Here is a 56050-nt window from a genome sequence, read left to right as displayed (position 1 = left end):
TTGTGGATACTTTGGCGGGCTTGCTCGACTTGCTCAGGGGTTAGTTCTGTAGTGTCTAGGACGGAGAGCAGATATACCTGGCTCTTGTAGCGCTGCGCTATGTCGGCCACCAGTGGCAGGGCGTGGCTGGTCTCCCGCGAGTTGTCGATGGGAAAGAGTACTTTTTCAAACATAACTACAGACCCCCCTTCCCCCTAGCTTCTCTCTGGGGCCGGAACACCTTACCTAATTCTACTTCCACTGGGGAGCTGGGTGGCCTCTTTCTTAGAGAGCCAGGCGGGATCCCTGGCGCTCCACCAGCCTGGGCCGAGTCAGCCGTTAAAGTTTTCCGGAAGCCAAAGGGATCCGGGGGCGAAAATCCACTACTCTATTGGCGATCTGACCTTGGCCAGAGCTGTCTAATTGAGGTGCAACTGTGGAAACGGCCATCGAGTGGATTACCGCCCATGAGATCCTCGACTCACGGGGGCAACCGACCTTAGAGGCGTTGGTGGGCTTAGCCAATGGGGCCACCGGCCTGGCCCAGGTGCCCAGTGGCGCTTCGACCGGCACTTTTGAGGCCCACGAGCTGCGAGACGGGGATCCCAAGCGCTACGGCGGCAGGGGTGTGCTGAGGGCGGTGGAAAACATTCTTGGCCCCATCCAGTCGGAGCTACAGGGAGAAGATGCCCTCAACCAGGCCCGCATCGACCAGTTGATGATTGATCTGGATGGCACCCCCAACAAGTCGCAACTGGGAGCCAACGCCATCTTGGCGGTCTCTTTGGCCACGGCTAAGGCGGCTGCTAGTGCAGTGGGTCTGCCCTTGTACAGGTACCTGGGTGGACCCTTTGCCAACCTGCTGCCGGTACCCCTCATGAATGTGCTCAATGGCGGTGCCCACGCCGATAACAACCTCGATATCCAAGAGTTCATGCTGGTGCCTAGCGGGGCACCCAGCTTTCGCGAGGCGCTGCGCTATGGGGCGGAGGTGTTTGCAGCGCTCAAACAACTGCTGCGGCAGAAGGGGCTGTCCACGGGGGTGGGGGACGAAGGCGGGTTTGCCCCCGATCTCCCCTCCAACGTAGCGGCTTTGGATCTGTTGATGACGGCTATTGAACGGGCGGGCTACAAGCCGGGGGAAGACATTGCCTTGGCCTTGGACGTGGCCGCCAACGAGCTGCTGCAGGATGGACAGTACCACTTTGAGGGCAAAGCCCGCAGCGCTGAGCAGATGGTGGACTACTACGAACAACTGCTGGCCAACTACCCCATCGTCTCTCTAGAGGATGGGCTGGCGGAGGAAGATTGGGCCGGCTGGCAGGCCATGACCGCTCGGCTGGGATCGCGGGTGCAACTGGTGGGGGACGACCTGTTTGTAACCAACCCAGCCCGGCTGCAGAAAGGCATCGACAGCGGCGCCGCCAACGCCATTTTGATCAAGCTCAACCAGATTGGCACGCTGACGGAGACCGTCTCAACCGTGCAACTGGCCGTTCAGGCCGGCTTTCGCACCATCATCAGCCACCGCTCCGGCGAAACAGAAGACACCACCATCGCCGACCTGGCGGTGGCTACCCGCGCCGGCCAGATCAAGACCGGATCCCTCTGCCGCAGCGAGCGCATTGCCAAGTACAACCAACTGCTCCGCATCGAAGACGAGCTGGGGGAAGCAGCCGTTTATGCCGGTCGGGTGGGCTTGGGGCCTAGGGCTGTGCCGGCGCAGCATCGCTAGTCTGTCTGGATTCCCAGCACCTGCACCAAAAAGGCCCAGCGGTCGGCGGTCTCTTCAATGAGCTTGCTGGTGGGCTTGCCAGCCCCATGGCCGGCTTTGGTGTCGATGCGAATGAGGATGGGCTGGGATCCCCCCTGGGCCGCCTGCAGGGCAGCAGCAAACTTAAAGCTGTGGGCCGGCACCACCCGGTCGTCGTGATCCGCGGTGGTGATCAGGGTGGCGGGATAGGCGGTGCCGGGTTTGAGGTTGTGCAGGGGGGAATAGGCGTAGAGGGCCTTGAATTCCTCGGGGTTGTCCGGGGATCCGTACTCCGAGACCCAGGCCCAGCCAATGGTGAACTTATGAAAGCGCAGCATGTCGAACACCCCCACAGCGGGCAGGGCTGCGGCAAAGAGATCCGGCCTTTGGGTCAGGCAGGCCCCCACCAAGAGGCCGCCGTTGCTGCCGCCGGCGATGGCCAACTTGGAGGGATTGGTGTAGCCATGGGCGATTAGCCACTCAGCCGCGGCAATGAAGTCGTCAAAGACCTTTTGCTTGTTGAGCTTGGTGCCCGCCTGGTGCCAGGCTTCCCCATATTCGCCGCCGCCGCGCAAATTGGGCTGGGCGTAAACCCCTCCCATCTCCAACCAGGCCACCAGGCCCACCGAGAAGCTGGGGGTTAGAGAGATGCCGAAGCCGCCGTAGCCGTACAGCAGGGTGGGGTGATCCCCTGTCCGCGCTAGGCCGCGGCGGTGGACAAGGAACATGGGAATGCGGGTGCCGTCTTTGCTGGCGTAGAACACCTGCTGCACCTCATAGGCGTGGGGATCGAAATCCACCTGGGGCTGGCGAAAGAGGGTGCTCCTGCCAGTGGTGAAGTCGTAGCGGTAGATGGTGGGCGGGGTGGTGAAGCTGGTGAAGGTGTAGAAGGTCTCAGTGTCGTAGCGCTTGCCAGCAAAGCCGCTGGCGGATCCCAGCCCTGGCAGGGGGATTTCCCCCAGGTAGGTGCCGTCTAGGGCAAAGGTCTTGATCTGGGTGTGGGCGTCTTTGAGGTAGAAGGCAACAAATTGATTGTGGATGAGGCTAACCCCTTGCAGGGTCTCCTCAGCCTCAGGGATCACCTCTTGCAGGTGCCCTGGGTTGTCGAGATCAAGGGCCACCAGTCGCCGCCGCGGAGCCTGGAAGTCCGTCAGCAGCCAAAAGCGGGAGCCGTCGTTGCCAACAAAGCTGTACTCGGCCTGGAACTCGCAAATGAGCTCCACCACCGGCGAGTTGGGATCCCGTAGGTCTTTGTAGAAGAGGAGGTTTTTGGGATCCGTGCCCCGCCAGACGGAGATGATGAGGTAGTTGCCATCTTCGGTAACCCCGCCAGCAAAGCCCCACTCTTTTTGGTCGGGGCGGTGATAGATCAAGACGTCTTCCGATTGGGGGGTGCCGAGGCGGTGGTAGTAGAGCTTTTGGAAGTAGTTGGTACTTTCGTACTCGCTGCCGGGGGGTGGCTCGTCGTAGCGGCTGTAGAAAAATCCCTGCCCATCCAGTGTCCAGCTGGCCCCAGAGAACTTAATCCAGCGCAGGTGATCCGGCAGGTCTTCTCCAGTTTCGATGTCCCGCACCTTCCACTCCTGCCAGTCGGAGCCGGAGCGGGAGAGGCCATAGGCTAGGTAGCGCCCGTCGCGGCTGATGGCAATGCCTGAGAGGGCTACAGTGCCGTCTTCCGAAAACGTGTTGGGATCCAGCAAAACCCGGGCTTCGCCCTCCAGGCTCTCTTGCGTATAGAGAACGCTCTGGTTTTGCAGGCCGTCGTTTTTGAAGTAGAAGTAGCGGCCGCCCTCTTTGAAGGGCTGGCTGTATTTTTCGTAGTCCCAAAGTTGCCTCAGGCGCTGCAGGAGCCGCTGTCGCGCCGGGATGCGTTGCAAGTAGTCAAAAGTTAGCCGGTTTTGCGCCTCGATCCAGGCCCGCGTCTGCTCAGAATCCAGATCCTCCAGCCAGCGATAGGGATCCGGCACCGGCTGCCCATGGTAGACATCGACAACGGTGGGATCCGGATGGCTAGGCGGGTAGTGAAGCATAGGGACGGAGCAACAAAGGGTTAATTCCACTATGGCAGAGAAGCCCAAGACCTTGACCCCTAGGGGGGCAAGCCCCGCTATAGTAGAAGCCAAGTTATAGAGTGGGTTCCGTGCTTTCCCCTCCAGTTAGACGGATTGGCGCCTATCCCTGTGGCCAGGACCACTACCGCTTCTCGGTGTGGGCGCCCTTAGTCGAACACGTGGAGCTCAAAATCATCAGCCCTTTCCAACAGGTCATCCCTCTGGCCCAAGATGAGCAGGGCTACTGGCAGGGTGAAGTGGAGGGGATCCCGCCGGGGCCAGTGGACTACCTCTACCGCCTACACACCTCAGGGGGGGTGGTGGAGCGGCCGGATCCGGCTTCCCGCTGCCAGCCCTACGGCGTCCATGGCCCTTCGCGGGTGGTGGATCCCCACTTCGACTGGCAGGATCAAGCCTGGAAGGGGATCCCGCTCTCCCAGTGGATCCTCTACGAGCTGCATGTAGGCACCTTTACCCCGGAGGGCACCTTTGCCGCCCTGATCCCCCGCCTGCCGCAACTGGTGGAGCTGGGGGTCAACGTGCTGGAGCTCATGCCGGTGGCCCAGTTTCCGGGGGAGCGCAACTGGGGCTATGACGGCGTCTACCCCTATGCCGTGCAGGTTAGCTATGGAGGAGCAGCGGGCCTGAAGGCGCTGGTCAATGCCTGCCACCAGCAGGGCTTGGCTGTCATTTTGGATGTGGTCTACAACCACCTGGGGCCGGAGGGGAACTACCTGCGGGACTTTGGCCCCTACTTTACCGACAAGTACCGCACCCCTTGGGGGGAGGCCCTCAACTTCGACGACCGCTATTCCGACGGCGTGCGGGAGTTTTTCCTGCAAAATGCCGAATACTGGCTAGAGGAGTTTCACCTAGACGGCCTGCGGCTGGACGCCGTGCATGCCATCTACGACTTCAGCGCCCACCCCTTTTTGCAGGAATTGGCAGAGCGGGTGGAGGCCCTGGAGGCGCGCACGGGCTGGCCCAGGGTTCTGGTAGCCGAAAGCGACCTCAACGACGTCCGCCTCATTACCCCCCGCGAGCAAGGGGGCTACGGCCTAGATGCCCAGTGGTGCGACGATTTCCATCACTCAGTTCACACCCTGCTTACTGGAGAAAAGACAGGCTACTACCAGGACTTTGGCCAATTGGAGCACCTGGCCAAGTCCTACCGCGAGAGCTACGTCTATTCCGGCCAGTACTCCCGCTACCGGGCCCGCCGCCACGGCAATTCCGCTCTCGCTAGGCCAGGCTCCCAGTTTGTAATCTGCATCCAAAACCACGACCAGGTGGGCAATCGCCGGCTGGGGGAACGCCTCAGCCAGCTCACCTCCTTCGCTGGCCTGAAGTTGGCCGCCGCTGCTCTGCTGCTGGCTCCCATGCTGCCACTGCTGTTTATGGGGGAAGAGTATGGGGAGGTGGCCCCGTTTCTCTACTTCATTAGCCACGGGGATCCCGACCTGGTGGAAGCGGTGCGCCAGGGACGCCGCCGCGAGTTCAGCGCCTTTGCCTGGCAGGGGGAGGTACCGGACCCGCAAGCGGAAGAGACCTTCCTGCGCTCGAAGCTCAACTGGGAACTGGCCACTGCTGGCCACCACCAGGTCTTGCGGCGGTGGTACCAAACCCTCATTCACCTGCGCAAGACCCTGCCGCCGCTGCAAAACCTGGAGCGGAGTTCGGTGGGGGTGGAGCTGTTTGCTCCAAGCGGCCTGGCCCTGCACCGCCAGCAGGGATCCCAAGCCGTTCTGGCCCTGTTTAACTTCAGCTCCGACCAAGCAGCCACCTACGCCCCATGGCCCAACGGCCGGTGGGAGAAGCTTCTAGATAGCGGCGACGCCAAGTGGCTGGGCCAGGGATCCTCCCTGCCGGCAAAAAACCAAGGGGATCCCGTTGAGGTGCCGCCCTATGGGGTGGTGGTCTACAGCCAGTAATCCCGACCGCAGCCGTAGCGCCAGGCCTCGCGCCGCCGGTTCCAGAAGTAGTCTTGCGGGGCCCCTTCCAGGCGGTCGGCTAGCCTTTGCAGGAGCTCGTAGAGGCCAAGGGTGGCAAAGTGGCCCGCCCAGGCCACCAGCTCCGGCAGCCCTAGCCGGGGCAAAAGCGCGGCCACCAGGGCTGGATCTTGCCTCATCACCCCCCACAGTGCCTGGGCCAAGCCGCCAAACTGCACCACATCCTGCAAAAAGGGCCGCACCACCTGGGGGCCGGCGGCAACCATGGCTGCAAACACTCTGCTCAACAGGCGGTTAATGCTGTTGGGATCCCAGTTTTTCTCTCCCAAGGGAGGGATCATCGCCTTTTGAAAAAGCCAGGTTACCGCCAAATTGGGCTGGTAGGGCTGCAGCAGGGCCAGGGCCGCCTGCTCCAACTGCCGCTGCACCAGCGCCTCGTGGATCCCCTGCTGCAGGCGATCCAGATGGCGCAACATCGCCCCAAAGCCGCCAAAGCTCAAAGGCGACTGGCTGCCGCTGCTGTCTCCTACCGCCAAAAGGCGATTCCAGGGCAGTTGTAGCGGGCTGCGGCGGTAGGCGGGGAAGACGCCACACAGCTTGCGCACCCAGCGGATCTGGGCCAGCTCGGCCCCCTGGTAGGCAGGGAGCAGCCGGCAGTAGTCCTGCCAGAGCTTCTCCAAACTGGGTCGGCGGGGATCCCGGTCGCAGTAGGTAAAGAGATAGGTGGTGCGGCCATCGCGGGCGGGGAAAGCCTCCCAAAAGGGCTGGTAGCCCTCCTGGGCGGGGGTAAAGCTGTAGAACAGATCCCCAGTGGGTTGCTCCGGCAGCCCCTGGGCGCAGGATCCCACCACCAGACAGACACTGTCCGGCGGCTGCCCTTGGCGGGCCTGGGCCGCAATGGGGGAGCGGTGCCCCATGGCATCCAGCAGCAGTTGGGCGCTGAGCTGGCCGGTGGTGGTCTGGATGCGGATCCCATCGGGGTGGACCGTGGCGCCTAGAAACCCGGTCTGCTCCCACACTTGGCCCCCCCAGGCCAGGAAATGCTGCTTGAGGAACTCCAGCAAGCTGACCGGATCCACGCCTACGTTCAGTACCCCTTCCACCCACCAGGTGGGGCCCTCCCCAAAGCCGATGCGGCCGCGGGGGTAGTGGGTCACCTGCACCGCCTCCCACTCGGCCGGCGTCAGCAGCTCCAGCTCCAGCAGCACCTGCAGCTCCTGCCGGGAGGTGTTCCACTCCTGCTCCCGCCCCCGCAGGCTCCCCCGCTCGATGAGGATCACCCGCCAGCCCCGCTTGGCCAAAGCTGCCCCCAGGAGAATCCCCAGGGTGCCGCCGGCAATCACCACATCGGCATCCCGGCTGCCCAGGCGCTCAGAACAGCGGTGCACCACCGCCGGAGGCAACACCGTTGGCCCCTGCCGCAGGGATCCCCACCAGGCCTCCAAGGCAGGCAGAGCTTCAGGGGGGGAGAGGAGTTCAGCCATGGTGATTTCCTCCAGGCTAGACCAACCCGCGGCTGTGGAGGCGACGGTGGATTAAAACCAACGTATCCGCCTCGCCCACGTTGCCCGGAAACAGCACCACCGGCAGGTTGGGAAAGCGGGGGTGATCCGCCGGCGTGAGCACCATGGAGATCCCTGGGTAGATCTGCCCCAGCAGCCGCACGGCCGGCAGATTGAGGCCGAGGCTGAGGGTGTCGTTGGAGGTGATGCCGCCCTTGCTGACGAGGTAGCCAATCCCCTCCGGCAGCCCCTGCACAATGGCCACCAACAAACGAGAAACCCTCTGCCCAAAGGCCAGGCGAGCCTCTGGGGTGGCACCGTCGAACCTCACTTCTTCTCGGCTGGTGTAGACCACCGGCGTCAGGCCCTGCTCGTAGGCGCGCTGGACTTGGCTCAAGAGGGCCGGCAGCAGCTCCGCTTCCCGCCCCGGTTCCAACAGGCGCTTTACCTCCACCTCGATGCCCTGGATCCCTGGCTCCTGCAACAGGCGGGCCAACTGCTGGCTGGACTTTTGCACATGGGATCCCACGATCACCACCCCTGGCCGGTCGGAGCGGACAAACTGCCCCATCTGCTCTGGCGGAACCGGCTGCGGCGGCAACTGGGCTAGAGCCGTCAAGAGGCTGGCGGCACTGCGGAACAAAAAGCGCTTCCCCTGCTCCAGAGCCGCCCAAACGTCTTGGGCAAAACGGTCCAGATCCGCTTGAGTTTCTCCATCCACCACACAGCAGACATTCCCCTCTAGACCCAAAAGCTGCTCCAGACAGCCGGCGCGGATCTGCTCCAGCGTCAATCGCACCACCTGCTCAGCCCGGATCCGCCCCTGGGTTTTCTCCTGCACATAGTCGGGCAAATAGCTGTGGTGGTAGCCGAACACCGCATCGCGGGCAAACTCCGTTTCATGCACCGGCACCCAGCGGCCCTCCACCCGCAGGTAGTGGACGCTGTTGCGGGTGATGCGCCCTCCCTCAAAAAAAGCCGGCACCAGAAAATGGGCATCGAAAGGCCCCAGCTCCGCCGCCATGACATCGGTTTCCAAGGGGTAGTGCCCGCGCAGCGTCGAGTCGGAGCGGCTGACGAAGAGAGCCCGCTCCCACCCCAGCTCCCCCATGGCCTGCTTGAGGGCCCGGCAGACCGACCGCGTCACCTCGGCAGCCTTGGCCGGCGGCAGAGAGCGCGTGTTGGTGAGGATGAAGCGAATTGGCGAGCTATCCTGCAGCCCTAGCTTGAGCGTTTCCGCATCCCAGCGGGTCAGCAGCAGGCAACTGTGCACAGTCTGGGATCCGGTGGGATCATCATCCAGCACGACAATGGGGGGACGAGTCATCGGAGTCTCTCAGTCGAGAACAACAGCACAGCCCTCCGCCTCCAGACGGAGACAGCCTTGCAACCCCCCCACCCGCCTGCAACTTCTCTCCCAAGTTGGCTGCTCCCGCGATCCCTGCTCTGTTTTTTCTCTAACTTTTTCAATTTTTTTCCAGTCTAAAAGAATTTGCCATGATCGAGATCTAGGGGTGAAATCCACGGGCTTTGGGCGCTGCCAACGGCAGCAGCCCTCCTCTCCCATCTCCATCCATGGGGCAAGCTGAGCTGCAACTTCAGATCAAGCGGATCCAGCAGGACGTACTGCGCATGGGGGCGCTGGCGGAAAAATCGCTGATCTTGGCCCAGCAGGCCCTGTTTGAACAGAACTTGGCCGCCGCCGAACAGGCCATTGCCCAAGACAAGCAGATCGATCGCTTCTATCGCCAGATTGAGAAAGACTGTATTGACCTCATTGCCTTGCGCTCACCGGTGGCGCGGGATCTGCGCTGGATTAGCACCCTGATGCAACTGGTGCGGGACCTGGAGCGAATTGGCGACTACGCCAAAGACCTGGCCGAGGTGGCCCTGCGCCTAGCTCTCTACCCGCCGCCGCCGGAGCTAGGCCGCATTCGCGTCATGATGCAGCGCTGCCAGAGAATGCTCAGCCATAGCCTGGCGGCCCTGACGGAGTTGGATGCCGACCTGGGCCGGCAACTGAAGCGGGAAGATGACGCCGTTGATGAAGACTACACCAACCTCTACAATACGTTGGCGCAGCAGTCTGACATCAGGGGATCGATCGAGCCTATCCTGTTGATGTTGCTGGCAATCCGCTACCTAGAGCGTCTGGCCGACCACTGCACCAATATTGGTCAGCGCGTGGCTTTTATCGTTACCGGCCATCGCGACTAACGCCGACGGGTTGGCTCTTGTGATGTCTTGCCTCCCTTTTGCTAATACCCCCGATGGACTTCTCGCGGATTTTTCATCATTTTCTCTCTCAACCTGCCGAGCAATGGACCGACAAGGATACGTTGCTGGCTCTCTTGCCGTCCTCTGATCCGGAAGCGCCGGAAATGCTCGAGATTGCCCTAGACGGCCTAGTGCGGGCGGGGTTTCTCGAACAGACAGGGGATCCGCCCCGCTATCGGCGTAAGCCGGATGAATCTTTGGTAGTAGGGCGCCTGCGCTGTTCCAGCAAGGGCTTTTGCTTTGCCGTTCGGGATGAGCCGGGGGCAGAGGATGTGTACATCCACGGCAGCAACCTCAGCGGCGCCTGGAACGGGGATCAGGTGGTGGTGCGGATCACCAAACCAGGCAATCGCCGCCGCAGCCCGGAGGGGGAGGTAGTAGCTGTGGTGGAACGGGCCAATCGCACGCTGGTGGGCCGCCTCAAGCAGACGGAGGAAGGTTTCCGGGTAGTGCCGCTAGATGATCGGCTGCTGTTCGAGCTGGCTCTAAGCGAGCCGCGCCCTTCCGCATCAGGGCTGGCAGAAGGTCAGGTGGCCTATGTGGAAGTGGAGCGCTACCCCCTGGGGGATTTGCCCCCCCTGGGCAGGGTTCGCAAGATCTTGGGCCATGGGCCGGAGGCCTCCATCGATGTGGATTTGGTCTGCTGCAAATACGACCTGCCGCAGGAGTTTCCTCCAGCCGTGCTAGAGGCGGCGGCAACTCTGCCCAAAAAGCTGAGCCGCTCCGACCAAAAGGGCCGTCGCGATCTGCGGGATTGGTTTTGCATCACCCTGGAGCCGCTAGACTTGCAGCACCCCCACGGCCTCGAGCCCAACGTGGCTGTTTCCTTGCAGCGGCAAGAAGAGGACAGTTGGCTGCTAGGGATCCACATTGCCGACGTGGCCTACTGGCTGGATCCGGATCACCCGCTGGAGCAGGAGGCCCAGCGGCGCACTGCCACCGTTTACCTGGATAGTGCGGTGCTGCCGCTTTTCCCGCCGGAAGTCCACAACCGCCTAGCTCTGTTACCGCACCAGGAGCGCTTGGCCTATTCGTTGCTGTTGACCCTCGACGCTGAGGGAGTGGTGCGGAGCTTCGAGATCCACCCCAGTCTGGTGCGAACGCGGGCTCACCTCTCCTACGGCCAGGTGCAGGCTCTCCTAGCCACCGCCGCGGATCTGGACCCCGATGAGAAAGTGCCAGAGTTGATGGTCCTGCTGCAGAACCTGCTCCGCCTCAGCCAAGTCCTGCGGGTTAGGCGCCACCAGGCAGGCGGGTTTGACCTGCCCCTGCTGGATTTGCTTACCCCCTACTCTGCCGATGAAAGCGGCTATGGGCCCCTGCTCATTAGCGATCGCCTGGGCGCCCACGCCCTCATGACGGAGGTGCTGCTGCTGGCCAACCAAACCCTGGGCCACCACCTGCGCCAATTGGGGATCCCTTCTTTAGCTCGCGTGCAGCCGCCCCCTACCGCCGAGGCCCTGCAAAACTTTTTGCGCCTGGCCAACGCCATGAAGCTGGATCTGCATTTGCAGGATCCGGAAGCCGTAAGCTTGGCTGATTGGCAGCGAATTTGTGTTCGCATTACCGCTCCTGACGTGCTGGCTTCGGGGAATAGTCCAGCCTTGGTGGCCCAGTTGTTATCAACTTTGCCCCCCGTCGAGTATCGCCTCCAGCCTCTGCAGGAACCCCTGGGGCACTTCGGCCTTGGCCTCCTAGAGCCCTATGCCACCTTTACCGCCCCCTTGCGCCGCTATGCTGACCTGCTCAACTTGCGGGCTCTGGATCTGGCCCTGCGCAAAGGGCGCAATCGGCGTAGCCCCCGCTCCAAAACCGTGGTGGATCTGCACGGCCCCAGCGGCTACGGCCACATCGACTGGCAGGTATTGCCGCCAAAAGTGCATGAGGAGTGGCAGGCCTTTCTCCAGGCGCAACTGCCCAAGATCCAGGCGGGGTATCAGCTCCATCAACAGGCAGAGCGGGAGCTGATGGGCTTGAAGCGGTGCGAGTTCCTGCAGAAACACCTGGGGGAGACCTTCCCCGGCCTGATTGTCAGCGTCCAGAACTACGGCTTTTTCGTGCTGGTGGACCCGATTTTGGCAGAAGGGCTGGTGCGGGTGAGCACGCTGAAAAACGATTGGTACGAATACCGCAAACAAGCCCTGGTGGGGCGAAAAACCCGACGCCAGTTCCGCCTGGGGGATCGGGTGGAGGTGCAGGTTAAGAACGTGGATTACTACCGCCAGCAAATTGACCTGGCGGTGATTGGTGAGGGCCGCCCCTCCGAAGAGGAGGAATAAGGCGGGGATCCACCCATCAATTGTGGGGGGAGAGGACGGTTGTTGCGAACTCTGGCGCTGGCAAAATAGGCGATACCTGGCTATAGGAGGCCAGGAGGGCTTCCTCAATTCGGCAGCAAGGGCTAAGGGCCTCTTGCCTGCCCTCTATGTGGTCTTCCTGTACACTAAGAAAAAACTTCTGCCAAACCCCTATGCAGCCCACCAATCCCAACCAATTTACCGAGAAAGCCTGGAGCGCCCTTGTCCAATCCCAAGATGTAGCCCGGCGGCACCAGCAGCAGCAGCTGGAAACCGAGCACCTGCTGATTTCCCTCCTGGATCAGGAGGGCGGGCTTACCCAGACCATTTTGCAGCGGGCTGGCATCGATCCAAGGCTGGTGCGGGATAGAGTGGAAAGCTTTATCAACCAGCAGCCCAAGCTGGCGCGGGTGGATCAGCTCTACCTGGGCCGCGGCCTGGAGACTACGCTGGATCGGGCTGAAGAGTTTCGCAAAGAATACAAAGACGACTTCATTTCGGTAGAGCACTTGCTTTTGGGATCCCTGGACGACGAGCGGGTAGGCAAGCGGGTTCTAGCGCCCCTCGGCCTCACTGTAGAGCGCCTCAAGCCCGTCATCCAGCAGGTGCGGGGCAAGCAGCGGGTTACCGACAAAAACCCCGAGTCCCGCTACGAGGCCCTAGAGCGCTATGGCCGCGACCTCACCAAGGCTGCTCGTGAAGGGAAGCTGGATCCGGTGATTGGGCGGGACGACGAGATCCGCCGCGTCATTCAGGTGCTCTCCCGCCGCACCAAAAACAACCCCGTGCTCATCGGCGAGCCGGGTGTGGGGAAAACCGCCATTGTCGAAGGTCTCGCTCAACGCATCAACCGGGGGGATGTGCCAGAGTCCCTGAAAAACCGGCGGGTCATTGCCCTGGACATGGGCGCCTTGATTGCCGGCGCCAAGTACCGCGGTGAATTTGAAGACCGCCTCAAAGCTGTGCTCAAGGAGGTTACCGAATCAGAAGGGCAGATCATCCTCTTCATTGACGAGCTGCACACGGTTGTCGGGGCGGGGGCTGCCGAGGGGGCGATGGATGCTGGCAACCTGCTCAAGCCCATGCTGGCCCGCGGCGAATTGCGCTGCATTGGCGCTACCACCCTAGATGAGTACCGCAAACACATCGAAAAAGACGCCGCTCTCGAGCGCCGCTTCCAGCCGGTGTATGTAGATCAGCCCTCTGTGGAAGACACCATCTCCATCCTGCGCGGCCTCAAAGAGCGCTACGAGCTGCACCACGGGGTCAAGATCAGCGACTCGGCCTTGGTGGCGGCAGCCGTTCTCTCCAACCGCTACATCTCCGAGCGCTTCCTGCCCGACAAGGCCATCGACCTGGTGGATGAAGCGGCGGCCAAGCTCAAGATGGAGATTACCTCCAAACCCGTTGAGCTGGACGAGATTGACCGGCGCATCATGCAACTGCAGATGGAGGAGCTCTCCCTCAAGAAGGAAGACGACCCCGCCTCCAAAGAGCGCCTGGGCAAAATTGAGCAGGAGCTGGCCAACCTGATGGAGCGGCAGCGGGAGCTGAGTGCCCGTTGGCAGATGGAAAAAGACGCCATCGAGCGGCTGCAAAGCCTCAAAGCTGAGCGGGATGCCGTCAAGCTGCAGATTGAACAGGCAGAACAAAAATATGACCTCAACCGCGCTGCCGAGCTCAAATACGGCAAGCTGATGGAGCTGGAGCGGCAGATCCAAGAGCAGGAGGCCCACCTGGCCAAGCTCCAGGCCAACGGCGAGCCCTTGTTGCGGGAGCAGGTGACCCCCGAAGACATTGCCGAGATCGTCTCCCGCTGGACCGGGATCCCGGTCACCAGCTTGATGGAGTCGGAAAAGCAAAAGCTGCTGCGCCTGGAAGCCCACTTGCACCAGCGGGTGGTGGGCCAGGACGAAGCGGTAGCCGCCGTAGCCGCTGCCATTCGGCGGGCCCGCGCTGGCCTTAAGGATCCCAATCGGCCCATTGGCTCCTTCCTGTTCATGGGGCCCACCGGCGTTGGCAAAACGGAACTTGCCCGCGCCTTGGCGGAGTTCCTCTTCGACACCTCCGAGGCGATGGTGCGCATCGACATGTCCGAGTACATGGAGAAGCACGCTGTCTCTCGCCTCATCGGCGCCCCGCCAGGCTATGTGGGCTACGAAGAAGGCGGGCAGCTCTCGGAAGCGGTGCGGCGGCGCCCCTACTCGGTAGTGCTCTTTGACGAGGTGGAGAAAGCCCACCCCGATGTCTTCAACATCCTGCTGCAGGTGCTGGACGATGGCCGCATCACCGACTCCCAGGGGCGGACGGTGGACTTCAAAAACACCATCATTATCATGACCAGCAACATTGGCAGCGAGCTGATTCTGGAAATCGGGGGCGATGAGAGCCGCTACGAGGAGATGAAAAGCCAGGTGCTGGCCATGCTGCGGCAGCACTTCCGGCCAGAGTTCCTCAACCGGGTGGATGAAATCATCATCTTCCATGCCCTCACCAAAGAGCAGATTCGCCAGATCGTCAGCCTGCAGATGCGGCGGGTAGAGCAGCTGCTGGCGGAGCAACAAATTGAGATTGTCCTCACCGAAGAGGCCAAGGACTACCTGGCCGAGCTGGGCTACGACCCCCTGTTTGGAGCTCGCCCGCTGAAGCGGGTGATCCAGCGGGAGATTGAAAACCCCCTCGCCACCAAGCTGCTGGAAAACGAGTTCCTGCCCGGCGACCGCATCCTGGTGGATGTGGCCAATGAGCGGCTGGTCTTCCGCAAGATTGGCTCTCAGCCCAGCCAAGAGCCGCCTGCTGCCGTAGCCGTCAGCTAAGTCGGTTAGAGGCTAATTACCTGGTCAGGTGGGTTGTCTTTTAAGGCCGCGTAGAGGTCGGGAAAGCAGCCCACCTGTACGCCTTTGACCACATTCTTGGGAACGCAATAGCCTGGCTCCTTGCGCCCCTGGCCCTTTGAGTCGCACCACTTGGGTTCCCCTTCCGCCAGGTTGCGCTCCAGGGCGCACATGTCACACATCATCAGCAAAATCTTTTGCGCTTCGGCAATCTTGGCCAGACGCTCGCCAATGGGATCCCCCTGCCGCAAGACAAAGCAGTTGTCGTCAAAAAAGAACATGCCCACCACTTCCGCGCCGTGTACCCCTGCTTCTAGCTGCGGCAGGATCATCTGGCCCAGCTTGTAGGTGCCGCCGCGAGGGGTGATGAAGACGTAAGCAACTTTCATACCTGTCTAAAGCTGCAATTATCACTGATTATCACTTTATCACTCAGGTAAACTCCCCACACTGAGGCCAGCCCAGAGAGCCCAGTAGCCTCCTGTTGCCCTGGGTTGACTCCCAACTCCAAGCGCCCATAGAGTCTGCCTCCCTCTGCCAGCTTCGCCTTAGAGGGGGTAAAGCGCCCAACTGTTGAGTTGACGCTGCTCAGTCTAAGTCAGGGCTGCCTTTCCCCCAGGCTTGCCCTCAATCGGCAGCCGCTTTTGGCTGGAGGAGAGAGGCGCTAGGGCAGAGATCGGCCAGGAAGCACTGCTTGCAGAGAGGCTGGCGGGCGGTGCAGATGGCTCGTCCGTGGTCGATAAGGCGAAGTGACCAATTCTCCCAATCCCCCTGCGGCAACAACTGCATGAGATCCCGCTCAATACGCAGGGGATCCTCGTGCTTAGTAAGGCCAAGGCGGCGACTGAGGCGCTTGACGTGGGTATCGACCGTTACGCCAGCGTTGATGCCAAAGGCGTGGGCTAGGACCACGTTGGCCGTCTTGCGGGCCACTCCTGGCAAGGTCAGCAGCTCCGGCATAGTGCGGGGCACCTGGCCGCCAAAGTCTGTCAAGATCTTGCGACACGCCTCCTGGATGTGTTTGGCTTTGTTGCGGTAGAAGCCGGTGGGTCGGATTAGAGCCTCAATCTCCTCCCGCGGGGCGGTTGCCAGAGCCTGGGCATCGGGGAAGCGGCGGAACAGCTCGGGTGTTACCTGGTTAACCCGCTCGTCAGAGCACTGGGCTGACAAAATCGTGGCCACCAGCAGTTGCAGCGGCGTCTGGTAGTGGAGGGTGCACTTGGAGTTGGGGTAATGGCGCTTTAGGCGAAGCAAGATCTCCAAGGCCCTTTGGCGTAAAGCCCGCTTACCGCTCATTGGCAACTAGCCTGACCCGGTGACAATGGCAAGGGTATCTTTGAGGATCAGCACCACCCCTAGTCCCAGGAGAAGCACTAAGCCTGTCTGCATCACTCGTTCTTCAACCTCCTTGGGTAGCCGCTTGCCGCGGATGGCTTCCAAGAGCAAAAAGGCAAGGTGCCCTCCATCCAAGGCAGGCAGGGGCAACAGGTTAAGAACAGCTAAGTTGATGCTAATCAGGGCAGTGAAATTAAACAAACTGGCAAGGTCATCTCGCGCCAGATCGGCGCCAATCTTAACGATCCCCACTGGCCCCGATATCTGCGCGGCTGTGTTTTGGAAGTTCCGCAGAAGTTCCTGCAGGCCAGTGAGATTCATCATCACCAAGCGCTGGTAGGCGTTCCCAGCTTCGGTCAGGATCTCTCCCAGGTTTTGGGCTGGGCGCAGCCTCACCTCCTGATTGGGCGCTAGACTGACCCCAATGGCTACCCTTTCCCCCTGCCGCTCCGGGACTACTGTAATCTGCAGCGGCGCCTCTTCCCCTTTTCGTTGCACTTGTAGGGGAAGGGGCTGGTTTTCGCTACTGCGGATCAGTGTCTGAAAGTCGTTGAGAGCGGCCAAGGCCGAGGCTGCATCGGCAAGAGTGCTGTAGTCGCGGTCAGCTGCCCGCAGCACCACATCCTCTGCCTGCAGGCCCGCCCGCTCGGCTGGGCTGTCTGGGGTTACCTGAGTAATGAGAATGCCAGGCTGGATGCGCGTAACTGAGGGGATCCCCAGCAGAGCAAACATCAGCACCAGCACCAGGTAGGCAAAGGCCAAGTTGGCCAGTACCCCCGCACTCATCACCACCAGGCGATCCGCAACGGGGCGGTTTTTCAAGAGATCCGGGTCATCGGGCGGGTAAGGGGAGTGCTCGTCATCGTCAGGAAAGCCAACATAACCCCCCAAGGGCAGAGCACGAATGGCGTACTCGGTTTCTTTGCCCTGGTAGCGCCACAGCACAGGGCCAAACCCCAGCGAAAAGCGGTTGACGTGGATCCCTTGCAGTTTGGCTGCCAGAAAGTGCCCCGCCTCGTGCACCAGAATGAGCAGAGCCAGGATGGCAATGGAAAGGAGAACTGGCATGGGCTGGCAACGAGATAGGTGCCGTCTTAAGAGAGGGGAGTCAAGCCCAAGGTTTACTGGCAGGGATCCTCAGAACACCTGCTCCACCTCGAGGATGTCGGGAATGCTCTCCCGTAACTTGCGCTCAATGCCCATCTTCAGGGTCAGGGTGGAACTGGGGCAGGCGCCACAGGCCCCCTGCAGGCGCAGCTTCACCACTGGGCCATCGATCTCCACCAGCTCTACGTTGCCGCCATCAGCTTGCAGGTAGGGGCGTAGCTCGTTGAGGACTTTTTCCACATTTTCGGCAGTCAGTTCTAAGGTTTGGGCCATGGTTCCTTTTACCTTGCTTGGTGACGTTAACTGGAGCAACTGTATTAGCTAGCTATTTAAGCGGGCAAGGGAGTACTCTCCTTCAGCATAGCCTCCTTTTTCTGGCGTTTGGGAAGGAGATCTGCCTCCAGACCCAAGACTAGAATAAGGGGCAGGCTCGCCCATTGCCGAGAGCCTACTACCCCCAGCAAGGGCAAGTATGTTGGACGTCATCCTGATTGCAATCTTCATCTTAGCGGGGTCAGGTCTTGGGTTCTACGGCCTGGATTTGCTTCCCCCTGCTGCTCTTGAAGGAGCCAATGTCGAAGGGGCGCGCGTGGTTACTGGCGGCTTCGGGGCCTTGGCAGGTTTGGCGCTGGGAGCCCTGGTGCGCTGGGGCTACCGCCGCTTCGAGGCCAACGTCCGCTCGCTGCCACCGGATGTGTTAATTAGCCGCTCGGTGGGATTGGTGATTGGCCTAGTGATTGCCAACCTGGCTATGGCTCCGGTTTATTTGCTGCCCCTACCCCAGGAGCTGAATAATTTTCTGGAACCGCTGGCATCTGTCTTCTTTAGTCTCTCCTTTGCCTACTTGGGAGTGAGTTTGGCCGACACCCACGGCCCGGCCCTGTTGCGCCTATTCAACCCCAACTATGCCCTACAAGCGGCAGCAGAAGGGAGTGTGGTGGCAGCCAGCCCCAAGGTCTTGGATACCAGCTCCATCATTGACGGACGCGTGGCCCAGTTGATTGAGAAGGGCTTTCTGGAGGGAACGCTGGTGATCCCCCGCTTTGTCATCTCCGAGCTACAGACTATTGCCGACAAGGCCGATCCCCAAAAACGGGAGCGGGGTCGTAGAGGGCTGGATACGCTGCAAGCCCTACGCCAGGCTAACCCCGAGCGCTTTGTTATCCACGAAGCCAACTATCCTGACCTAAACACGGTCGATGAGAAACTGGTGCGCCTTGCCCAAAGCGTGGGCGGGACACTGGTAACCACCGATTACAACCTAAAGAAGGTAGCCCTGCTGCAAGGAGTCAAGGTGCTCAATGTCAACGAGTTGGCTGAGGCTTTGCGACCTATCTACCTTGCTGGCGATAGCTTTGATATCAAAATTACCCGTGAGGGCAAGGAGCCAGGCCAGGGGGTAGGCTATCTGGAAGATGGCACGATGGTGGTGGTGGAAGAAGGACAGCGCGCTGTAGGCAAAACTCGCTCGGTAGTGGTTACCGGCTCCATTCAGACCTCGGCAGGGCGGATGCTCTTTGCCCGCCTCAACACTAAAGACTCCGACCCCACCACCTCAGCCTCCTCTGCAAAAACCTAAGTTCTGGGTCCAAGGAGCTTGGTTTTTTCAAGGCAAGGTGGGCGTGTTTCCAGCGGATCTCATTCTCTACACGCAGGATCGCCAGCAGCGTTTTCAAAGTTTTTACTGGGAAGGGGCTGAGAGCTATGGTATCCACCCCCCGCAGATTGTGGCCGGGCAGCAGAGCTGGGAGGTAGTCAATGGGGAGGAGTACCAAGCCAAGCTAAGCCAGGTGTTTGCACAAGGGGATCCCTTGCAGCACGAATGCCAAGTCCTCTCGCCCCGCTACAAGCTGCATTTGCATCTTTGCCTCAACCCCGTGCGGGATACGGAGGGGGAGGTGGTAGCGGTTGCGGTGGTGGGCAAGGTGTTGGGGGCAACGCCTTTCAACTTGGCTGGAGGGACAAGCAAGCCCCCCAGCTCGCCGTACTCCTTTCTCAGTGAGCCGCTTCAGGCGGTTACAGCTCAGCTCATGCGCAGCATTGGCCACTCTGCCGGGATCCGCGAGCTGGGCCAGCAGACGGTGGAGCAGTTGGGGCAGCTGTTTGGGGTGGATCGCTGTCTGCTAGCCCTCTACGAGACAGGGCAGGATTCCCTAACAGTGAATGCTGAGTACCGCCGCTATCCGGAAACTCCCTCACTGCTTAATCAGACTCTGCGGTTAGGGGATCACCCCCATTTGCTCCAGGCCCTTAGACAGGAAGAGCCAGTGGTAACAGAACGCCACCTGGCTGTGGCCATGTCCTACCGCGGCTACCCCAACAGCTTGCTTTGGCTAGAGGTGCTGCCCCCCAAGACTGCGCCTGCCTGGCAGAGCGGCCACCTCCAGGTGCTGCAGATTGTTGCCACCTACTTGGGTACTGCCATCGCCCACGCTAGCTTGCTGGAGCAAAGTCGCCAACTGGCCACCCGTCTGCAACTGGCCAACCAAACCTTGCTTCAGAAAAACAAAGAGCTGGAGCAAGCCCGCGCCCAAGCAGAATCGGCCAACCAGCTAAAAAGCCAATTTCTGGCCAACACCTCCCACGAGCTGCGTACACCTTTAAACAGCATCATTGGCTTCATTAAGTTGGTGCTGGACGGGCTGGCCGAAAGCCGAGAAGAGGAGCTGGACTTTTTGCAGGAAGCCTACCGCTCTGCCCTGCACCTGTTGGCTTTAATCAACGACGTACTGGATATTGCCAAAATTGAAGCAGGCAAGCTGCAGTTGCACTTTCAACCCTGCGACCTGCAAGCCCTCTTCAAGGATGTGGAGGCCAAAACCAGTTTGCAAGCTAGTCAAAAGGGACTGCAGCTTAGCTTCCACCTGCCCCTTACGGAAGAGCCAATTTTGCTCTATGGCGACTACCAGCGCCTGCTGCAGGTGATGCTGAATCTAGTGGGCAATGCCATTAAGTTTACCCCCAAGGGCTCCGTGACGGTGCGAGCTGACCTCCTACCTGGCGAGCCGGGGATGGCCCGCATCCGCGTGATTGACACTGGGATCGGTGTGTCGTTGGAAAAGCAGCAGAAGCTGTTTCAGGCTTTTACCCAAGTGGATGGCTCCACTACCCGCCAGTACGGGGGGACTGGCCTAGGCTTGGCCATCAGCCAACGCCTAGTGGAGGCCATGGGGGGCGAGATCAATTTCTACAGCCTGGGGGAGGGGTTGGGCTCGACCGTTACCTTTACCGTGCCGCTCTACCGCCGGCCCATCCTAGCCAGGGATCCCCATCCGCCCCAGGAGAAGATGCGGATTTAACCATGCCCTATCCCCGCAAACGCTTTGGCCAGCACTGGCTCAAGGATCCTGCCGTCCACGCGGCAATTGTGGAGGCCGCCCAGTTGCCACCACCCCAAGAGGGCAGGGATCCCCCCTGGGTGCTGGAGATTGGCCCTGGCACAGGGCAGTTAACACGGCGCCTGTTGGCCCGGGGCGTCCAGGTGGTGGCAGTGGAGATCGATCGGGATCTGTGCCGCTTGTTGCGCAAGCGCTTTGCCAATGAGCCCCGCTTTCAGCTGTTGGAGGGGGATTTTCTGCGCCTGCCGCTCCCGCCTCAGCCCCGCCTACTGGTGGCCAATATCCCCTACAACCTCACCGGCCCCATTCTAGAGAAAGTTTTGGGATCCCCCGCCCAGCCAGTGAGGCAGTTTGAGCGCATCATCTTGATGGTGCAAAAAGAGCTGGCTGAGCGCCTGCAGGCCGGCCCTGGTAGCAAAGCCTACGGCGCCCTAAGCGTACGGGTGCGTTACCTAGCCGAGTGCGAGCTTATCTGCCGCGTGCCCCCCAGCGCCTTCCAGCCCCCTCCCCAAGTGGAATCGGCGGTGGTTCGCCTTACCCCCCGCCCCGCCCCCACTCCCGCCCGCGATCCCTGCTGGTTCTCCCAGCTGGTTTGCCGGGGCTTCTCCAGCCGCCGCAAGCAGCTGGTCAATGCTCTGCAGGGCCTGGTGGATCGCCAGGTTGTTGCTGCGGCCTTGGCCCAGCTCCACCTCAGCCCCACGGCCCGCGCCGAAGAACTGGATCTGCCCGATTGGCTGGCCCTGAGCGATCTGCTACTGGAGCAGACCCCTAAGCTGGCTGCCGTTCCTGGTAGGGAAAACGCGCTAGGGTGAGGAAGAAGTTCCCAAAGCTTCCCAGGAACCCATGCTCAACAACCAAGGCAAGCAAATCCTTGTAACTGGCGGTACCGGCGGGCTGGGGTTGGGAGTAACCCCCGTGCTCTTGGACACAGGGGCAGAGCTGACCTTGACCTACCGCCAAGAGGAGGAGCTGGCGGGCTTGCGGCAGCGCCTGCCAGCCCAGAGCCTAGAGCGGGTGCGCTTTGTGCAGGTGGATCTGCTGAATGAAGCCGCTGTAGCCCAACTCGTTGACGATCTGCCCCGCGTCGATGGCTTGGTGCACCTGGTGGGCGGCTTTGCCATGGGCCCCACCCACGAGTACAGCTTAGAAAATTGGCGACGTGACTTTGACCTCAACCTCACCACCACGTTTTTGGCCTGCAAGCACAGCCTGCGCAAAATGCGGCAACAGGGCTATGGGCGGATCGTGACCGTGGCCTCCCGAGGGGCAGTGGAGCCCGGATCCCAACTGGCCGCCTACTGCGCTTCCAAAGCCGGAGTCGTGGCCCTGACCCGCACCATTGCTGCCGAGACCAAAGGGATGGACATCACGGCCAACGTCATCTTGCCTAGCATCATCGACACCCCCGCCAACCGCGCTGCCATGGGCTCCGAGCAGGCGGAGCTGTGGGTAAAGCCGGAGTCGATTGGCCGGGTGATTGCCTTTTTGGTTTCCGAAGCAGCACGAGATCTCAGAGGAGCAGCGATCCCAGTGTACGGCAATATCTGAGCTGCTTGGTTGACCCAGCTGCCAAGCACCTTCCATGATAGGAAGTACAGGCTTATTCTTGTGCCGCTCTTTATCTATGCTGAAGCAATGGTTCTTGGGTGGCTTACGTCGGCAAATTGGCCGCATTGAGGTAGCAGGAGTTATCGATAGCAAAACCCGGGAGCGGGTTCTCAAAGCCTTGAAGGAGGTGGAGGAAAAGCAGATCCCTGCTGTGGTGCTGCGCATCGATAGCCCAGGCGGGACAGTGGCGGACTCGCAGGAAATCTACAACGCCCTTGTGCGCCTGCGAGAGCGAAAAGGTATTCCTATTGTGGCCAGCTTTGGCAACATCGCCGCCTCAGGGGGAGTTTACATTGCCATGGGAGCGGAAAAAATTGTCAGCAACCCTGGCACCATCACCGGCAGCATTGGTGTTATCATTCGCGGCAACAACCTTGAACGGCTGCTGGACAAAATTGGGATTTCTTTTAAGGTGATTAAGTCCGGTCCCTACAAAGATATTCTTTCCTTTGATCGTGAGCTGACTCCCGAAGAGCGCAACATCCTCCAAGAGCTAATCGACATCACCTACAGCCAGTTTGTGCACACCGTTGCAGCGGCGCGACGACTGAGCGTGAATGTGGTCAAAACCTTTGCTGATGGCCGCATTTTCAGTGGCGAGCAGGCTCTGCACCTGGGGGTAGTTGATCGTTTAGGAAGCGAAGAAGATGCTCGCCTTTGGGCAGCCGAACTGGCGGGGCTGCCGCCGGAGACTAAGTTCTACGATCTACTGCCCCGACGCAGGGGCTGGGCTCGCTTCCTGCCTGCGGCAGAGGCCCTGGAGCGGCTGCAGTTTGAGGTCAGTACCTCTGGCTTGCCGCTGTGGCTCTACACCGGTTTTTGAAGAGCACTTGTCGGTAGCCCCCCTTCCTTTTCCTGGAAATGGCCGCTGCTTACTCCTCCAGCTGCCAGGGATCCTGGGCTACTTCCTCATCGAAGAGGCGGGGTGGGCGCATGGCCAGGAGCACCTGGCCGAGGAGGGGAGAGGAGGGCAAATCCTCAATCCACTCCAGGGACAGCCATCCCTCCCGATCCACCAGAAAAGCCCCCGCCCTTTCTTCCCAGGTGCGCACGGCCCGATCCACCACCAGCAAGACAGGATCCTGCTCTTCTTCAGAGGCCACCGGCCAGTCCAAGAGGGATCCCAGAAGCCGATTTTCCACCTGTAGGGCCACAGGGTCGGCGGCCCTTTGAATGGCTGGCCAGGCGGGCAGGGCTATCCACATCTGTCCCGCGGCGCTGCTGACCCAGCCAAAAGGTCCTTGGGGCGCGGCAGCCGGGATCGCTTCCCAAGTGGCGGTGGCCAAAGGCAGAGCTCCAGCCACCGGCAACAAGCGGGGCAGCTCCTCCTCTGGGCGGAATACCGCCAGCCTTGGCAAGGGCTTGCGCCGAGAGCCGGGAGCCAGCATCGACAGAAGCTGCTCAATCTGACGGCGGGCCGTCTCGCTGTGGACATACTGGAAAGCCCGGCCAATGGCTCGTGTCCGCTCCTGCAAATCGCGGGTTTGCTGGGCAGTCTTCCAGGCTTGATAGGCTACTGCATCCCCAGGGTGATCGGTAAACCCTTCGGGGAGCTGCTGCAGTTGGGCATAGCTTTTCACAGCCCGAGCTATCTCGTGGGTCTCCTTAGCACCTAGGTTGCGGCTCGCCACCAGCTCCGCCACCCGGATGCGATCCTGGGGGGAAAGGATGCGCAGCTCGTAGAGGATGTCGCTACCTCGCTGGGCAAAGTGCTCCAAGAGGGCTGAGCTGGCGCCTGCTTTGGCCATCCCCTCGTAAACCTGTGCGGCGACAACAATCTGGTTTTGCTTGGCAGGCTCAAGCCCAGTTGCCTCAAAGATGGCCTGGGGAGTCATTTTCTGTTGCTGCAGGCTTTGGCAGGCCTTGGCCCAATCCAACCACCCCCCCTCTCGCCGTCGCAGCTGCTCCAGCAACCCACTGGGATCTGCCTTTGGGGCAGAGGGTTCAGGCAAATGCTGACTCATGGCAAGGCTTCCTCCGCAACAACCATTGAAAAATAGCGCAAAACCCACAGGAGGTTAAAAGTGCAACCGGTCAGTACGATTTTTTTATGGACTTCCCCTGGGCTAAGTTGGCCGTCCTCTCCTTAGGCCAGGGGAATTACCTCAGCAGCATAGTTACCCGCTGGCAACTGGTTGAAATCCAACTGCCACAGCTGGAAGCGCTGCAGCTTGTCTCCCGTGGGCACCTGCAGCCAGACCCGTCCCTTTTGTCCCACCTGCAGTACCCTTGAGGTGGCGGGCACAGCTACCTGGGCTAGGGGATCCCCCCCCTTGCTATACAGCCAGAGGGACGAGAACCCCTCCCCCTCCTGACACAGCAGCAGCACACCCCAGGGGGCCTTGGCCATCTGAACTGGCCACCCTTTTAAGAACCAGCGGCGCAGCCGCAGGGGGTTGAGCTGCACTACACTCAGATGGGGGCAGCAGCCCTCTCTCCCCCCATCGCTGGGGGCAAATAGCAGCCGTTCCCCCAAGCTAAGCACCTCCCCCTTGGGATCTAACGGAAGGCGATAGCAGAGCGGCTGCGCTCCCGTCTGCCCAGTTTGTGGGTAGGGCAACACGCATAGGTTCACCCCCTGCTGTCCCCCCCCTCCTAGCAGTACCAGCTGCTGCGAGAGGGCCAGTAAGCGAGGCAGGGATCCCACCGGCACCTGCCAAGGCCAGCGGAAATAGCAGTGGAACTCCGAGAAGAGCCGAGCTACGCTTGGCCCCCTCGGCAGCCATTGCACTGCCCCCATTTCCTTGGCAGTAGCCCAAATGAGCTCCTGCCGCTCCTCCAGCCAGGTGGCTTGCCACTCCTCTTCAAAACTCAGCAGGGGGCGGATGCGGGCAGGACTGAGGTGGAGAAGGCTACTTTTGCCAACGGCCAGGGCTTCCGGAAAAGTCCCCAGAAACACTACCTCCTGCAGCGGTTCGGCCAGGGGGAAACGGGCCAGAGGTGGCGCCCCTGCGGCAGGGGTCTGCAGCTCTAGCCACTCTAAGCTCTGGGAGGTCACTCGCAGCAGCAGGGGGGAGCGGCAGCCGCTGGGATCCTCACAGACATAAAACTTCTGCAATCTGCTGTCGCCGCCAGAGCCGGCAGCGGGCAGATCCCAGACCTGCACCCCGGGGGGTAACTGGCGCAGCACCCGCGGGCCAACCCAACAGGCAGCTGGCTCCTGCCACTCCTGGGCAAACGCGGCCAAGGCCGAACGCATCTGCGCTGCTGTGCGGAACCGCCGCAGGGGCAGCTTGCGCAGAGCCACCTCAAGCAACGCTTGCAAAGGTGCCGGAATCCCCTCCGGGCAGACAAAGCACTGGTTGAGGTGGGCGTGCATCAACTGGCTGGGGGAGCCGGAAAAAGGCCGCCGCCCTGTCAGCAGCTCCAGCAGGATGATCCCCACCGCGTAGAGATCTGAGGCAGGGCTAAACTGGCCGTAGAACCGCTCCGGGGCCATGTAGGCCGGTGAGCCAGTGGCCGTGATCTCGCCCGGGGCAGGCTGGGGGTGACGGGCGATGCCAAAGTCCGTCAGCTTCAGTTGCCAGCCCTGCGGCGTGGGTTTAAGCAGGATATTTTCGGGCTTCACATCGCAGTGAATTACCCCCTGTCGATGGGCATGATCCAAGCCGGCCAAGATCTGATCCACAAAGCCCAAAACCTGCTTGACCGGCAGCCACAACCCCCGCTCCACCTGGTCAATCAGCTCCCGCAGCGTGCCTCCCTCGCAGTACTCCAGCACCAAATACCGCCCCTCACGGGCATGTTCCAGAGCGTAGCAGCGGGTGATGTTGGGGTGGTTCAACGTCAGCAGATAACGCAGCTCCCGCAGCAGGTTGGGGGTGGGAAAGCGCTCCACCGGCAGCTCCTTGAGGGCCACCAGATCCCCCCCTTGGCGGGGCCGGGCGCAGAAGACACGCCCATACTGCCCTTGGCCAGCCAACCCCAAGATCTGGTAGCTGTCGTGGATGGACTTGGTGGTACGGGTGCGTCGGGACACAGTTCTAGGGAAACCAATGGCAGCCCTTTTTGTCCCTCTGGAAACTCTAGGAGCCGGTTAATTGCCTGAGCAGATCTGCGGCGTGGGTTCCTACCTTGACCTGGGTGATAACGGCCTCAATCTTCCCCTCCGGGTCGATGACAAAGGTGGTGCGGTGGATGCCGTTATAGACCTTGCCCATGAACTTTTTCGGGCCATAGACCCCATAGGCCCTGGCCACCTTGGCCCCCTCATCCACCAGCAGGGGAAAGGGCAGTTGCAGCTTTTGGGCGAACTTTTGGTGGGAACGGGCGTCGTCGGCACTCACCCCCAAGATCTGGATCCCCTGCGCCTGATAATCCGCGTAGGCATCGCGAAAGCCACAGGCCTCTTGCGTGCAGCCAGGGGTGTTGTCGCGAGGGTAGAAGTAGAGGACCACCCGCCGGCCCCGCAACTGGCCTAGGCTAATCAGCCTGCCCTCGGCATCGGGCAGGGTAAACTCCGGGGCTGGATCTCCAACGGCAAGGGGCATGGGCGGGATCCCTCTTAGCTGGATTTTTTGGGAGCGAGGATCATCGTAATGTTCCGACCCTCCTTCTGGGGAGGCTGCTGCATTTCCGCCACCTCTTGTAAGTCTCTGAACAAGCGGTGCAGCAATTCTTCCCCCAGCTCGGCATGCTGCGCCTCGCGGCCGCGGAACATTACCGTGGCTTTCACCTTGTCTCCCTCCCCCAAGAACTGCTGGGCACTCCGCAGGCGGACGTGGTAGTCGTGCTCGCCGATGTTGTAACGAAACTTCACTTCCTTGATCTCGGCGGTATGTTGCTTTTTGCGGGCCTCCCGTTCCTTTTTCTCCTTCTCAAACTTGAACTTACCGTAGTCCATAATGCGGCAGACAGGAGGATCCGCCTTGTCACTCACCAAGACCAAGTCCAGATCCTTTTCCTCGGCTATGCGCAGGGCTTCTTGGGGGCTCATGATCCCCAGCTGGGTGCCATCGGTATCGATGAGACGGATTTTGGGGAAGCGAATCCGCTCGTTGATAGCAGGCAGCTCTCCGCGCTGCTTAGGGGGAAAGCGGTCAAGGGGACGTTCGACGGACAAGTTTTCCTCTCTCTAAACGGACAACGGAAAGATGGTAGTCTGCTCTGCACCGTTGCTGGCCAACGGGGAAAAACCCTGCTCCCTTGGCCAGAAGGGCAAGAGCTCCTGCAACCTATACTAGCTGGCATTTTTTGTTTTTTTCTAGGAGCTTTGGACTTGCCCAGGGGAAAATATTGCTGGATTGGGGTAACAACCGCGGTAGGATAACCAGATGGCAGCCCTGCTGGCAACGAGGGCGGGGCAAAGTTGGTTTCCTAGTTTACAGGGAGAGCAAAAGCGGTGCAACTGGGTTTAACGGAACGGGAACTGAAAGATCTGGCCCAAAAGTCAGTCCAACTGATCCTCAGCCCCCGCGAGGGCGACAGTGAGGCGTTGGCCCAGTACAAGACCTCAGCAGAGTTTCGGGCTGCAGTTCACCTAGCCTGTGCAGCCATGGTGCTAGTTTTGGCGGAAAACAACGAGCGCCTCAGCCAGCAGTTGGCTGCCTTGCAGGAAAAGGGATCGAACCCTGCCAGCTAAGCAAGCCAAACGGTCATGCCTTCAGAGCCACCAGTGCGCAGCGAGCGGGACTCGATGGGGGAGCGGCAATTGCCCCAGTCGGTCTACTACGGCATCCAAACCGCCCGGGCTCTTGAAAATTTTCCCATCAGCGGCCTCAAGCCGCTACCGGAGTACGTGGAGGCCTGTGTACTCATTAAAAAGGCGGCGGCTGAAGTCAACGGCGAGCTGGGCTGCATTCCCCCTGAGGTGGCCAAGGCCATCGTCCAAGCAGCAGACGAGATTCTCCAGGGATCCCTGCGGGATCAGTTTGTGGTGGATGTCTACCAGGCCGGGGCAGGCACCTCCCACCACATGAACGTCAACGAGGTGCTGGCCAACCGCGCCCTGGAGATTCTGGGGGAGCCCAAGGGGCGCTACGAGCGGGTTAGCCCCAACGACCATGTCAACTATGGCCAGTCCACCAACGATGTCATCCCCACCGCCATTCGTCTGGCCGCCCTACTGCGGGTGCAGCGGGATCTCCTGGGCACGCTGGACAACCTGGTGACGGCGCTGGAGCAAAAGGCGCAGGAGTTTCGCGCCATCCTCAAGGCGGGCCGCACCCATTTGCAGGATGCAGTGCCGGTGCGCCTAGGGGACAGCTTCGGCGCCTACGCAGCCATCTTTGCCCAGCACCGTCGCTGGATTGAGGAGGCCAGCCAAGCCCTGTGCAGCCTGGGGCTGGGGGGAAGCGCCGTTGGCACCGGCCTCAACACCCATCCCCTATACCGGCAAAAGGTGGTGCAGCGGCTGGCAGAGTACACCCAGTTGCCCCTCACGCCGGCTCCCCATCCCATGGCGGCGATGCAGAGCATGGCCCCCTTTGTGCACCTATCGGGATCCCTGCGCAACCTGGCCCAAGACGGCATCAAATTGGCCAATGACCTGCGGCTGATGGATTCCGGCCCTAAGACCGGCCTTAAAGAGATCCAACTGCCGCCGGTGCAGCCCGGCTCCTCCATCATGCCCGGCAAGTACAACCCGGTGATGGCTGAGATGCTGAACATGGTCTGCTTTCAGGTCATCGGCCTCGACACTGCCATTGTCCTTGCGGCCCAGGCAGGGCAGTTTGAACTCAACGTGATGATGCCCCTAATTGCCTATAACCTCCTGCATAGCCTGCAGATCCTCAACAACAGCCTGCGGGTCTTTACTGAACGTTGCGTCAGCGGCATCACCGCCCAGGCGGATCGCTGTCGCAGCTATGCAGAGGGGACACTGGCTTTGGTGACTGCCCTCAACCCCTACATTGGCTACCTGCAGGCGGCAGAAGTGGCCAAGATCTCCCTGGAAACGGGGAAGCCCATCCGCCAGATTGTCCTGGAGCGCAACTTGATGAGTCCAGAAGAGGTGGCCAGGGTGCTAGATCTAGAGGCAATGAGCCAGATGCGCGTCTAGCCCCTCTGCCACAAAGGCCATTGGCCTCCGCCCCTTCCCCGTCAACACCCCTTTGCCGAGCAAGCCATGGCCGACAGACGACTAAGCTGGTGGACCAAGCTGGCCTATGGGGTGGGGGATCTGGGCACGGGCATGACGGCCAATATCCTCATCTTTTTCCTGCTGCCCTTTCTCACCAATACTGTCGGCCTGGCGGCGGGCCTGGCCGGCAGCATCTACGCCATCACCCGCTTTTGGGATGCCCTCAACGATCCCCTCATCGGCATCCTCAGCGACCGCACCCGCAGCCGTTGGGGTCGTCGCCGCCCCTGGTTGCTGTTTTCGGCTCTTCCCTTTGCCCTGACCTTTGCGGCGCAGTGGTGGATCCCTTTTCCCGGTCGAACTGGGCTTTTGTCTGCCTATTACCTGGCGGTGTCGCTGCTGTTTAACACCTTCTACTCTGCCGCCAACATTCCCTATGCCTCTCTGACAGCGGAGCTAACCCAAGACTACGACGAGCGCACCCAGCTCAACCAGTTCCGCTTTGCCTTCTCGGTGGGGGGCAGCATGGTTGCAGTAGTCACCTTTCCGCTTTTGGTTAACCTGCTGCCGGATCGGGCTGCTGGCCATCTGCTGGCGGGAGCTTGTTTTGGGGTAATCTCGGCTCTGCCCCTGCTGCTCTGCTTTTGGGGGGTGCGAGAACAGTATCAATCCTGGCGGGATCCGCTGCCCCTACTGCAGCAACTGCGGGTGGCCTTCAGCAACCGCCCCTATCTATTTGTCAGCGGCATCTACCTGTGTTCTTGGCTGGCGTTTCAGTTTACGGCCACGATCATCCCCTATTTCATCGTTTTCTGGATGCAGTTGCCGGAAGTGTGGATCTCGCTAGTGGTGTTGGCGGTTCAGAGCGTTGCGGTGCTGACCCTGTTTGCCTGGACGCGACTGAGCGCCCACCTGGGCAAGCGCGCCATGTACCTGATCGGGGCGGGGTTTTGGCTGATCTCGCAAGCCGGCCTGTTTTTCCTACAGCCCGGCCAGGAGCGGCTCATGATTGCCCTGGCGCTGTTGGCGGGGGTGGGGGTTTCGGCCACGGCCTATCTCGGCCCCTGGTCGATGTTGCCGGATGTCATCGACCTGGATGAGCTGCACACTGGGGAGCGGCGGGAAGGGATCTTCTACGCCTTGATGGTGTTCCTGCAAAAGGTAGGCCTAGGACTGGGGCTGTTTTTCCTAGGGCAAGTTCTGGAGTGGTCTGGCTTTATCCCTTCGGTGGCCGGGGAGCCACCGCCCACCCAGCCGGAGTCGGCCCTGTTGGCCATCCGCCTTGCCATTGGCCCCTTGCCGGCGGTGGTTTTAATCGGCGGCATCCTGCTGGTGTGGCTCTACCCCATCACCCGGCAGCGCCACCGGCAGATCCTGCAGGAACTAGAAGCAAGACGGGCGGGATCCCAACCTGCCCACTGAGGATCCTCTTAGACACAGGCGACTGCTGGTTGCCAGCGGAGAGAGAGGGATCCCGGTTGTCAGTTGAGAAGGATGCGCAAGCCACTGCCAGAAGGCTGCACCGGCTCGGAGTTGGGCAGAATCCGCAGGCCGCTGCCGCTGGGCCGGATCCCGGTGTTGTCAGTATTGACGAAGAAGGTGTTGGAGCGGCCATCCCGCTCGTAGACCACCACGTCGTTGGGATTGAACTGGGAGCGGCAGATGATGGGGGAGTTGTCGGCAGCAGTGGTGGCGCTGCAGCGGTAGCCAGGGGCAGAGACCACTTGGCCCTCGGCATCGATGGAAAAAGGAACTCCCCCGGGCGGGAACGGAGCCAAGAGCGGCTGGCCGGGGTTGAGGATAACCGAGCCACCGGTGCTGGGTTCGACAACGATCCCGCGGCCATCAATGACGATCCGCTGAGCTTGTACAGGAGCGACAGCCCCCAAGAGCAAAGCCAGGCTTAGCCCCAGTGGGTAGGGAAAAAACAGTTTCATCGGACCTCTCCTTTGGCCCAGGGCCATTCCACTCTTTGGGATCCATCGGCTACCTTAGAGGGATCCCTAGCTTGATCTTGGCCCCGGTAGAGAGGATGAGCCAGGGCGGAAGCCGTCACCTCGCTTGCCAGGATGGGCACTTGGCCTTCGGCTCGACTACCACAGCCCGGAACGCCCCAGCGCCAGACCCACCACCAACATGCCCAACACTAGAAAAGGCTGAGCGCTGGCCTGGTACTTCACATCATTCTTCAGCGGATCCCGCAGCAGGTACATGTCTTGGAAGGTGATCTGGGGGATAATAAGCAGCACCAAAATTGCGGCGTAGAGCTTTAGGCCGGCTCCCAGCAAAAACGAGGCCATGCCGAACTGAAATAGGTCGATCATCAGCGCCGCGATCCAGGCCGCCCCCATAGCGCCAAACATCACCGGCAGCGAGGCCAGGCCAAACTGCCGATCCCCCTCCATGCTCTTGAAATCGTTGACCACGGCAATCCCCAAGCCGGCCAAGCTGTAGATTAGAGTTAGGATGCAGACTGTCCAGTTGAGCTGGCCAAACAGGGCGTGGCCTGTCCACCAGGGCAAAGCAATGTAGCTGGCGCCCAGGGCGTAGTTGCCCAGCCAGCCATTGCGCTTTAGTTTCAGGGGCGGCGCCGAGTAGATGTAGGCAATTAGGGCTCCCGCCAGGGCAATGCAGGTGATGACCGGAAAGTCGTGGCCGGTGTACCAATCCAGGGCATAGGCCAGCGCCAGCCCCAAAATCAGCAACACCCAGATCTGGATAACCACCCGCCGGAGGGAGATGGCTCCGGAAGGAATGGGGCGGTAGGGCTCGTTGATGGCGTCAATCTCGCGGTCGTAGTACTCGTTTAGGGTCTGGGTGTAGCCGGTCATTAGGGGGCCGGCCAGGATCATGGCCACCAGGATGAGGGCCACGTTCTCCCAAGTCCAGGTAAAGTGGCCAGAGGAGGCTGCCCCCGGAATCAGACCCCACATCAACGGGATCCAGGTTACAGGCTTCATTAGCTGTAAGTGAACTTGCCAAACGGAGCGAGACTCCACCTCCGCCCCTTTCATACCCAGGAGTTGACGGACACGCCGGCTGGCGGATTCCTTGTCCGATCCTGGGGCGGTCTTGGGAGCGGCAGCTCTGCTTTCTCCTGCGGCGGGATCTTCAGCAGAGCCTGTTCCGCCTGTTGGCGGTACAGCGGCTGGACCAGAGGAAGTCGTTTCGTTCAGGTTGCTCATGGTGGGGTGCGCAGGCAAACTTCAATACGGGGAGAGCCATCCCTATTCTGCGGCATTTTCTCCCCTTCCCTCAAAGGGCTCCAGCAACCTCGAGAGGTGTCTTACTCTGGCAAGCGGGCAAGTCTAACGCCTGGGTAATAATAGGCCAAAATTTGGCGGTAGCTCCAGCCCTGGCGGGCCAACTCCTGAGCACCCCACTGGCTCATGCCAATGCCATGGCCAAGCTTGGGATAGGGACTGAAGTCCGGCAGGCTCCGCAAATAAGGGATCCCGTCCACTCCAACGGTCTGGCTCCCGGCACTGGCGCTGTACATGGCATTAACAAACTTTCCCCCGTACACCAGGACTACGCCGCGGGTGGCCCGTGTTGCCTCCAGGGCAGCTGCCGAGCGCTGCGAGAGGCCCCGATACACCTGGGAGCGGGTGTCGCTATACACATCAAACCAGCGCCGGGAATTGCGGTGGTAAAGAACATAGGTGCGAGCAGCCACTGCCTGGGCCTTCAGGGCCTCGGGTAAGAAGCGGGATCCCATTTCGGCTTCCACCACACTGGCCACATACTCCTCGAGGTGAACGTAGTTGATGGCCAGCAAGCGGTTGTAGCCCATCAAGAGCACCTTGCCGGAATACCAGCGGCCATTGACTGCCACTAGGCCGCCCTCTGGCGGCTCGATGAACAGTACTGGACTAACGGCCTTGTGCAGCTGCACCCCCCGGGGGCTGGGGCGGGCCCAAAACCCCCTTAGGGGCGGCAGCTCTGCCAACACCTTTCCGCGGCCATCAGTTAGTTGGGCAGGCAGAGAAACTCCCACCACCAAAGGAGTGGCGGTATCGGCCAGCTGTACCCGCACTGTTACCGCCCAAGCCTCTTCCCCCCCTCTCCCCAAGGCGCTTAGCAGCAGGGATCCGATGAAGGCAAGCCAACGCCGCGCTGCCATCTCGAGTTTCTCCAGCAACCTCAGCTTAGGATAGGACAAGAGACGGCGAAGAGGCAGGTCCGCAGAATCTCCCAACTTTAGTCGGGGGAGTGTCAATGTCGAAGGCCAACCCCCCCAGCAGCATTACCCCCGTGAGGGAGCGCACCTTTGGGTCGCGGGCTGGGGATCCCCTCTGTTCCTGCTGCCGTTCTTGAAGTGCTTGGGTACAGAGAAAGCCCACCCCTCTTAGCAGGGCAGCGGAGAAAAACCGAGGCCCATAGCCGGTGAGTTCCTGCAAAAAGCCGCCCAACACGGGGCCAATAGCAACCCCCACGGGATTGACCCAACTTCGCCGCGTCTTCCCTCAGGGGCCAGATTCGCTACCCGAGCCACGTAGGCAGTGGCAAAAGCCACAATGCTGATCCCGTGGAAGGCCCACACCAGCGCTACCCACGGAATCCAGCTGGCAAGGGAGCCACTGCTGCTGCTCCTACAGCTGTGGCCATCTGCCAGGCGTCCCAGCCAAGCTCGAAAAGCCAGCAGCCCAACCGGGAAGGCCCCCTCACCAGGCCCACCTGTTGGCTAGTGCTGCTGGCATCCTTGACGCAGAGGGGCAGGGTGGGTAGCAGGGAGGACAAACTGGCCCAGAAAAGCCGGCCGGCTACGAACAAGATGCCCAAGTTGCGTTGCTGCCCTGGCTGGAGCTGCTCCCTTTCCTCACCTGCACTTCCTCTCAAGTCTCCCTTGGAGCTCAAACTCAGACAGTTGCTTCGGGTGGGGGCCCCAAGGCCTACCGCATTGGTCGAGCTGCAGACGACATCTCAAGGAGGCGGGTGGCAGCTTCCCTGAGGCTGGACTCGGAGAGGTCAGGCAGCTCAAGCCGGGCCCGAATACGATGAAAGTTCCGCTGCAGGCTGTGCCGATAGGTGGGATCGTAGTGCTGCTCCAGTAGCTCCCGGACAAACTGCGGCCAGTCTTGGGCATCGATGAGCTCAAACCAGCGCTGCAGGCGGGCCTGGCCGTGGCGGGACTTGAGAGACTGCAATTTTTCCTTTAGCGCCTGGGGGTGGGCAATCCAGTGGGGATAGTGGGCAATCAACCCCTTCACCCGCTCTTCCAGGGGCAGCTGCACCTCTATGCAGTCGGCTTGGGTGAGGGCCTGCCAAAGGGCAGGGGGCAGGTGGAGCTGGCCCACCTTGGCACTCTCAGCTTCCACCCAGACCGGCTTGGCGGGATCCCACTTGAGGAAGGCTTGAACCAACTGGCTCTCAAAGAACTTCTGGCTCGGCTGGGGCACCCCCCACTCGCCCCCCAGCACCGATCCCCGGTGACAGGCCAGCTTTTCTAGATCGAGGACTTGGGATCCCTGGCGCTGCAGGTAGTGGAGCAACTGGGTTTTGCCGCTCCCCGTCGGCCCACAGAGGACGCGGTAGGTGAACTCCTGGGGCAAGCTCTGCAGTTGTCGGCGTACCCAGGCGCGGTAGGTTTTGTAGCCACCTTGCAAAACTGTAACCTGCCAGCCCACCTGGGACAATACCAGCGCCAGGCTGGCCGAGCGCTGTCCTCCCCGCCAGCAGTAGATGAGGGGGTGGTAGTCCCGGTCCTTGTCGGCAAAGTGGGTCTGTAGGTGGCGGGCGATGTTCTGGGCCACCAGGCTAGCTCCCCGCTTGCGGGCCGTGAAGGGATCCACCTGCTTGTAGAGGGTGCCCACCTCTGCCCGTTCTGCATCGTCGAGTACAGGCAGGTTGATGGCCCCCGGCCAGTGGTCCTCGGCAAACTCTGCCGGCGAGCGCACATCGATGATTTCGCTGTAGGTGTGCAGCCAGGGTTCGGCGGTGACGTGAATGGGAGCAGCCACAGACGCAGGGAGGAGGGAGTTAACTAGGTTCTCTCCTGCTTGATCCTGGCAGATCTCTGGGCGAGGGAGCAGCCAAAGGTTGCTTTTCTTCCGTCGGGGCAGGGATCCCTTCCCTCCGCCATAATGGGAGTCCTGGGCTGGCAAGGATTGGGAAATGGTGCAACAGGCTAGCTATGGATCTTGGCGATCCCCAATTACCGCTGACCTAGTGGTGGCCGGGTCCCTGCGCCTAGGGCAACCGGCTTGGGAGGGGAGCAATCTCTACTGGATAGAGGGCCGCCCGCAGGAGAAGGGGCGAAATGTACTGGTGCGGCGAGCTGCCGATGGGACGGTGCAGGAACTGACGCCAGCACCCTTCAACGTGCGCACCCGTGTCCACGAGTACGGGGGTGGCGCCTACTGGGTCTCTGAGGGGGTGGTGTACTTTTGCAACTTTGCCGATCAACGGCTCTACCGCCTGCTGCCGGGGTTGGCTCCCCAGCCCCTCACCGAGCCCGGCCCCTACCGCTATGCCGACGGGGTGGTGGACAGGAGGCGCCGGCGCATCCTCTGCGTGCGCGAGGATCACAGCCAGCAGGGAGAGCCAGAAAATACGCTGGTGGCCATCGATCTAGAAAGCGGATCCCAGCAAGTTTTGGCTAGGGGCCACGATTTCTACGCCAGCCCACAACTCAGCCCAGACGGTCAGACCCTGGTGTGGCTGGTCTGGGATCACCCCCAGATGCCCTGGGACGGCACGGAGCTGTGGCGGGCGGAAGTGGCTCCTGACGGCAGCTTGGGAGAACCCCAGAAACTTGTTGGTGGCCCGGCTGAGTCCATTTTCCAACCCCAGTGGTCGCCGCAGGGGGAGCTTTACTTTGTTTCCGACCGCAGCGGCTGGTGGAACCTCTACCGCTGGGATCCCTCGGGGCCAATTCCCCTCTGTCCTATGGAAGCAGAGTTTGGGGAGCCCCAGTGGGTGTTTGGCCTGAGCACCTACGGCTTTTGTGGGGATGGGCAAATCCTGGCCATCTATCGGCAGGAGGGGCTCTGCCACCTGGCCCTTTTGGATCCGCGTTCAGGACGGCGGCAGGAGCTCCCCCTGCCCTACACCGAGCTCCACAACCTCCAAGTTAGCGGCGAAAAAGCTGCCTTCCTGGCCGGATCCCCCAGCGAAGCCATGGCCTTGGTCGGTCTGGACTTACCTTCTGGCCAATTGGAGGTGGTGGCCCGTTCTAGCAGCGCGGCGGTGGATCCTGGGTACTTGTCGATCCCTGAGCCCATCACCTTTCCCACTTCTGGCGGGACAGTGGCCTACGGCTTCTTCTATCCTCCCAAGAACCGCGACTTCGTGGCCCCTGCCGGCGAAAAGCCGCCCCTTTTGGTCAAAAGTCACGGCGGGCCCACGGGGGCGACAGCAGCCGTGCTCGACTTGGGGATCCAGTACTGGACCAGCCGGGGGATTGCCGTTTTGGATGTCAACTACCGCGGCAGCAGCGGCTATGGACGGGCCTACCGGGAGGCCCTCAAGGGCCAATGGGGCCTTGTGGACGTGGAAGATTGCATTGCTGGAGCCCAATTCCTGGCCCAACAGGGCCGGGTTGACGGCGAGCGATTGCTCATTCGCGGCAGCAGTGCCGGCGGCTACACGACCCTGGCGGCTTTGACGTTTCACAGGGTTTTCCGCGCCGGCGCCAGCTACTACGGCATCAGTGACCTAGAAGCGCTGGCCCGGGAAACTCACAAGTTTGAGTCCCACTACTTGGAGAGCTTAATTGGCCCCTACCCCCAACGGCAGGACCTCTACCGAGAGCGCTCTCCCCTCCACCACCTAGAGGGTCTCAACTGCCCGATCATTTTCTTTCAAGGCCTGGAGGACGCCATCGTTCCTCCCAACCAAGCAGAGAAGATGGTAGCTGCCCTGAAGGCCAAAGGGATCCCGGTGGCCTACGTGCCCTTTGAGGGAGAGCAGCACGGCTTCCGCCAGGCGGCCAACCTCAAGCGGGCGCTGGAGGCAGAGCTTTACTTCTACGCCCAGATCCTGGGGTTTCCCCTGCCAGAGCCCCTCGAGCCAGTTCCCATCGCCAACTGGAGTTCTCCCTGCCCTGGCTCAGCGCCTCCCCATTGGGTATCGTAGTCAAGGAGCTGGGGGAGGGAGGCATGGGGAGCCTAACCAGCAACCTCTGGAGGCGATGGGTGGCCGCGGCCTTAGCAGCAGGCGGAGTCCTGGGCGGCGCCCTCTGGGGCTTCTACACTTCTTCCTGGGCAGAACCCGTTGAGATGGCGGCGGTGCCGCCGACATCCCTAAGCGCGACTTCTGGCGCTGCCTTTTTGCGCGCCTACAGAGCCCTCCAGGCCGGCCAAGCCCAAGCGGCCCTGGAGTCCTTGCAAGGCTTGGAAGAGAAGCTGCCAGTTCTCACCGATGAAATTTGGAAGCTCAGGGCCCAGGCCTACGAAAAGCTGGGGGATCGAGAAACTGCCCGCCAGATCTGGTGGCCCAAGATCTTGCGGGAGTACCCCCACAGTCCTGTAGCCGCCTATGCCCTGTGGGGAATGGGCCAGGTGGAGCAACTGCGACGGCAATTTCCCACTCACCCCTTGACTGCTCGCGCCCTCCAGCACTTGCTGCAGCAGCATCCCGACCGCTACGACCTGCTGCGGGATCTGGCCCAACATCACCCGCAAACCCCTGGGTTAACGCCCCTCTTGGATCGCTGGCGCCAAGCCCAGGAGGGATCCCTCACAGCCTCCGACTGGCAGATCCTGGCCGATGCCTACTGGGAGCAGCGGGAGTACGGCAAAGCCGCCCGCGCCTACAAACACGCCCCTGCCACCCCCCAAAACCTCTACCGCCAGGGCCGCAGCCACCAAATCTCGCGGGAGTTTCCCCAGGCCAGGGCCGCCTACCAAGCGCTGCTGGCGCAATTTCCCGAGGCTGCCGAGGCCTCCCTCACCCGGCGTCGCCTGGCCGAGCTGAGCGACCTGCCGACAGCCCTTCAGTTGCTCCGACAGGTAGGATCCGGCTCGGATCCAGAGGCCCCAGAGGCCCTGCTCAGCCTCAGCCAGCTTTATGACCGCAACGGCAGCCCGCAGTCGGCCCAGGCGGTGCGGCAGGCCCTTTGGGAGCGTTTCCCGGCCAGCGAAGCAGCAGCCAACGCCGCCTGGACGGTGGCTTGGCGCCAGGCGCAAGCGGGCAATCTCAGGGCAGCTATTGCTCTGGCCCAGCAGATTGGCTTGGCCCAGCAGGATACGGAAATGGGGGCGCAGCTGCTCTACTGGGCGGGCAAATGGCGGGAACGGCTGGGGGATAGGGCGGCGGCACGGCAAATCTATCACCAGGTGCTGCAGCGATTCCCTCACACCTACTACGCCTGGCGGGCGGCGGTGCAACTGGGCTGGCCAGTAGGAGATTTCTCCAGCGGCCGCCAAAGGGTTGAGGTGGACTTTCAGCCGGTGCGCCAACCGTTGCCGGCGCTCTCTGAGGCCACGCAAACTTTGCATCTCATCGGCGCCAGCCAACTGGCCTGGGAGCGCTGGCAGGGGGAAATGGCTCTGCAGCACCGGGATCCGCGCCAGATGAGCGTGGCCGAGCGCTTTGCCAGCGGCATTTTGCGCAACAACGCTGGCGAACACCTCCAGGGGATCAACCAGGTGGCTGCTTTGCGCTTTAGCGCCGAGCCTGACCCGCTGCTGCCGAGCTTGAGGCAGCGCCAGGATTTCTGGCAGGCTGTCTACCCGCTGCACTACTACGCCAGCCCAGAGAACACGTGGGAGGGGGATCCCTATGCCCGGCCTGGGCTGGCCTACTGGTCGCGGCAATTTAACCTCAATCCCTTGATGGTGGCGGCCTTGATCCGCCAGGAATCCCGCTTTGAGCCGGAGATTGTCTCCGCCTCGGGAGCGCTGGGCTTGATGCAGGTGATGCCTGCCACCGGCCGCTGGATTGCCCAGAAGCTTGGCCTAGCCCAGTACCGCCTCACCAACCCTGCCGACAACCTGCGCCTGGGATGCTGGTACTTTGACTACACCCACCGCTCCTATCAAGACAACACCCTGCTGGCCCTGGCCAGCTACAACGGCGGGCCTGGCAATGTGGCCAGATGGCTAAGCCGCTTCGGCTTTGAGGATCCCGATGAGTTTGTGGAGCAAATCCCCCTTGCCGAAACCCGTGGCTATGTCAAGTCTGTCTTTGGCAACTACTGGAACTACTGGCAGCTCTACACCCAAGAGGGGCGCACCTTGGTCAGCCAGCGCCTCCGTCAGCGTCCCAGCTAACCAACTCCCTCGACTGCGGCTAGGACCGGTGCCGAGAAGAGGTCAGCCGTTCTCCCAGTAATTGCAGCGAGTAGGCTGCCAGCCCCAAGCCCACCATGACGAACATGAAGGCCACTAGAGTAACGGATCCCACCAACAAGTAGCGCACCCAAAGGCTGATCCCCCGTGCCAGGGCTCCACTTTCTAGATCTACAGGCGGCAACTTGGCCAGCATCGAAAGCAGCAACTGCAGGAAGCCGTAGCCTAGGCCGGCGGCAAGGGCAGCCCCCCAGAGAGCGCTGAGGGGATGGGGGGATCCAGGTGAGGAGGAAGACATGGGGCAACACCGGACAACTCACCCCTATTGTAGGCTGCGGGTACAATTAGGAGAGCCTGTAACCAGTAACCGCAATGGAAAGGGGGCTAGAGGGGCTATCTTACTACGAGATTTTGGGGGTTTCGAGGCTGGCAACGACAGCCGAGATTAAGCAGGCCTACCGCCGCCTGGTCAAGTACCACCATCCCGACAGCCCTCTGGCCAGAAAAGATGGGGCCAGTGCTGAGCGCATTCGCCAGATCAACGCCGCCTATGCCGTCCTCAGGGATCCCCAAGCCCGTCGCGAATACGACCGGCAACTGGGCTCCCGACAGGTCTTGCCCCGCCCTTCCCCGCCGCAGACGGTTAGCCAGGAGGCCGTCCTCCGCGCAGCCTGGGTTCGACAGGTTTACACGCCACTCAACCGGGTTTTGGGACCTCTGTTGGCTTCCCTCAAACCCCAGCTTAATGCTTTGTCCGCTGATCCCTTCGATCCAGACTTGCTGGCGGCCTTTGGCCTATACCTGGAGAAGTGCGCCCAGAAACTGGCCCAGGCGCAGCAGATCTTTCGCCGTCTTCCCAACCCTAGCAGCTTGGGGGGGGTGGCTTCCCGCCTCTACTATGCCCTCAACCACTTGGAAGATGCCCTGGAGGAACTGAGCTACTTCCCCCTAAACTTCGACGATCGCCACCTGCACACCGGGCAAGAGCTGTTTCGACGGGCGGAAGGGTTGCGTCGAGAAGCCATGGACGCCTATGCCAAGAGCTCACCCTAGCGGGATCCGCCGCTGGTAGGGGGACGGAAGGGCGACCTATGTTGGCTTGTGGGTAGAGATCCATCAGGGCGTAGATCTGGGGCGGCAACTCGGTGGAGATGGGCAGGCCCAGCTCCCGCGCTTCTTCAGCCGTAATCGGGTAGTCGTGGGTTACCCGCCCGCTGGTCAGAGCCTGGATGAGGGACTCGATGCGTTCGGGGGCAATTTTGCGCTTGGGCACCTCGTCCTTGAGCAGCTCCCGCACAAAGTTCTGTACCTGTTGCCTCGCTTTGCGGGCCAGATTTGCCAGGATCAGCGTCTGGTCGTCGATCTCGGCAATGGGTTTTTCCGCCACCACCTGTAAAATGCTGGCGGCAGCGTAGCCCCCTATCTGCGGATCGACCGGCCCTAGGACAGCATTGACATCCATGACAATTTCATCGGCAGCCAGGGCCAGCATCGTCCCCCCCGACATGGCGTAGTGGGGCACAAATACCGTCACCTTGGCCGGAATAAGGGCGCGGGCAATTTGTTCAGTAGCCAGCACCAGGCCGCCAGGGGTGTGCAGAATTCAATCGGGGTGTTGGGCGGAGTGAGGCGGATTGCCCGCAGCACCTGCTCTGAGTCCTCGATGCTGATGTAGCGGGAAACTGGGTGATCGACTCCTGCCGGTGGATAAGCAGAATCACCCGGCTGCCTCGCTTTTGCTCCAACTCCCGAATGGCTAGAAAGCGCCGCAACTCTTGGACATGACGGTTCAGCAAAGGTTGCAAAGAGCTGAAGATTAAAAAAATCCAAAAGAGGCTGCCCCAGTCCCCTTTCCACCTCCTCCCGCTAGCATTATCAAGAGCATAGCGAGCCTCGGCCTTACCTCTGACGAACCTCAGGGATCAGCCTCAGAGGGAGCAAACCAGCGATCCAGAGCCTGTAGAAGATCGGGAACCGCAGTCTGCGCGATCCAAGCCTGGATGTAGGCCCGTTGCTCCGCCAAGTTCTCAAGGCGGCCCAGCTTTTGCATGGCGGCGAGGCGACTCTCTGCCTCGGTGCGGTTGATTTGTAGATCCAGCCGTTGGTCGGGGGTGAGGGGATACTCTGTCTGGGCCAACAGGTGGTCGGCCACCATCATCAATAGCAAAGGTCCCGCCACTTCCACCTGAGGCTCGGTTTCCCCCTCAACCTCGGTGGCGCCCAGAGCCCCCCAATCTTCGAGATCTTGAGCCAGATCCTGGCCCAGTTGCAGCAGCTCCTCCGTCGAGACAGCCTGCAGCGCCGTCTCAGCAGCCGTCCGCAGCGGCTCTGGGGAAACTTTGTGGTGAGCGGATAACTCTGCCAGGGCCTGTTCCCATTGCTCCCGTTGGGCTTGCAACGCCGCTTTCTCTTCCGGAGAAAAATCCAGCCGCTCCAGCAACACCTGCAAAGCCACAGCTGCCACCAACAGCGGCGGGAAGCGCAGCAGGGTAGAGGCAGATCCCACCTGGTCCAGGAAAGCCTCCACGTCGGGGCCAGACCCCCTGTCCAGCAAGTCCTGCAGGTAGGCCAGCACCTGCGGCAGCGGGGTCAATCTCAAGATCCCTCGCACCTGGGCTTGCAACTCAGCCGGGATCCCAAGGGCTTGCAGTTGGGCTTCGGCTTGCGCTCGCGCCTCGGCAACCAGTTCTGGCAGATCTGCTGGGGCCTGCCCAGCCTCTACCCAGGCTTGGCTGGAGTCCTGCAGCAAGCTGGCTGCCTCAACAAACAGCAGCAACTGAGGGATCCGCAGCGTGGGCAAGACCATCTCAATCGGCCTCTTCGCCAAGCTGGGGAAGAGATGGCGCCGCGGCTGACTCGCGCGGGGTAACTGCAGGGGCGGGCTTGTGCCAGTGCAGGCCAATCAGTGCGTCGTAGACAAAGCTCCAAAACTCACCCTTTCGCCAGATGCCCAGCGTTTGGTGGCAGTTGCGCGCATCCAACTCCGGCTTAGCCACCCAGTAGGCCGCCTGATACTTGTACCAAGGAACCGAGGGCCAGAGGTGGTGAATGAGATGGTAGTTCTGTCCCAACAGGAGAATGTTGGCTAGCCGGCTAGGGTAGACCCTAGCGTTGTACCACCGCTCTTGAGATTGAAAGGGGCGATGGGGCAGGTAGTCGAAAAACAAGCCCAACAGAAACCCCATGAGAAAGGCGGGGGGCAGCCAGTAGTTCATGATGTAGTCGGTGTAGCCAAAGTGGAAGGCCAGCGCAAACGTTAAGACCACCACCAGTCGACTGAGAGCCCACTCCAGCAGATCCCAGCGGCCTTTGCGCCAGAGCTGCCGCTTGAAGAAAAACACCTCGTGGTAGAAGAAGCGCGGCGCAATTAGCCACAGTGGCCCCCCCGTGGAGACGTAGTGATCCGGATCGTTTTCAGGATGGTTGACGTGGGCATGGTGCTGCATGTGCACCCGCTTAAAGACAGGGTAGACAAAGCCCTGCAACAGAGCAGAGCCATGTCCCATAGCCTCGTTCAGCCAGCGGTTGCGGTGGGCGGAGCCGTGGGAGGCATCGTGGATTACTGTGCCCAGCACGTAGAGGGCAACAAAGTTAAGCCAGAACACCAGCCAGTGGGGCCAATGCCAAAAGGCATACCCGCAAAAGCAGGCAGCTGAGAGCGCCACCGAGCCCAAAAACATCAGCAGGGTGGGATTCCAAAATTCCGGCGGCGGCCCCAGCAGCTCACGGGGTAAGGTGAAAGGCCCGGAGTTCAGTTGCGAAGTCGCAGCAGCAGTCATCGGCAGCCATCCTTAGGTGTGCACAGCGCAGACGACGGGGATGGTTGAAGACAACCCCTCGAAGTCATCACACCAAACGGGAGCGATAAGCTTTGTTAACTTTCGTTAGTATACGGCACAGATCTGCCCAGCTTGTCCCCCCAGGTCGGATTTCCTTGCCAACTCTAGCTGCAGCCGACAGGGATCCCCCTGCCCAGGAGGTGAGGGCTGCTGTGAGGTTTTGTTGCAGCTTCTGTTGCAATTCATGTGCAGATCGGGGGGGATCCCCTTAAGCACTGCAGAGTGAGGATAATCTAGGGGTCGGTTAAGCTGAGCCGAGGAGGAAAACCATGCTACCCGTTGTTGCCCCGTTGGCCATGACTGCTCACACTAGCCCCTGGTCGCCGCTGAGTGCGGTGATCATTCTGCTCTGCACGGGCTTGGCTTACCTAAGCTTCAAGTCCTCTTCGGGAGTTGCTTCAGAAACTGGACCGGTGCTGGGGATGACTTGGCCAGAAGTACTGGGGGTGGCCAGCTTTGGTCATCTGCTAGGCGTGGGGGTAATCTTGGGCCTCTCCAACATGGGAGTTCTCTAAGTTACATTTCTTGACCTTGGCCAAGATCCGGAGCCAGAAGTGTTAAACTCTCTGTCAACTCAGATACTCTGAGCAAACTTAGTTTCTCTCGCCCCACTTCCTTACTTGCTGAGGGTTGGTGTCATGCCTGCAATGATGCTCCTCCTGGCTGCTTTGCCAGAAGGATATGAGTTGTTCGACCCACTGATTGATATTTTGCCGGTTATCCCAGTTTTGTTTTTCCTGCTGGCCTTTGTCTGGCAGGCGGCGGTGGGCTTTAAGTAAAGCCCTGGTTATCCGGGATCGGTAATTCTCGGCTGCTCCAATGCTGTTGCTTGCCCCTCTTGCGCTGGCAGGGGGGCTTAACGGGCCTTCAAGGGGGCTAGAGATCGCGGTCAAGGACACCGGTAATCCAGAGCACTCCTGCTAAGCAGACGAAGTGGGCAAAAGTAACGTTGATATTGGCAGCTAGCAGTAGTACACCCGTTACCTGGTTGGCCTGGGTGCGGGAAAAAATGCGTGCCAACAGCTCGCCTACCTGGGCCTCCATGCCAATCAAAGCTAGGAAAGCGCCAATTAGGCTGATGTAGGTAACCAACTGCAATTGCTGGGGCAGATTCAATTGGCCCAGGGCATCAGCAGAAGCCGAACGGCGCTCTGCGTGCAGTAAGTAGCGCCAGTTAAAGAAGAGACCGGCCGCTAAGGTAAGCAGGGTAAGCAGAGTAAACCAGAAGGCAATAATGGCCCCCAGCGAGTCATCTCGATAGACGGTATTTTGGCCGATTAAAAAACCTAGCCACAGCAGCAGGGCTGTCGCTCCCAAAATGGCCTGAAACCAAAACCCAAAGCGGCGCGTCAAGCGCAAGCGAGACCGCATGCGCTCAACTGTTGCCCCTCCTAGCGGCGACCTGGGCTCGTTCATTCCTTTTAACTCCGCTCTCTAAGGCCAAACACCGATCTTCGCTTCCAGCCTACCCCCATCCTCTGTCCGCCGTCACATCTGCAGGGCTCCAAGGCTAGGGCTTGGGGCTGGGATCCTCGCTTTGCAGACGCAGAATTTCCGCCTCGATGCGCTGTTTGAGCTCTTTTCCTTCCTCAGAGCGAATCCACAAGGTGATGCGGTTGTACTCCGACACGCTCATGCCATGGCGGGTGATGATCTCGGTGGCGGTGCGAATGAACTCCCGCCGGATTTGATCCTTGGTGGCTGGATCGTCGGTAACCCGAGAGCGCTGCTGGGCCTCCTGCCGGTGGGGCTCCATCTCTAGGACAATGCGGGCATACTTAGTAACCTGGTCATCGGTCAGAGCTAGGGAGGGGGCAGGGGTTTGGGCTAGAGCAAGGGAAACCCCCACCAGCGGGATCCAGGTACAAGCCCAGATCAAGCCCACCAGCCCTTTTTGAGCCACGCTTGACATCGAGAATGCCGTCCACTCTCTCCGACCTGCTGGATCAACCACTGCTACTGACTCCCCACCCAATTCCCCTGTTGCCGGTGTCTCTGGGACCTTCTCCTATGTAGCTTTTGCTTGCGCCCTGCTTCAAGCCACCCCGGCACCTACTCCCTTTGACCCAAAAGTGGCCTTGAGGTTCCTGCTCCAGCCTTGAACAGCCCAGAAAGGGTTGGCCTCTGGGATAATGGGGGTAGATTGCTGGTGGTTGCCTTTATGAACTTGGAACGTCGCCCGGTTTTCCCTTTCACGGCCATCGTTGGTCAGGAAGAAATGAAGCTGGCCCTGCTCCTCAATGTCATCGATCCCCGCATCGGCGGCGTGCTGATCATGGGGGATCGGGGCACGGGCAAATCCACCACCATCCGCGCCTTGGCCGATCTCCTGCCCCAGATTGAGGTCGTCAAGGGGGATCCCTTCAACAGCCACCCGCGGCAGCGAGACCTCATGAGTGATCAGGTGTGGGAGCGCCTGCAGGCGGGAGAAACCCTAGAAACCACCTGGATCCAGGTGCCGATGGTGGATCTGCCCTTGGGGGCCACGGAAGACCGGGTCTGCGGCACGCTGGATATCGAGCGAGCCCTCTCCCAGGGGGTGAAGGCCTTTGAGCCGGGGCTGTTGGCTAAGGCCAACCGGGGCATCCTCTACGTGGACGAGGTGAATCTCTTAGACGACCACCTGGTGGACGTGCTGCTGGATGCAGCGGCCTCTGGCTGGAACACAGTTGAGCGGGAAGGCATTTCCATTCGCCACCCGGCCCGCTTTGTGCTGGTGGGATCCGGCAACCCCGAGGAAGGGGAGCTGCGCCCCCAACTTTTGGATCGCTTCGGCATGTTTGTCCGCATCGAGACGGTGCGGGATCCGGCCCTGCGGGTACAGATTGTCGAAGAGCGCAGCCAGTTCGACGCCGATCCCCAGGCCTTCCTAGCCAAATACGCCGACGCCCAGCAGCGCCTGCGGCAGCGCCTTGAAAATGCCCAACACCTCTTGCCGCAGGTGGTGCTTGATCCTGAATTGCGCCTGAAGATTTCCGGGGTGTGTGCGGCGCTGGAAATAGACGGGCTGCGGGGAGATATCGTTACCAACCGGGCGGCCAAGGCTCTGGCAGCTCTGGAAGGGCGTACTGAAGTGACTGTTGCCGATATTCGCCGGGTCATCACCTTGTGTCTGCGCCACCGCCTGCGTAAGGATCCTCTGGAAACCATCGACTCCGGCTACAAGGTTGAGAAGGCCTTTAGCGAGGTGTTTCAGGTAAGCCTGGAAAGCGCCGCCTAGCTGAAACCACTCCCAGCCCCTCTCCCTGAGGGAGAGGGAAGTTAGGCAAACAGAGTTTCTAGTTTGTCGGCAATGGCGGCAACCCAGGCCCGCTCCTGGCGGCTAAAGCTGCGAGGGGTGTCGCTGCCCAAGAGGAGACATCCCTTTTGGCCAATGGGCTGGCAGAGAACTGCCTGGGAGCCGGGAGGCAACAGGCCTTCGAACTCGGCCCGGGCTGGGAAAAATCTCAGATCCCCCAAATAGACCGGCTGCCCCGTCTCCAATACCTGCTGCAGGGTGCCTTGGGGGCGGATGGCAGGCAACTGGCCAGGGTTAGCCAGAATCCCCCGCTGCAATAGGGTGCGCCCTCCCACCCAGATCACTACTGTGCGGGCAGCCGTGGTGCTAAGGAGGGTGTGGGAGGCCCAGGCCAGCTCCAGTTTTTCCCTCTCGGAAAGATCCGGATCCCAGTCGCAGCCTGGACTTCCCTGTAGGGGGGCTGCTTGCGGAGGACGGGGCTGGATCTGCTGCCACAAAAGGCCAGTTAGGATCAAAATAGCGCTGAGGAGGATCCCCAAGGCATCGGAGCGAGCCTGGCTGGCCAGGAGCTCCGGCGTAAACGCCAGCCGGTTAATGACCAGAAGGGTGCTGCCCAAAAGGCCTGCCAGCAACGGCAGCCGCCTCAGCCAGCGGTTGGGATCTTGCCTCGATTTAACCCTCAAAGCAGGCAGGGGTATTTGAGCGCTAAGTCCAGTCTAGAGCAACCCAAGGCATTAGAGGCGGCTCCAGATGCCAAGGCGCTCTTGGCGAGCTTTCTTTTCCAAGCCGCGGAAGTAGCTGTCATATTTGATGTTGGGACTGTAGGGGAGGATGCGGGCTAGGCCATTGCGTACGAGTAGAGCGTTCATCTGCTGGCCCTCCAGCCAGACGTAGGCCTCCACCGGGCCGGTGGCATCGACGTTGCGCAGCAGCTTATCCCCCTCCAGCTTGACCGTGCGGCGGAGGATGCGCTCGCGCATCAGCTCAATAGCTTGCTGGTAAAAGGGATCCTCCTCCGGGCTGAGGCCCTGGATCCCGGCCAAGCGGACCAGGCGCAGTTTCTGCTCCCCCTCGATTTGCACCACCAGCGTGTTGCCATTCACCACCCTCACCACCACTGCCGCGGGGTAGCGATCGAAATAGTGGTTGTCGAAGTAGAAGGGGGTATCAGGCACCACTCGCCGCTCCCCCGATCCGTGGCCAGGAAGGATGGGCAGGGCCAGGAGCCATCCCAACACCGCCGAGCCAAAAGCAATACGCCGGAACCTCATCTTCTCCCCCTAGGGATCCCCTTCTCCCCTAGGGCGTAATGGTAGCGGCAACTCCCTGGAAGACAACCCCTTGCAAGGGCTCCAATGGCCAGTTTTGGAGATTATGAACGAGGGTTCTGGGCGAGCAACTCCCGATCCAGGGGCAGAGGGGCAACCGGCTGGGTGAGAGTAAACTGGCCGCTGACAATCCACTGTTTAAGGATCTCGGCAACTTGCATTGAGCGGCGCAGGCTGGCCAGGGGAGCAGTGCGCACCTTGCGGCCATTGAGGACAATGTAGCCAGATTTAAGCTGGGCATAGCTCACCAGGCCAAAGGTAGGCCGCACTCGCCGGGGGATAGAAAAGTCAATCACCGGCGCTACTAGTTCCTCATCCCGGATAGCAATGGGCTCCAGATCGCGGGGGGAAAGGATGGGGATGGGGATCCCCACCCCTAACATCAAGCTGGGGCCGTAGTTGCGGAAGTAGCAGCCCCGCACCCACTCGGCTTGCATCTGTTTGGCGTCGCCAATGAGGGCCAAGGTGGCTGCAGGGCCGATGGGGGTTTGGTTGGGCAGCCGTTTTTGCAGCGGGAAGTGTTGGGTGCCTTCCCAAGCTACATAGCCGATGCCCCCTCCTAGGAAGATGCGGCTGCCAATCCCCACCCGGCGCAAGAGGGGATCATTGAGCAGAGGGCAAAGCTCACCAGGATTGGAATAGACGGCATTGCCCAGGTTGGGTTCCAACAGGCCCAAATAGGTGTACAGGGGCCGATCGCCACCGTTGACGCCAACAATGAAGTTTTGGTAGGCGTTGCGGGGGTTGAACAGGTAGAACTGGTTGAGCTGATCCCGTGTCAGAGTGGTCTCGTAGTCGGCGCGGGGATAGCAGTCGGTTACCTGGCCGATGGCCCGCAGGTGCACCCGCTTGCCGGCCACCAGATCGGCGATGACGTGGCCGCCCCCATAGGGGTGCTCGGCTTGCTCACTGGGCTGGGCCGCCCCAATGTAGAGATCGACAGCCCCAAAGCCGGCATAGGCTGGCACCCCGTTTAACCAGGCCTGGCGAATCTTAATGGGCGGATCCGTATGGCCCAGGTTGAGGATCGCCCCCGACGACTCCATTGGCTCAAAGGTACCGGTGGTTACCACATCCACCTGCTCAAAGGCCTCCTCAAGGCTAAGGGTGGTCAGCTTGGCTTTCGCTTCCAGAGCCGTCCACACCCGCACCTGCCCTTGGACAATGCGCCGATTAATTTCCGCCAGCGTTCTCTCCATTGCCTCCCAAAAAATGGCGACCAATAGTCCGGGTAGACTCCTGCCAGCTGAGAAGCTAGGGTAGCTTGGACCACTCAGTACCCCTTCAGGGCTAGGTTGGGCGTTTGCAAGGCGGCTTCTACTCGCTGCACCTGGGTTTTGAAGCTGCCATCCGGCTCCAGCCATATCTGTCGCAGGGCTGGAGGGATCACCTCCAGAGCAAACTGAGCGCTCTTGGGGAGAAATTGCACACAGGTGGAGGGGCAGGCAAAGTAATCAACCCCCTGGCGGCGGCAGTGCAGCTCTTGATGAATGTGGCCAAAGAGCACCAGGCGGATGTGGTCGAACTCGTCCAAGACCTCAAACAACCGCTCCGGCTGCTGGAGCGCACTCTGATCCAGCCAATCGGAACCTACCGAAAAAGGGGGGTGGTGCAGGGCTAGGAGCACATGGTAGTGATTGGCGCGGCTGCGCTGTAGCTCTTGTCGGAGCCAAAGCAAGGTGCGATCTGTCAGGTAGCCGCTATCTTTGCCTGGCACCAGCGAGTTCAGTAAAATGAAGCTCCAGTTCTCGCGACTGAAACTTTTCTCGGCGTGGAGCCGCCCGCCCTGGAGCTCTAGGTTCATGGTGTGTAGGCGATCGTGGTTCCCCGCCAGCCAGTAGGTATCAATGGGAAGAGCCTGGAGATGCTCTCGCAAACGGGCGTAGGCGGCGGCGCTGCCATCTTGGGCAAGATCCCCGGTAAGCAGCAGCAGATCGGGCAAGGGATCCAAGGCGGCAATTGCCTTCTGCACCTCTAGAAAAGAGCTCTCTGTGTCCACCCCCAGCAGCTGCCGATGTGGTTTGGCAAATAGATGTAGGTCGCTAATCTGAACCACGTAAACCGTCATGGGAGCAGCTGAAGAGAGTCGGGATCCCCTTTGACCGTTCTAGCACCAGATTCTTGGCGGGCTAAAAATCTAGCTCTAGCCTACCCAAAGCCCCTCTGTTCAACTTTAGGAAACAGTCAGAGAATGGCCCACCTTCCTAAAGGCAGCTTGCACCTGCGGCCAGCGGGATTCTTGGGTGGAGGCCGTTAGCGTGTAGAGGCGGTGGTGGCGCACAGTTACCGTCACTACCTCGTGGCGAAGCTGGGATCCGATATTGGTTTGGTACTCAAACAGGTAGTAGGGCTGCCCTTGCCGCTCAAAGGCCTCGGCTGCCAAGAGCTGGGTTGAGCGACCCGATCCCTCAGGGGCAATGATCTTCTCCGCCACCAACTGCCCCACCTCCTCTGGGCCCCCCAGCTCCGCAATCGTCTCTCCCTTGTCAAAGGGAGCAATCATTAGGCTGATGTTTTCGGTCTCGTATACCAGGTCGCGCAGGAGCACTGCCAGCCCTTTCCCAGGGCTGAGCTTCACGCTCACCATGCCATTGGGGTAGGCAAAGGCAAAAGCTCCGCTGGGATCCCGGTAGACTCGCAGGTTGGGGCTTGCTGAGCAGGCACCCATTATCAAGCTAAGGCAAAGCCCCAGCAGCAACACCACCTTGGAAAGCTGCCGGCCCACTAGGGTCAAATGCCCCTCTTTCGCTGCTGCCATGCCGAGATCCTCCGCTTGTGTTAGCCACCTCCATCATCGTGGCATGCTGTTGCACCTGCTAGCGCATAGGGTGCAGGCTGCAATGGCTTACGCCACGCTCTGGGAATAGTCCCTCCCCAAGCCGCCACAGCATGCCCCACGGGTCCTATACAGTCAAGACCACTCTACCCCATCTTTGTGGGGGTGTCTGCATCCCGACCCTGACCCCCTTCCCTACCGTTATCTGGGAAAGCAGCAGCCATTTGGCGGGATCCGTTTTGGTAGTGGCGGGAGCGCAGTACCAGCACATCGGAAAGCTGGCGCAGCTGATTTTGAACCTGGGCAAGCTGCTGGGCGTCGCGGACATCAATGCAGAGGTCAATGGAGGCAGTGCGATTGGCAAAGGTTTGCACCTTGGCATTGCGCACATTGATGCCTTGATCGGAAAGGCGGGAGAGAATATCCCGCAGTACGCCAACCCGGTCGATGACCTCCAGGCGCAGCTCTACAGGGTAAGTCTGGGTACTCTGCCGCAATCGCTCCTCGTTCCAGCGCACCGGCACCAGCCGCTCACCCGGAACCTGAGCCACCCGCGGGCAATCGCGATGATGAATGGTGATGCCCTTGAAGCGGGTAACCACGCCCAGGATGGGATCCCCTGGGAGCGGGTTGCAGCATTTGGCTAATTGATGTTTCAGGCCCTCTACCCCTAGGATAAGGGATTGGGATCGGCGGGAAGCTCCAGCTCCATTGTCCCGCGGCAGCAGCAGCTTGGCGTCTGCCAAAGATCCCTCCTCGGGTGGGGGGGAAGTAGCTGGCTTGCTTGCCTCCTGCAGCCGATGGATTACCTGCGTGGGGGTTACCTCTCCATAGCCCAGCGCCGCCAGCAAATCCTCCACGCTGCTGTAGTTGAGCTTCTCGGCAACCTTTTGCATCCGCTCCGATTTAAGCAGGGCCTCGAACCCTGTTTTGCCCAGCTCCCGCTCCAGCAACTGTCGACCGCGGGCAATATTCTGCTCGCGATTGGAGCGCTTAAACCATTGGCGAATGCGATTGCGAGCCGAGCTGGTAGCTACAAAATTAATCCAGTCTAGGCTAGGGTGGGCATTCTTGTGGGTGATAATCTGCACGATGTCGCCATTGCGCAGGCGGGTATCCAGCGGCACGATCTTGTTGTTTACCCGCGCTCCGGCGCAGTGATCCCCAATTTCGGAGTGAATGCGATAGGCAAAATCTATCGGGCAGGATCCCTGGGGTAAGGCCAGCAAATCCCCCTTAGGAGTGAAGACGTAAACCTCGCTCTCAAACAGGTTCTCGCGAATAGTCTCCAGGTATTCTTTGTCATCTTTGAGGTCGTTTTGCCACTCCAAGAGTTGCCGCAGCCAGGTAAAGCGCTCCTCCTCAGGCTTTACGGGGGTGCTGCCAGCTTCCTTGTACTTCCAGTGGGCGGCAATGCCGTACTCGGCCACGCGGTGCATTTCTTCAGTACGGATCTGCACCTCCACCGGTCGCCCTTGCAGACCAATCACGGTCGTGTGCAAAGATTGATAGCGGTTGGGTTTGGGCAGGCCGATATAGTCCTTAAAGCGGCCGGGAATGGGACGGAAGCAGTTGTGGACAACCGCCAGCACCCGGTAGCACTCGCTTACAGTCTGCACAATGACCCGCACCGCCAGGAGATCATAGATTTCGTGGAATTCCTTGCGCTGCTGCTGCATCTTGCGGTAGATGCCATACAGATGCTTGGGCCGCCCACTAATCTCAAAGTGCTCTAGCCCCGCCTGAACGAGGTGCTTGCGCAGCTCTTCAATAAACGCTTGGATCTCTGCTTCCCGCTCGCTGCGCTTGGCGTTGACCAGCTCTTGGATCTGGCGATAGGCTTCGTGGTCCAGGTACTTAAAGGCCAAGTCCTCCAGTTCCCACTTAAAGTGCCAGATCCCCAGCCGGTTGGCTAGAGGCGCAAAGATCTCCATGGTTTCAGCTGCAATCTGCTTTTGCTTGTGGGGGGGCAGATATTGCAGCGTGCGCATGTTGTGCAAGCGGTCCGCCAGCTTGACCACGATGACCCGAATGTCTTTGGCCATGGCCACAAACATGCGGCGGAAGTTTTCCGCTTGCTGCTCGGTTTTGCTGGAGAAATTAAACTTAGAAAGCTTGGTTACCCCCTCCACCAGCAGGCGAACCTCAGGGCCAAATTCGGCCTCTAGGGCCTCCAGGGTAACGCCTGTATCTTCCACAACATCGTGCAGAAGGCCAGCAGCTACAGTAACGGCATCGCCCCCCAGCTCCCGCAGCAGGCTGGCCACGGCCACTGGGTGGGTGATGTAGGGATCCCCCGATTTCCGCTTTTGGCCCTTGTGCAAGCAGTAGGCAAACTCGAAGGCCCGGCGCAGCAAATCTGCCTCTTCGGCCGTGTAGGATCGCAGCCCATCGCCGAGATCTTCAGCGCCTGAAAGCAAAGCCCGCAGCCATCCCGGCACCTCAAAATCAAGGCTACTTAGGTCAAAGCCTCCTTCTAAACTGGTGGCCACAGCAGGCTGACCCATGGGAACCTGACAAGAAGGATGGTTTAACTGCTACCTATAGTATCGATCACCGAAGTTCCTTACAGCTTATCCTCGACCTGGCTGCAGGCAGGTTAAGGGAAAAAGCTGCGAAAAAATGCAGCAAAGACGGGCCGTTGATGCTAAGCCCGCCCCTAAGTGTGGGGAAAAAGCTAATTGGAGTTAACGTTCTACACCTATCCTATCACTTACCCTACAGCATTCCGTAGCAAGATATACATCTGGTGGAGCTAGCCTCCTGCCAGAGTGCTAGGAGGTGGGAGGGAGTTGCAAAGCCAGAGGCCCTAGCCAACCCTTGCGATAGTCGTTGAGAATTTGCCTTGCTGCTCGCTCGGTATCGCCTCGGTAGCGCCGTTGGGCCAGCTCCTGGATGGCTACGCTGCCAGGAGGGATCGGGTCGGGCCAGCCGTAGCGCCGTTGCAGGAGGACTTGGGCCTGGGGCTGCACCTGCAGCAGTTGTTCCACGAAGTAGGCCGCCACGCCCTCAGGGTCGTAGGCGGCTGCGCCGATGTCATCGCAGATGGCCAGCAGCGTGGCTGCCCGTTGATCCGGCAGCGAAGGCGGGAGGATGCCCGGTGAGTCCAGCAAATCCAGCTCCCCTCCCAGCCGCACCCACTGCAGTTGCCGGGTTACCCCAGGGCGGGCAGCGCTCTCAACAACTCGCCGTCCCAACAGTCGATTCAGGAGGGCAGACTTGCCCACATTGGGAAAGCCCACCACCACTGCCCGGATGGCCCGCGGTCGCATGCCCCGCTGCTGGCGCCGCTCATTCACCGACTGCCCCAGCTGTAAGATGGCTTGCTTGAGGCGAGGCACCCCCTCTCCCGATTGGCCATTGGTGGGATAGACAGGGATCCCTTGCTGGGAAAAATACTCCTGCCAAGCTCTGAGATCCCTGGCCTCGATGGCATCGGCTCGGTTAAGCGCCAAAAGGCGCGGCTTGTGCCCCAGCCACTTGTCTAGATCGGGATGGCGACTGGCCAGCGGGATCCGCGCGTCCAAAACCTCAATGACCACATCCACCCGCTGCAGTTGTTCCCGCAATTGGCCAATGGCCTTGGCCACGTGGCCGGGATACCACTGGATGATTGGAGAACTCATGCCAGCAGAACCTGGGATCGAACCCCAGAAGACTCTAAGCCAGGGGCAGGATCCACTCTAGCCTGTCCAGCTTGCTCCTCCTCGGCTCGACTGGCCAACGGAAGTAGAAAAGGATACAGGCAAGAGGCAGATGGCAGCCCCTTCCTACTTGTAGGCAAGCTAACGTTAAGGGATGTAACGGAGGAGGAACGATGGTCAAGCGCGTGCGGTTGGATCCCATTGCCCAAGTGTCGGAAGTGGCCACCAACAGCAACTTGCTCTCGGTGCTGCTGCAGGAAGAGCTGAATGTGTTGAAAGAGTGCGGCGGGCGCGGTCTCTGCGCCACCTGCCATGTGTACGTAAAAGAGGGGATGGAATCGCTCTCACCCATGACCCCGCGGGAGCAGCGTACCCTAGAGGTGATCACCAGCCGCCAGCCCAATTCCCGCCTAGCCTGCCAGGCGCGAGTTCTGGGGGAAGGGGTGGTGGTGGAATTGCCGGTGGGGATGTACATCAATGCCTTTAAGGATATCGAGGTGTTGATTGGGCGGCGGGCGGAGCAGCCCCTCTTGCACCCGATAACTGGCGCCGTTTTGGTGCAAGCGGGCAAGCTAATTACGCGCTCGGTGCTGGAGTCGGTGAAGGATTTGGATCTCAATATCCAAGAGGCTTTGGCCCGCAGCAGCCGAGATTTTTAGGGTTTTACCGCGTTTAAGGCCAGCTTAGCCAATTTTGAGGAAGGCTCTATGGCCCCTGTGTTTCTTGGGATCGACCTGGGCACTTCGGGGATGCGGCTGGTAGCTCTCTCAGAAGCGGGGGAGATAGTGGGCAAAAGCGAGCGCTCCTGGGATCCCCCAGAAACCAATCCAGGCCGCTGGCTGCGCACCCTGAAGGCACTGCTGGGCCACCTCAAAGCTCAACTGGGGGATCGCTACGCCATTGTTGCCCTCAGTGCCTGCAGCACCTCGGGTACAGTGCTGCCGGTGGACGGACGGGGCATGCCGCTGGATCAGGCCTGGCTGTATTCCGACCGGCGGGGCCAGGCCCAGGCTCAGCGCTTGGGGATCCCTGCCAGTTGGGGGCTTAGCCGCTGGCTGTGGTGGGCAGAAGCCCATCCCGACCAATACCGAGAAAGCTACCTGGCCCATCCGGCGGACTTTCTCCTAAGCCAACTGGGGGGCCGCCAGCGGGTAACTGATCACACCCATGCCCTGAAAAGTGGCTTTGACCTAGAAACCTACACCTGGCCGCGGGAGTGGCTCTCCCAACAGGGCCTTGATCCCAAGCGCTTTCCTGAGGTGGTGGCGCCAGGAACAGTTCTGGGAACGGTGCGGCCTGAGTGGGAGCTGGGATCAGAGGTGCTGATTGCTGCCGGGATCACCGATGGCTGTGCTGGGCAATTGGCTGCAGGGGCTACTCGCTTGGGGCAGGTTTCCACCAGCCTGGGCACAACTCTTATCTTCAAGGCCAACAGCCCTGACCCTGTGCAGACGCGGAGTATCTATTCTCATCTGCACCCCGACCGAAGCGGTTGGTGGCCGGGGGCAGCCTCCTTCTGCGGCGGCGGCGTCCTGCCCCACTTCTTTCCCGGCGGCGACTTTGCTGCCTTGGATCGGCAGGCGGAGGCCCATCTGCCCACGGGCCTAGTCAGCTATCCTCTCTGCCGGCCCGGCGAGCGTTTTCCCATCCTGGATAGCGAATTTGCCGGCTTCTTGCCCCAGGCGGAAGTGGGATCCCTTCGCTTTTATGCAGCTCTTTTGGAAGGGGTAGCAATGGTGGAGCGGCTAGGGCTGGAGACCTTGATTGCCCACGGGATCCCGGTGCAAGAGCCGCTGTTAACCACTGGCGGCGGCTGCAAAAGCCCCCTCTGGCTGCGCCTGCGCGCCAGCATCCTCGCTCGCCCCCTGGCAGTGGTCAGGCACCCGGAGCCGGCGGTAGGGGCAGCCATCCTGGCCGCCTCAGCCTATTGGTGCTGTTCAGT

At 60.8% G+C, this 56050-nt stretch carries 49 protein-coding genes and 2 pseudogenes (1 of these 51 running past the window's edge); 21 read left to right on the top strand and 30 right to left on the bottom strand.

What is annotated here, in order from left to right; genetic code table 11:
* Positions 1-173 carry the start of a universal stress protein gene (locus NW830_RS08715; protein WP_414361547.1) on the bottom strand. It extends 232 nt beyond the left edge of the window, so the window shows 173 of its 405 coding nt (coding positions 1-173); it begins with the start codon at positions 171-173; the stop codon falls past the left edge of the window.
* Between the two features lie 242 nt (positions 174-415).
* Here NW830_RS08715 and eno point away from each other — a divergent pair, with 242 nt between their 5' ends.
* On the top strand, positions 416-1714 hold the full coding sequence (gene eno, locus NW830_RS08710) for a phosphopyruvate hydratase (RefSeq protein ID WP_414361549.1): 1299 nt from the start codon (positions 416-418) through the stop codon (positions 1712-1714).
* Here the strand turns inward: eno and NW830_RS08705 are convergent.
* Positions 1711-3762 carry a prolyl oligopeptidase family serine peptidase gene (locus tag NW830_RS08705; RefSeq protein ID WP_414361550.1) on the bottom strand — a complete coding sequence of 684 codons (2052 nt, stop codon included), beginning with the start codon at positions 3760-3762 and terminating at the stop codon, positions 1711-1713. The two genes, eno and NW830_RS08705, sit on opposite strands and share 4 nt — an antisense overlap.
* A gap of 110 nt (positions 3763-3872) precedes the next feature.
* Here NW830_RS08705 and treZ point away from each other — a divergent pair, with 110 nt between their 5' ends.
* Positions 3873-5714, top strand: a complete 1842-nt coding sequence (treZ, locus tag NW830_RS08700; protein ID WP_414361551.1) for a malto-oligosyltrehalose trehalohydrolase — start codon at positions 3873-3875, stop codon at positions 5712-5714.
* On the opposite strand, the gene NW830_RS08695 is transcribed toward treZ, so the two are convergent.
* Both NW830_RS08695 and NW830_RS08690 read right to left on the bottom strand, forming a co-directional pair.
* Positions 5702-7216 (bottom strand): FAD-binding oxidoreductase, encoded by a 1515-nt coding sequence (locus tag NW830_RS08695; RefSeq protein WP_414361553.1) that lies wholly within the window; start codon positions 7214-7216, stop codon positions 5702-5704. The two genes, treZ and NW830_RS08695, sit on opposite strands and share 13 nt — an antisense overlap.
* 16 nt (positions 7217-7232) lie before the next feature.
* Positions 7233-8561 (bottom strand): four-carbon acid sugar kinase family protein, encoded by a 1329-nt coding sequence (locus tag NW830_RS08690; protein ID WP_414361555.1) that lies wholly within the window; start codon positions 8559-8561, stop codon positions 7233-7235.
* 248 nt (positions 8562-8809) lie between these two features.
* On the opposite strand from NW830_RS08690, the gene phoU reads away from it, so the two are divergent.
* The 3 genes from phoU (at position 8810) to clpB (ending at position 14624) form a co-directional block, all read left to right on the top strand.
* Positions 8810-9451, top strand: coding sequence for a phosphate signaling complex protein PhoU (gene phoU / locus NW830_RS08685; protein ID WP_414361557.1), 642 nt, complete (start codon positions 8810-8812; stop codon positions 9449-9451).
* Positions 9452-9504: 53 nt separating this feature from the next.
* The gene (locus NW830_RS08680) at positions 9505-11790 is read left to right on the top strand and encodes a ribonuclease R family protein (RefSeq protein ID WP_414361558.1); all 2286 of its coding nucleotides are present in this window, start codon (positions 9505-9507) and stop codon (positions 11788-11790) included.
* A gap of 191 nt (positions 11791-11981) precedes the next feature.
* Positions 11982-14624, top strand: a complete 2643-nt coding sequence (gene clpB, locus NW830_RS08675; RefSeq protein WP_414361560.1) for an ATP-dependent chaperone ClpB — start codon at positions 11982-11984, stop codon at positions 14622-14624.
* A gap of 5 nt (positions 14625-14629) precedes the next feature.
* Here the strand turns inward: clpB and NW830_RS08670 are convergent, their stop codons facing one another.
* The 4 genes from NW830_RS08670 to NW830_RS08655 form a co-directional block, all read right to left on the bottom strand.
* Complete coding sequence (locus tag NW830_RS08670; protein WP_414361562.1) at positions 14630-15031, bottom strand: SaoD/DsrE family protein; 402 nt, start codon at positions 15029-15031, stop codon at positions 14630-14632.
* A gap of 238 nt (positions 15032-15269) precedes the next feature.
* Positions 15270-15938, bottom strand: a complete 669-nt coding sequence (gene nth, locus NW830_RS08665; protein ID WP_414361564.1) for an endonuclease III — start codon at positions 15936-15938, stop codon at positions 15270-15272.
* Positions 15939-15944: 6 nt separating this feature from the next.
* Complete coding sequence (gene rseP, locus NW830_RS08660; RefSeq protein ID WP_414361566.1) at positions 15945-17045, bottom strand: RIP metalloprotease RseP; 1101 nt, start codon at positions 17043-17045, stop codon at positions 15945-15947.
* A gap of 69 nt (positions 17046-17114) precedes the next feature.
* Positions 17115-17357 (bottom strand): NifU family protein, encoded by a 243-nt coding sequence (locus NW830_RS08655; protein ID WP_414361568.1) that lies wholly within the window; start codon positions 17355-17357, stop codon positions 17115-17117.
* A gap of 199 nt (positions 17358-17556) precedes the next feature.
* Here NW830_RS08655 and NW830_RS08650 point away from each other — a divergent pair, with 199 nt between their 5' ends.
* From NW830_RS08650 to sppA, 5 genes are all read left to right on the top strand, one after another.
* Positions 17557-18663 (top strand): PIN/TRAM domain-containing protein, encoded by a 1107-nt coding sequence (locus NW830_RS08650; RefSeq protein ID WP_414361569.1) that lies wholly within the window; start codon positions 17557-17559, stop codon positions 18661-18663.
* A 37-nt stretch (positions 18664-18700) separates the two neighbouring features.
* Positions 18701-20383, top strand: coding sequence for an ATP-binding protein (locus tag NW830_RS08645; protein ID WP_414361571.1), 1683 nt, complete (start codon positions 18701-18703; stop codon positions 20381-20383).
* Positions 20384-20385: 2 nt separating this feature from the next.
* Complete coding sequence (gene rsmA, locus NW830_RS08640; protein ID WP_414404668.1) at positions 20386-21234, top strand: 16S rRNA (adenine(1518)-N(6)/adenine(1519)-N(6))-dimethyltransferase RsmA; 849 nt, start codon at positions 20386-20388, stop codon at positions 21232-21234.
* 31 nt (positions 21235-21265) lie between these two features.
* The gene (fabG, locus tag NW830_RS08635) at positions 21266-21970 is read left to right on the top strand and encodes a 3-oxoacyl-ACP reductase FabG (protein WP_414361575.1); all 705 of its coding nucleotides are present in this window, start codon (positions 21266-21268) and stop codon (positions 21968-21970) included.
* 76 nt (positions 21971-22046) lie between these two features.
* A complete protein-coding gene (gene sppA, locus NW830_RS08630; RefSeq protein WP_414404667.1) occupies positions 22047-22853 on the top strand; it encodes a signal peptide peptidase SppA in 807 nt (268 codons plus the stop codon).
* A 49-nt stretch (positions 22854-22902) separates the two neighbouring features.
* On the opposite strand, the gene raf1 is transcribed toward sppA, so the two are convergent.
* The 4 genes from raf1 to infC all read right to left on the bottom strand — a co-directional run bounded on the left by raf1 (position 22903) and on the right by infC (position 27092).
* Entirely contained in the window at positions 22903-23994 is a 1092-nt protein-coding gene (raf1, locus tag NW830_RS08625) for a RuBisCO accumulation factor 1 (protein WP_414361578.1), read from the bottom strand.
* Positions 23995-24116: 122 nt separating this feature from the next.
* Positions 24117-26009 (bottom strand): serine/threonine-protein kinase, encoded by a 1893-nt coding sequence (locus NW830_RS08620; RefSeq protein WP_414361580.1) that lies wholly within the window; start codon positions 26007-26009, stop codon positions 24117-24119.
* 46 nt (positions 26010-26055) lie between these two features.
* Entirely contained in the window at positions 26056-26520 is a 465-nt protein-coding gene (bcp, locus tag NW830_RS08615) for a thioredoxin-dependent thiol peroxidase (RefSeq protein ID WP_414361581.1), read from the bottom strand.
* 14 nt (positions 26521-26534) lie between these two features.
* Positions 26535-27092 carry a translation initiation factor IF-3 gene (infC, locus tag NW830_RS08610; RefSeq protein WP_414361583.1) on the bottom strand — a complete coding sequence of 186 codons (558 nt, stop codon included), beginning with the start codon at positions 27090-27092 and terminating at the stop codon, positions 26535-26537.
* A 279-nt stretch (positions 27093-27371) separates the two neighbouring features.
* Between infC and NW830_RS08605 the strand changes: the two genes are divergently transcribed.
* From NW830_RS08605 to NW830_RS08595, 3 genes are all read left to right on the top strand, one after another.
* Positions 27372-27611, top strand: coding sequence for a hypothetical protein (locus tag NW830_RS08605; RefSeq protein WP_414361585.1), 240 nt, complete (start codon positions 27372-27374; stop codon positions 27609-27611).
* 15 nt (positions 27612-27626) lie between these two features.
* A complete protein-coding gene (locus NW830_RS08600; RefSeq protein ID WP_414361587.1) occupies positions 27627-29030 on the top strand; it encodes an aspartate ammonia-lyase in 1404 nt (467 codons plus the stop codon).
* A gap of 66 nt (positions 29031-29096) precedes the next feature.
* The gene (locus NW830_RS08595; RefSeq protein ID WP_414361588.1) at positions 29097-30473 is read left to right on the top strand and encodes an MFS transporter; all 1377 of its coding nucleotides are present in this window, start codon (positions 29097-29099) and stop codon (positions 30471-30473) included.
* 59 nt (positions 30474-30532) lie between these two features.
* Here the strand turns inward: NW830_RS08595 and NW830_RS08590 are convergent, their stop codons facing one another.
* The 5 genes from NW830_RS08590 to mnmH form a co-directional block, all read right to left on the bottom strand.
* A complete protein-coding gene (locus tag NW830_RS08590) occupies positions 30533-30988 on the bottom strand; it encodes a hypothetical protein (protein WP_414361590.1) in 456 nt (151 codons plus the stop codon).
* Positions 30989-31144: 156 nt separating this feature from the next.
* Positions 31145-32236 carry a chlorophyll synthase ChlG gene (gene chlG / locus NW830_RS08585; RefSeq protein ID WP_414361591.1) on the bottom strand — a complete coding sequence of 364 codons (1092 nt, stop codon included), beginning with the start codon at positions 32234-32236 and terminating at the stop codon, positions 31145-31147.
* A gap of 101 nt (positions 32237-32337) precedes the next feature.
* Entirely contained in the window at positions 32338-33174 is an 837-nt protein-coding gene (locus tag NW830_RS08580; protein WP_414361593.1) for a SpoIID/LytB domain-containing protein, read from the bottom strand.
* Positions 33175-33199: 25 nt separating this feature from the next.
* Positions 33200-33487, bottom strand: coding sequence for a hypothetical protein (locus NW830_RS08575; protein ID WP_414361594.1), 288 nt, complete (start codon positions 33485-33487; stop codon positions 33200-33202).
* A 456-nt stretch (positions 33488-33943) separates the two neighbouring features.
* On the bottom strand, positions 33944-35011 hold the full coding sequence (mnmH, locus tag NW830_RS08570; RefSeq protein ID WP_414361596.1) for a tRNA 2-selenouridine(34) synthase MnmH: 1068 nt from the start codon (positions 35009-35011) through the stop codon (positions 33944-33946).
* A 154-nt stretch (positions 35012-35165) separates the two neighbouring features.
* Here mnmH and NW830_RS08565 point away from each other — a divergent pair, with 154 nt between their 5' ends.
* Positions 35166-37127 (top strand): prolyl oligopeptidase family serine peptidase, encoded by a 1962-nt coding sequence (locus NW830_RS08565; protein ID WP_414361597.1) that lies wholly within the window; start codon positions 35166-35168, stop codon positions 37125-37127.
* A gap of 23 nt (positions 37128-37150) precedes the next feature.
* The gene (locus NW830_RS08560) at positions 37151-39265 is read left to right on the top strand and encodes a transglycosylase SLT domain-containing protein (protein ID WP_414361599.1); all 2115 of its coding nucleotides are present in this window, start codon (positions 37151-37153) and stop codon (positions 39263-39265) included.
* A 19-nt stretch (positions 39266-39284) separates the two neighbouring features.
* Here NW830_RS08560 and NW830_RS08555 read toward each other — a convergent pair whose 3' ends face one another.
* Positions 39285-39581, bottom strand: a complete 297-nt coding sequence (locus tag NW830_RS08555) for a DUF3082 domain-containing protein (protein ID WP_414361601.1) — start codon at positions 39579-39581, stop codon at positions 39285-39287.
* A 74-nt stretch (positions 39582-39655) separates the two neighbouring features.
* Between NW830_RS08555 and NW830_RS08550 the strand changes: the two genes are divergently transcribed.
* Entirely contained in the window at positions 39656-40336 is a 681-nt protein-coding gene (locus NW830_RS08550; RefSeq protein ID WP_414361602.1) for a J domain-containing protein, read from the top strand.
* 82 nt (positions 40337-40418) lie between these two features.
* On the opposite strand, the pseudogene NW830_RS08545 reads toward NW830_RS08550, so the two are convergent.
* The 3 genes and pseudogenes from NW830_RS08545 to NW830_RS08535 all read right to left on the bottom strand — a co-directional run.
* A pseudogene (locus NW830_RS08545) lies at positions 40419-41079 on the bottom strand (SDH family Clp fold serine proteinase); the annotation flags it as partial.
* A 119-nt stretch (positions 41080-41198) separates the two neighbouring features.
* Entirely contained in the window at positions 41199-42089 is an 891-nt protein-coding gene (locus NW830_RS08540) for a hypothetical protein (protein ID WP_414361604.1), read from the bottom strand.
* 1 nt (position 42090) lies between these two features.
* Entirely contained in the window at positions 42091-43062 is a 972-nt protein-coding gene (locus tag NW830_RS08535) for a fatty acid desaturase (protein WP_414361606.1), read from the bottom strand.
* A gap of 329 nt (positions 43063-43391) precedes the next feature.
* Here NW830_RS08535 and psaK point away from each other — a divergent pair, with 329 nt between their 5' ends.
* Positions 43392-43637, top strand: a complete 246-nt coding sequence (psaK, locus tag NW830_RS08530; RefSeq protein WP_414361607.1) for a photosystem I reaction center subunit PsaK — start codon at positions 43392-43394, stop codon at positions 43635-43637.
* 132 nt (positions 43638-43769) lie between these two features.
* A complete protein-coding gene (locus NW830_RS08525; RefSeq protein WP_414361810.1) occupies positions 43770-43901 on the top strand; it encodes a photosystem II reaction center protein K in 132 nt (43 codons plus the stop codon).
* A gap of 97 nt (positions 43902-43998) precedes the next feature.
* Here the strand turns inward: NW830_RS08525 and NW830_RS08520 are convergent, their stop codons facing one another.
* Positions 43999-44493: a DUF3611 family protein gene (locus tag NW830_RS08520; protein ID WP_414361609.1), complete on the bottom strand. Its 495-nt coding sequence runs from the start codon at positions 44491-44493 to the stop codon at positions 43999-44001.
* Positions 44494-44632: 139 nt separating this feature from the next.
* On the bottom strand, positions 44633-45034 hold the full coding sequence (locus NW830_RS08515) for a DUF4168 domain-containing protein (RefSeq protein ID WP_414361610.1): 402 nt from the start codon (positions 45032-45034) through the stop codon (positions 44633-44635).
* A gap of 249 nt (positions 45035-45283) precedes the next feature.
* Here NW830_RS08515 and bchI point away from each other — a divergent pair, with 249 nt between their 5' ends.
* Entirely contained in the window at positions 45284-46342 is a 1059-nt protein-coding gene (bchI, locus tag NW830_RS08510; protein WP_414361612.1) for a magnesium chelatase ATPase subunit I, read from the top strand.
* A gap of 41 nt (positions 46343-46383) precedes the next feature.
* Here bchI and NW830_RS08505 read toward each other — a convergent pair whose 3' ends face one another.
* The 7 genes from NW830_RS08505 to ylqF form a co-directional block, all read right to left on the bottom strand.
* A complete protein-coding gene (locus NW830_RS08505; protein ID WP_414404666.1) occupies positions 46384-46992 on the bottom strand; it encodes a cofactor assembly of complex C subunit B in 609 nt (202 codons plus the stop codon).
* Between the two features lie 102 nt (positions 46993-47094).
* The gene (locus tag NW830_RS08500; RefSeq protein ID WP_414361616.1) at positions 47095-47631 is read right to left on the bottom strand and encodes a thermonuclease family protein; all 537 of its coding nucleotides are present in this window, start codon (positions 47629-47631) and stop codon (positions 47095-47097) included.
* A 101-nt stretch (positions 47632-47732) separates the two neighbouring features.
* On the bottom strand, positions 47733-48887 hold the full coding sequence (locus NW830_RS08495; protein ID WP_414361618.1) for a homocysteine biosynthesis protein: 1155 nt from the start codon (positions 48885-48887) through the stop codon (positions 47733-47735).
* Positions 48888-48961: 74 nt separating this feature from the next.
* Positions 48962-49756, bottom strand: coding sequence for a 3',5'-cyclic-AMP phosphodiesterase (gene cpdA, locus NW830_RS08490; RefSeq protein WP_414361620.1), 795 nt, complete (start codon positions 49754-49756; stop codon positions 48962-48964).
* A gap of 105 nt (positions 49757-49861) precedes the next feature.
* Positions 49862-50446, bottom strand: a complete 585-nt coding sequence (psbP, locus tag NW830_RS08485) for a photosystem II reaction center PsbP (RefSeq protein WP_414361622.1) — start codon at positions 50444-50446, stop codon at positions 49862-49864.
* A 164-nt stretch (positions 50447-50610) separates the two neighbouring features.
* Complete coding sequence (locus NW830_RS08480; RefSeq protein WP_414361624.1) at positions 50611-52971, bottom strand: RelA/SpoT family protein; 2361 nt, start codon at positions 52969-52971, stop codon at positions 50611-50613.
* Between the two features lie 267 nt (positions 52972-53238).
* Positions 53239-54090 carry a ribosome biogenesis GTPase YlqF gene (gene ylqF, locus NW830_RS08475; protein ID WP_414361626.1) on the bottom strand — a complete coding sequence of 284 codons (852 nt, stop codon included), beginning with the start codon at positions 54088-54090 and terminating at the stop codon, positions 53239-53241.
* Positions 54091-54281: 191 nt separating this feature from the next.
* On the opposite strand from ylqF, the gene NW830_RS08470 reads away from it, so the two are divergent.
* Together NW830_RS08470 and NW830_RS08465 are read left to right on the top strand one after the other, a co-directional pair.
* Positions 54282-54767: a 2Fe-2S iron-sulfur cluster-binding protein gene (locus tag NW830_RS08470; RefSeq protein ID WP_414361628.1), complete on the top strand. Its 486-nt coding sequence runs from the start codon at positions 54282-54284 to the stop codon at positions 54765-54767.
* A gap of 48 nt (positions 54768-54815) precedes the next feature.
* Positions 54816-56021, top strand: a pseudogene (locus NW830_RS08465) (FGGY-family carbohydrate kinase); the annotation flags it as partial.
* Between the last annotated feature and the right edge of the window lie 29 nt (positions 56022-56050).

The organism is Synechococcus sp. OH30, assembly GCF_047462175.1.
In the GTDB taxonomy this organism is placed as follows: domain Bacteria; phylum Cyanobacteriota; class Cyanobacteriia; order Thermostichales; family Thermostichaceae; genus Thermostichus.
This window is presented reverse-complemented; position numbering and strand designations above follow the sequence as displayed.

Excerpts from the sequence above, each read along its gene's own strand:
- NW830_RS08705 (WP_414361550.1), bottom strand. The coding sequence starts at position 3,762 with ATGCTTCACTACCCGCCTAGCCATCCGGATCCCACCGTTGTCGATGTC.
- NW830_RS08695 (WP_414361553.1), bottom strand. The coding sequence starts at position 7,216 with ATGGCTGAACTCCTCTCCCCCCCTGAAGCTCTGCCTGCCTTGGAGGCC.
- NW830_RS08690 (WP_414361555.1), bottom strand. The coding sequence starts at position 8,561 with ATGACTCGTCCCCCCATTGTCGTGCTGGATGATGATCCCACCGGATCC.
- phoU (WP_414361557.1), top strand. The coding sequence starts at position 8,810 with ATGGGGCAAGCTGAGCTGCAACTTCAGATCAAGCGGATCCAGCAGGAC.
- NW830_RS08680 (WP_414361558.1), top strand. The coding sequence starts at position 9,505 with ATGGACTTCTCGCGGATTTTTCATCATTTTCTCTCTCAACCTGCCGAG.
- clpB (WP_414361560.1), top strand. The coding sequence starts at position 11,982 with ATGCAGCCCACCAATCCCAACCAATTTACCGAGAAAGCCTGGAGCGCC.
- NW830_RS08670 (WP_414361562.1), bottom strand. The coding sequence starts at position 15,031 with ATGAAAGTTGCTTACGTCTTCATCACCCCTCGCGGCGGCACCTACAAG.
- nth (WP_414361564.1), bottom strand. The coding sequence starts at position 15,938 with ATGAGCGGTAAGCGGGCTTTACGCCAAAGGGCCTTGGAGATCTTGCTT.
- rseP (WP_414361566.1), bottom strand. The coding sequence starts at position 17,045 with ATGCCAGTTCTCCTTTCCATTGCCATCCTGGCTCTGCTCATTCTGGTG.
- NW830_RS08655 (WP_414361568.1), bottom strand. The coding sequence starts at position 17,357 with ATGGCCCAAACCTTAGAACTGACTGCCGAAAATGTGGAAAAAGTCCTC.
- NW830_RS08650 (WP_414361569.1), top strand. The coding sequence starts at position 17,557 with ATGTTGGACGTCATCCTGATTGCAATCTTCATCTTAGCGGGGTCAGGT.
- rsmA (WP_414404668.1), top strand. The coding sequence starts at position 20,386 with ATGCCCTATCCCCGCAAACGCTTTGGCCAGCACTGGCTCAAGGATCCT.
- fabG (WP_414361575.1), top strand. The coding sequence starts at position 21,266 with ATGCTCAACAACCAAGGCAAGCAAATCCTTGTAACTGGCGGTACCGGC.
- sppA (WP_414404667.1), top strand. The coding sequence starts at position 22,047 with ATGCTGAAGCAATGGTTCTTGGGTGGCTTACGTCGGCAAATTGGCCGC.
- raf1 (WP_414361578.1), bottom strand. The coding sequence starts at position 23,994 with ATGAGTCAGCATTTGCCTGAACCCTCTGCCCCAAAGGCAGATCCCAGT.
- bcp (WP_414361581.1), bottom strand. The coding sequence starts at position 26,520 with ATGCCCCTTGCCGTTGGAGATCCAGCCCCGGAGTTTACCCTGCCCGAT.
- NW830_RS08600 (WP_414361587.1), top strand. The coding sequence starts at position 27,627 with ATGCCTTCAGAGCCACCAGTGCGCAGCGAGCGGGACTCGATGGGGGAG.
- NW830_RS08595 (WP_414361588.1), top strand. The coding sequence starts at position 29,097 with ATGGCCGACAGACGACTAAGCTGGTGGACCAAGCTGGCCTATGGGGTG.
- NW830_RS08590 (WP_414361590.1), bottom strand. The coding sequence starts at position 30,988 with ATGAAACTGTTTTTTCCCTACCCACTGGGGCTAAGCCTGGCTTTGCTC.
- chlG (WP_414361591.1), bottom strand. The coding sequence starts at position 32,236 with ATGAGCAACCTGAACGAAACGACTTCCTCTGGTCCAGCCGCTGTACCG.
- NW830_RS08580 (WP_414361593.1), bottom strand. The coding sequence starts at position 33,174 with ATGGCAGCGCGGCGTTGGCTTGCCTTCATCGGATCCCTGCTGCTAAGC.
- NW830_RS08565 (WP_414361597.1), top strand. The coding sequence starts at position 35,166 with ATGGTGCAACAGGCTAGCTATGGATCTTGGCGATCCCCAATTACCGCT.
- NW830_RS08560 (WP_414361599.1), top strand. The coding sequence starts at position 37,151 with ATGGGGAGCCTAACCAGCAACCTCTGGAGGCGATGGGTGGCCGCGGCC.
- NW830_RS08555 (WP_414361601.1), bottom strand. The coding sequence starts at position 39,581 with ATGTCTTCCTCCTCACCTGGATCCCCCCATCCCCTCAGCGCTCTCTGG.
- NW830_RS08550 (WP_414361602.1), top strand. The coding sequence starts at position 39,656 with ATGGAAAGGGGGCTAGAGGGGCTATCTTACTACGAGATTTTGGGGGTT.
- NW830_RS08540 (WP_414361604.1), bottom strand. The coding sequence starts at position 42,089 with ATGGTCTTGCCCACGCTGCGGATCCCTCAGTTGCTGCTGTTTGTTGAG.
- NW830_RS08535 (WP_414361606.1), bottom strand. The coding sequence starts at position 43,062 with ATGACTGCTGCTGCGACTTCGCAACTGAACTCCGGGCCTTTCACCTTA.
- psaK (WP_414361607.1), top strand. The coding sequence starts at position 43,392 with ATGCTACCCGTTGTTGCCCCGTTGGCCATGACTGCTCACACTAGCCCC.
- NW830_RS08525 (WP_414361810.1), top strand. The coding sequence starts at position 43,770 with ATGATGCTCCTCCTGGCTGCTTTGCCAGAAGGATATGAGTTGTTCGAC.
- NW830_RS08520 (WP_414361609.1), bottom strand. The coding sequence starts at position 44,493 with ATGCGGTCTCGCTTGCGCTTGACGCGCCGCTTTGGGTTTTGGTTTCAG.
- NW830_RS08515 (WP_414361610.1), bottom strand. The coding sequence starts at position 45,034 with ATGTCAAGCGTGGCTCAAAAAGGGCTGGTGGGCTTGATCTGGGCTTGT.
- bchI (WP_414361612.1), top strand. The coding sequence starts at position 45,284 with ATGAACTTGGAACGTCGCCCGGTTTTCCCTTTCACGGCCATCGTTGGT.
- NW830_RS08500 (WP_414361616.1), bottom strand. The coding sequence starts at position 47,631 with ATGAGGTTCCGGCGTATTGCTTTTGGCTCGGCGGTGTTGGGATGGCTC.
- NW830_RS08495 (WP_414361618.1), bottom strand. The coding sequence starts at position 48,887 with ATGGAGAGAACGCTGGCGGAAATTAATCGGCGCATTGTCCAAGGGCAG.
- cpdA (WP_414361620.1), bottom strand. The coding sequence starts at position 49,756 with ATGACGGTTTACGTGGTTCAGATTAGCGACCTACATCTATTTGCCAAA.
- psbP (WP_414361622.1), bottom strand. The coding sequence starts at position 50,446 with ATGGCAGCAGCGAAAGAGGGGCATTTGACCCTAGTGGGCCGGCAGCTT.
- NW830_RS08480 (WP_414361624.1), bottom strand. The coding sequence starts at position 52,971 with ATGGGTCAGCCTGCTGTGGCCACCAGTTTAGAAGGAGGCTTTGACCTA.
- ylqF (WP_414361626.1), bottom strand. The coding sequence starts at position 54,090 with ATGAGTTCTCCAATCATCCAGTGGTATCCCGGCCACGTGGCCAAGGCC.
- NW830_RS08470 (WP_414361628.1), top strand. The coding sequence starts at position 54,282 with ATGGTCAAGCGCGTGCGGTTGGATCCCATTGCCCAAGTGTCGGAAGTG.